Here is a 56539-nt window from a genome sequence, read left to right as displayed (position 1 = left end):
TGGTTCATGGTGATGTTCTCCTCCGGGTCCGGCAGGTCCGACGCCGGCCTGCGTGCGAGCTTCCACGCCGACCGTCGTCGCGTCGGCCGCGTCCGCGCGGCCGGTACCGCCGGCGTCCCCGGAAAGGTACGCCGGATCACCCGCACCCGGCATGGGCCCGCAGGCCCAATCCCGGGCCCAAATCCCGGCATGGGCGCCGGGCGCGCGGCGGGCCGGGCGGGCCCTGCCCCGTTCAGCCATGGCTCTGCGTTCCCCCTCGGGCGGTGCCGAGCCAGACGGCGATGGCCTGGCTGCGGCTGGTGGCGGGCAGCTTGGTGAAGATCCGGTTGATGTGGTTCTTCACCGTCTTCTCGCTGATGAAGCACGTGGCGGCGATCTGCGCGTTGGTCATGCCTGCCGCGATCAGTTCCATCACCTCCACCTCGCGATGGCTCAGCCCGAACCGGTCCGTACCGTTTCCCCGCCGGGACCGTGGGGCACGGTCCTCACGGTCCCGCTGTGCGGGGACGACGGGGGTCGCCTGCTGCGGCCCAGTCGCAGACTGTGCCATATCAACTTGCGGTTGCGAAGTGGTTTGCGAGGGTCGCGATGAATTCGAGACCGACTGCACCCCGCAATACTGCTGATTGACGCCGGGCGCCGGGCCATTCTGACTGGAATTGCCATTTGCAGGAGCAGCGCATTCGTCCGGTGCGCCCCGGCGTTGGCCGGAAGGTGAAGCCCCGGCTCCTTGGCCGGTTCCGTACGCCGGGCCCGCGGTGCCGGTTCCGTACGCCGCCGGGCCCGCACTGCCGGTACCCGGTGCGGGCGGCGCCGAACGCACGTGGTCCAGCAGCGCGTTGCTGGCCGTCGCCGTGAAGCGGGCCCGCCCTTCGGTGATGTCCCGTACCGCGGCGGCCAGTTCGTCCGCGGTGAACTCGCCGTGCACCAGATAGCCGCCCGCGCCGAGCCGCAGCGACTCCCGTACGATCTCGCTCTCCCGGCTGTACGTCAGCATCATGACCGGCGCGAGGCGGACCAGGTGCGGCAGGGCCGCGATGCCGTCGACGCCGGGCATGCGGACGTCCAGCAGGACGACGTCGGGGCGGTGCCGCCGGGCCGCCTCGTACGCCTCCCGGCCGTCGGCGGCCTCCGCGACCACCCGGATGTCCGGGCGCCCGGAGAGCAGGACGGTGAGGCCGGCCCGTACGACGGGGTTGTCGTCGGCGACCACCACCCGCAGCGGCGCGGGCGGTTCCGGCGCGGCCCCGCCGGGGAACGGCTCCGCGTCCCCGCCTCTCCCCTCCCCGAAGGGCTCCCCCTCGATGAAGGGATTCGCCTCCGGGAAGGCGAACGGGTCTTCGGCGCCGAAGCCGAAGGGGTCACCGAAGACGAACGGATCGCCGACGAGTGCGAGCGGATCGGTGGCGGGCGCTCCGCCCGGCTCACGGAATTCCGGCATGGCACGGCCTCCTCTCACGGCCTGGCGGGGGGACGGGACGGTTTCTCGGGCACCGGCACGGGCGGTTTCCCTGGCATTGGTACGAAGGGCGGTCCCGGGGGCTTCGGCACCACCGCGGCCAGCGGCAGTTCCACCCGGACCTCGGTGCCCTTCGTGGCGCGGCCGCGGCCGATGCGGATGCGGGCGCCGATGCCGGCCGCCCGTTCCACCATGCCGACCAGGCCGAAGTGGCCGGCCCTGCGCAGGTCCTCCAGGGTCGTACCGGGCGGCAGGCCGCGGCCGTCGTCGTACACGCTGATGCGCAGGCTGCTCTCGACCACGCCGGCCGCGACGTCCAGGCGGCTGGGCGCCGCGTGCCGGCGGGCGTTCTCCATGGCCTCGCCGGCGATGGTGAGCAGCTGGCGGGCGATGGCGTGCGGGACCTGGGGCGCGGGGCCTTCGCCGAGGGGGCGGCAGCGGGCCGGGATGTCCGCGCGGCGGGCGAAGTCGGCGACCTTCGCGGAGAGTTCCCCGACGAGGTCGACGCCGCCGTCCAGGCCGGTCTCGCGCCGCAGGTCGGAGAGGAGTTCGCGGGACTCGGCCGCGGCCCGGCGGGCTGCGCGGGAGACCAGCTCGGCCTGGCGCTTGACGGTCGCCGGGTCCGTCCGGTCGGCGGAGGCGGCCAGGCCGTCGGCGGCCAGCGCCAGGCCGTGCAGGGTCTTGGCGACCGAGTCGTGCATCTCGCGCGCGAGGCGGGCGCGTTCGGACTCCACGGCCTCGTGGACGGCGAGCCGCGAGCGGGTCTCGGTGAGCGCCTCCCCGGCGGCGCCGAACCGCAGCATCAGGTTGCGCAGGGTGACACCGACCGCGCCGGCCAGGACGCAGACGCCGGGCAGGAAGGTCGAGCCGGCGAGCGTGACGTCGAGGTCGGCGTCGCCCACGTACGCCAGCAGCACGATGCAGACGGTGAGGGAGGCGAAGACGCCCGCGCCGCGCCAGCCGTAGGCCAGTCCGGCCAGCAACGGCGTGCAGATCGTGACGTAGCTGAGCGGGCTGGCGGGCGAGGCCGTGAAGAGCAGGAGCGCGCCGAAGGCAGCGTCCAGCGCGAGCAGGAGGGGGTGGCGCAGCAGCAGGGGGCCGAACCGCTCCCAGTCGCGGAAGAGCAGGTAGGAGGCCATGAAGGTGAACAGGACGGCGGAGCAGATCAGCACGGTCGGCCAGCCGCGCTTGGTGCCGAGGATGGCGAACGGCGCGGCGAGCGCGATCATCGCGAGCCGGAAGCCGAACACCTGCCGGCACAGCGCCTGGAGGGCACTTATCTGGAGCCGGAGGGTGGGTTCCTCGGGCGGCACCGCGGTGGCCTCCGGGCCGTGCGGCAGCGGTCCGCCCGCGGTGATGGACGCGGCGCTCCCCCGCCGGAAGGCCACCCGCCGACGGTCCTGCCGCGCCGCGCCGCGCCTCATTCCAGCAGCCCCGAGCCCAGGAACATGCCGGCGCCGATGAGCAGGATGGTGGCCGGGACCATGACCATGGTGATCGTGGTGGTGGCCTTCGGCACCGCCCTGGCCGCCTTGCGACGGGCGTTCTGGGCGTCCGTGCGGCGCATGTCGTTGGCGATGGCGATGAGCGTGTCGACGATCGGCGCGCCCAGCTCCTCGCCCTGCTGCAGGGCGGTGACGAACATGGCGACCTGCTCGGAGTCGTTGCGCCGGCGCAGCTCCTCGAACGCCTGGCGGCGGCTGACGCCCATGTCCATCTGGCGCAGGGTGATGCGCAGCTCGTCGGACCAGGGGCCCTGGTACTTCTCGGCGGTGCGGTCCAGGGCCTGGCGGAAGCCGAGCCCCGCGGAGACCACGACGGCGAGGACGTCGAGGAAGTCGGGGAGGGTGCGCTCGATGGCCTCCTTGCGCTGCCGGATGGCGGACCAGAGGGAGACCTCCACCCAGAAGGCGCCGAACGCGATCATCAGCAGCGCGAGCACCGGCTGCCCGTTGGCGGCCATCGCGAGGGCGCCGAGCGCGCCGGTGACGCCGTAGACGAAGCGGCGGGCCGCGTAGCGGTCGACGGTGAGGCCGCCGGGGTTGCCGGCCATGTCGATCCGCTTGCGCAGCCGGTCGACGCGCTTGGGGCCCATCAGCCGCAGCACCGCCGGCGCGTACCGCATGCCGAGCCGGTCGATGAGCGAGTGCGCGGCGCCGGTGCGGGAGGAGCCGACCTCCAGCGCGACGGCGAGGTCGCCGGGGAGCCTGGCCTCGGAGCGGTACAGCCGCCAGCCGTACACGGCGCCGAGGACGGCGAGGCCGAGGAGGAGGGCGAGGAGGAGTGCCATGGTGCGGCCTCTCAGACGTCGATCTTGCCGAGCCGGCGGACGAGGAAGAAGCCCAGCGCGTACAGGGCGAGCGCGACGAGGATCGCGCCCTGGCCCAGCACGCTGCCGGTGATCTTGTCCAGTGCGCCGGGCCAGATGTTGTTCATGACCAGCAGCGCGCCCAGGCCCATCAGCGGGACGATGTAGCCGGTGGCGGTGACCTGCGACAGCTGGGTACGGACCTCGCGGCGGGTCTCCTTGCGCTCCTCCAGCGTCTCGGTGAGGTTGCGCAGCGAGCTGACGACGGTGCCGCCGGCCCGGTTGGACAGCACCAGCGTGGTGACCAGGACGACCAGTTCGCGGGAGGGCAGCCGCTCGGCGAGCGCGCCGAGCGCGTCCTCCACGGAGTGCCCGATGGCGAGCTGGTCGGCGACCTTGCCCAGCTCCTCGCCGGCCGGTGCCTCCAGCTCCTCGGCGGCCATCGCGAGGGCGGTACGGAGCGCCAGGCCGGCCTGGGTGGCGTTGGCGAGGACCCGGGAGAGCTCGGGGAGCTGGTTGATGAACCGCTCGGTGCGCTTCTGCCGCTGCCAGTTGAGGTACGCGAACGCGCCCCACAGGCCCGCGGCGCCCGCGATCGGCCCGAAGAACGGCGCGAGCAGCGCGGTGGCCAGCAGCCACAGTCCGAGGACGGCGGCGACCATGGCGACGAAGAACGCGCCGGGCGTGACGTCCAGCCCGGTGGCCGCGAGCCGGATCTCCAGCCGCTTGCCGAACCGGGTGCGGCGGAGCCTGCGGTCCAGGCCGTGGAAGGCGCGGCGGCGGGCCGGCGCGCGGACCTGCCCCGCCCGGTCGAGCCGCTCGACCAGCGCGGCGTGCTGCGCCCGGCCCGAGGCGACGGCGTGGACGCCGAGGACGGCGAGCAGGCAGCACAGCAGCGTGGCGCCGATCGTCAGGAGCGCGAGGTTGTCCATGGTGGCGGGGGCTTCCTCCGGAAGGGGGACGGGGACGGGCGGAGAGGTCAGGCGGGGTACTCGCCGGGGCGTGCGACGAGCTGGCCGGCGTCGGCGGCGACGCCGAAGGCGGCCGGTATCGGTTCGTTCTTCAGGTAGAGGCGTTCGGCGACCCGGCGGGGCAGCGGGTAGTACTCGAACGCGCCGTGCACCCGGCCGTCGGCGCCGATCGGCTGCGGCACGAACCGGGCGACCGAGACGATCCGGTAGTCCTCGCGGCCGCGTGAGTCCACGATCGCGATCTCGCTGATCTTGCGGGTGCCGTCGGCGTGCCGGGTGAGCTGGACGAGCACGTCCAGCGCGCTGTTGATCTGATCCTTGATGGCCACGAACGGGATCTCGACCTCGGACATGGACGCCAGGGTCTGCAGCCGCATCAGCGCGTCCTCGGCGCTGTTGGCGTGCACGGTGGCCAGCGAGCCGTCGTGGCCGGTGGACATCGCCTGGAGCATGTCCAGGGTCTCGCCGCCGCGCACCTCGCCGACGATGATCCGGTCGGGGCGCATCCGCAGGGAGTTGCGCACCAGGTCGCGGATGGTGATCCGGCCCTTGCCCTCGACGTTGGCGGGGCGGGCCTCCAGCGTGATGACGTGCGTCTGCTGGAGCTGGAGCTCGGCGGAGTCCTCGATGGTGATGATGCGCTCGCCCTCGGGGATCAGCCCGGAGAGCGCGTTGAGCAGCGTGGTCTTGCCGGAGCCGGTCGCGCCGGAGACGACGATGTTGAACTTCGCCCGGACCAGGCCCGCCAGCAGCATCAGCATGTGCTCGTCGAGCGAGCCGAGGCCGATCATCTCCTGGAGGGTGTAGGAGCGGGGGAAGCGGCGGATGGTGAGCGCGGCGCCGGACAGCGCGAGCGGCGGGATGATGACGTTGACCCGCTCGCCGGAGGGCAGCCGCGCGTCGACCATCGGATTGGTCTCGTCCACCCGCCGGTTGACGGTGGAGACGATCCGCTCGATGGTCTGCATCAGCTGCTCGTTGGAGGCGAAGCGGAGCGGCAGCAGCTCGACCTTGCCGGCCCGCTCGACGAAGATCTGGTCGGGTCCGTTGACCATGATCTCGGTGATCGAGGGGTCCTCCAGGAGCGGTTCGAGGATGCCCAGGCCGAGCGCCTCGTCGACGACGCGGCGGATGAGCATGGCCCGCTCGTGGGTGGAGAGCACCGGGCCCTCGCGGCTGATGATGTGGCCCAGTACGCGCTCCAGCCGGGCCCGCCGCTCGGCGGCGGCCAGCGAGGACATCTCCGCGAGGTCGATCTCCTCCAGCAGCTTGCCGCGGTAGACGGCGACGAGGTGGTTCTCCTCCTGCTGCCCGTTGGGGGCCTCGGGAGCGTTGATGCGCGCTCTCAGGCTCATGGTGCCGACTCCTTCGTACGCGGCATGGTCACGGTCTTCGAGGTGGCGCCGAGGTCCACGAACGGGATGATCGAGGGGATCGGCACCCGCGCGGTGACGGTCACCCCGTCCGGCCCGGCCCGTTCCGTGAAGGCGGCCCCGTCGGCGATCCAGCCGCTCATCGCGGCCTTCCCCGCCTCGGCGTAACCGATCTCCGGCTCGTCCAGCCCCGCGGTGCGGGCCGCGGCCCGCGCGCCCGTGCCGGTCTGCTGGATCGCGTACGCGGCGATGCCGAACTGGACCAGGGCCAGGCCGACCAGGATCAGGACCGGCAGCATGCCGATGAACTCCACGACCGTCTGTCCCCGGTCGCCCCGCCGTCCGGTGCGCACGCCCATGGGTCAGTCCTCCTTCGCGGCGGCGGCCTCGCCGGTCACCCGGAACGGGAAGGCGACGGCGCCGGGGAAGAGCACCGGTACGGCCAGCGTGACCCGGGCCCGGTAGAGGCCGGGGGCCTCGCCGCAGCCGATCCGCGCGGAGGCGCGCCAGCTGGCGCCCAGGTCGGACCGGCCGCCGCGCGCGCACGCGCCCGCACCGCCCGCGGCTCCCGCGCGCGCCGCCTGGTCGGCGGCGTTGCCGGCCAGCGTGTACGTGAAGCCGACCAGCGCGCACTGCCACAGCACCACGAGGGTGACCAGGACGAGCGGCAGCATGCCGAGGAACTCGACCGCCACCTGCCCCCGGTCCTCCCGCGTCCGTCGCAGGCGCCGCGCGGCACGTACCCGCCAGGCCGTCATCGGTCAGCCCTCCCCTGCCGGTCTGGCGTCGGCCGGGGCACCGCCGCGGCGCCGCCGGAAGCCGATGGAGCCGCGGTCGTTGCGGTACCGGCCGCGCCGGCTGCGGCCGTGCCCGGCCGGGCCGTCCTCCGGGCCCCGGCCCAGGCCCAGTTCGCCGGCCAGCGCCCACATCGCCTGCTTGACCGTGCCGCGGTCGTCCAGGTCCTGCATCCGGCCCGAGTCGACAGCGGGCTGCAGTTCCTTGAAGCCGGCGGGCACGGCCGTACGGGCCACCGGGGTGCCGACGATCCGCTGGACCAGCGGCGGCTGGATCTCCGTGCCGCGGGTGTGCCGGTTGACCACCGCGAGGGTGTCCTCGGCCTTGCGCACCTGGAGCCGGTCCCACATGCGGACGGTGCGCTTGGCGGCCCGTACGGTGACCACGTCGGGGGTGACGACCAGCACCGCGCCGTCGGCCATCTCTATGGCGGCGGCGTTCGCGCCGGTCAGCTGGGAGCCGCAGTCGACGATCACCACGTGGTAGCGGCTGCGCAGCGCGTGGACGATCTGCCGGGCGGTCCGGTCGTCCACCTCCTCGCCGCGCTCGCCCTCGGCCGGCGCGAGCAGCAGCCCGAGGCCCGTCTCGTGGTGCATGACCACGTCCTGCAGGACGCGCGGGGTGATGTCCTTGATGCCGGCCAGGTCGGCCGTCGAGCGGCGGAACTGCACGTCGAGGTAGGACGCCACGTCGCCGTTCTGCAGGTCCATGTCGACCAGCGCCACCTGAGTGCCCACCGACCGGGCGGCGAGGGCCAGCTGCACGGCGAGCGTCGTGGTCCCGACGCCGCCCTTGGCGCCGCTGACCGTGATGACGGTGCCGCCGGCGCCGGCCGGCAGCGCGGGGTCGGCCGTGAGGTGGCGGCGCACGCCGGTCGCCCAGTGGGACGCGGCCTGCAGCCGGGCCGAGAGCTCGTCGTACGACAGGGGCAGCCCGACGACGCCGCGGGCGCCGGCGTCCATGGCGGCGGAGTACACCCCGGGCCCGGTGTCGGCGGTCAGCAGCACCACGCCGACCGCCGGGAAGCGGAGGGCCACCTCGCGGACCAGCTCCAGCGCCGGCAGCGGGCCGATGCGCTCGTGGACGAGGACGACCTCCGGCAGGTCGGCGACCGACTCGTCGGCGAGCTGCCCGAGGGTGTCGAGCAGCAGCGTCGAGTCGGTGACGGGCCCGGCGGGTTCGGCGTCCGGCAGCTGGCTCAGCAGCGTCGTCACCGAGCGGGCGGCTTCGGTGTCGCCGACGGCCGGGAGGATTCGTGTGACCATCCGTTACCTCACTTGTCCCCGGCCAGGGTGTAGTCCCGCTGGTCCTTCGGGATGGTGGCGTCGCTGCCCGGCGCGACCAGCGCCAGGCGTACATGGGTGGCGAAGGACTCCGCGTACGCCACGCGCTGCGCGTCGGGGGTCTTCAGCGCGAAGGTGATCGGCACGGCCTCGCCGCCGCCGTTCGCCGCCTCGCCCGGCCTGGGCTTGAGCGGGGTGAGCCGGCCCACGTCGATGACCTTGGCGTTGCTGACGATGACCTTGGAGCTGTCGGGGTCGCCGTCCTTGCCGGCGAAGGTGGCGTAGATGTTGACCGAGGCGCCTGGCGTGATCTTGCCGGCCACGCCGGTCGCCGCGTCGATCATGATCGCGATCTCCTGCTGGCCCGGCTGGAGCGCCGGCCGGTCGGCGACCATGTCGGTCTGCAGCAGCGAGCCCTTGCGCAGCGGATTGACCGCGATCCTGCCCACCACCTGGTCCAGGTCCCGTACCGCCGTTCTGGGCAGCCAGCGCTCGGGCATCCGGATCTGCCGGAACTGCCCCGCCTGCAGGGTCTTGTACGCGGCGACGTCGTCCTTGAGCTCATAGGCGGTGACCTCGGGGCCCACCTTGGACTCCACGTCGCTGATCACCGACAGGACGCCCGCGAAGGCGCCGAATGCGCACAGGACCGACAGGAGCAGCAGGACGATGCCGCGGCGCTGGCGTGAGTTCATGGCTGGGGACTACCTCGTTCAGGGCGGTTACGGAGAGCGGGGTGGTACGGGGCGTGCTGGTCGCGCAGGTGCGGTGGACCCGTGACCGGGCGGTGTACCGCCCTCGCCGAGTAATCCGTCCATGTGCCCACTGTGGCCGCCGCACCGGATGGCCGCTACCGCGACCGGCCGGACGGTCCGGCTCCGCCGGAAGCGGCGGTGCCGGAGGGGGCGGCGGGTTCGGCGGGGAGCGCGGAGGCGGCGCAGAACGCGCAGCGGTCACCGATCAGTTCCAGGCCGCACCAGGGGCAGGGGAAGCGCTGTACGGAGGCCACCAGCTGCGCGAGCACGGCGGTGTCGGCGATGCCGGCCGCGAACTCGGTGAGCCGGCCGGTGCCCCACCACCGCGCGGACTCCGCGGGCAGCTCGGCCTGCCGCACGGCCTGCACGGACCACTGGCGGGCGAGGGTACGCAGCCACTCGGAGGTGAACTGGCCCTGGGCCACCGTCAGCTCGGTGGCGAACTCGGGGCCCGGCAGCCGGGCGCCCTCCGTGCCCGGCGTGATCAAGTGCGGGGCGGGGTGGGCCAGCACGGCGAACTGCGAGCCGGGGACCCAGGACCTGGCGTGCGCCTTGAGGCTGACGGGCACGGCGTCGAGCCGGGTCACGCTGTTCAGCAGCGCGCCGGCGTGGAGGTAGTACGTGAGCAGCCGGGCGGCCGCGCCCAGGACGCCGGGGCCCACGTCGCAGGCGGAGAGCTGGCGTAACTGACGGACCAGCAGGGCGACGCCGAGCGGCGGCAGGTCGCTGCTGACGAGCGCGACCCGCTCGCTCTCCAGGACGGCGCGGAGGGTCTGGAGGCGGCGTACGTGTTCCCGCGGCACGGCGCGGGAGTGGACCACGAGGACGTGGCCGTGCTGTTCCAGCAGGAAGTGCATCTGGGAGAGGGCGTCGTCCAGCGACTGGCGTTCCGGGGGGCCGAGCACGTGCGCCGGGGGCGTGATCCGGTCGGGCGGCGCGAGCACCAGATCAGGACTGGTGACTGCTATCGCGGTCGGCATGTGTGTGTCCCCGTTTCACCACGTCACTCGCTCCACAACTTCCCTCGCTGCGGTGTCCTGTCTTCCGCAGACTTTAGCCGCGTACCGGTCATCAGAAAACACTTACCCGGCTCCGGAGGCCGCCACCACAGCGCTCTCACGGTAACCATTCCGGAGATCATTTACCGATCAACCGTGATCTGTCCACGGCCGCCGAAGCGGAACGCGCAAATGCACGTGCATCCGCAGGTGCGCACCGGTCATTACGCGCCATGCCCGACAAGTGGCGCTATCTCCCGTTCAGTTGCGCCGTGCCGGCGCACAACACCCGCGGAAAGCCTCGTCATTACGCCCTGTTCACCACCTTTCCGCCCCCTTCGCGCCCCCGCGACGCCGCCGGAATTCCACCCCTTTTCCCGAAAGGAACTCCGCGCAGCGGGAAGCACTTGGAATTCACGGCCGCGGCAGCGGAATCCGCCGCCGAACGGGATCTCGATCAATTCCCCATTCGTACGGGGCTCTTGACAGAACCATTGGTCTGGACCACGTTGTACGGCAGCACACAGGGGCCCCTGAGCGCGCACTCCGTAACATCCGACTTCCCCCCACGGAGGCTGTTGTGGTTCGCGCACGTTCACGAATGTTCACGCGCACCAAGAGACTGCTCGGCTGCCTGGCCGCCGCCGCGCTGACCACCGCCGGACTGACGGCGGCCGGCGCCGTCCAGCCGGCCCAGGCCGCCCCACCTGCCCATGCGCTCACCGGCTACTGGCAGAACTTCGACAACGGCGCCACCGTCCAGAAACTCAAGGACGTGCCCGACGCGTACGACATCATCGCGGTCGCCTTCGCCGACGCCACCGGTACGCCGGGCCAGGTCGGCTTCACCCTCGACCCGGCGCTGGGCTACTCCTCGGCGGCCAACTTCAAGGCGGACATCAAGGCCAAGCAGGCGGCCGGCAAGTCCGTGATCATCTCGGTCGGCGGCGAGAAGGGCGCGGTCTCGGTCGCCGACGACGCCTCCGCGCAGAACTTTGCGGATTCCGTCGGGAAGCTGATGACGGAATACGGCTTCGACGGCGTCGACATCGACCTGGAGAACGGCCTCAATTCCACCTACATGACCAAGGCGCTGAAGTCGCTGCACGCCGCGCACGACGACCTCGTGGTGACGATGGCGCCGCAGACCATCGACATGCAGTCCCCGCAGAACGAGTACTTCAAGACGGCGCTGGCCATCAAGGACTTCCTCACGGTCGTCAACATGCAGTACTACAACAGCGGCTCGATGAACGGCTGCGACGGCAAGACCTACAGCCAGGGTTCGGTGGACTTCCTCACCTCGCTGGCCTGTATCCAGCTGGAGAACGGCCTGGATCCGTCACAGGTCGGAATCGGCGTACCGGCCTCCCCGAAGGCGGCCGGCAGCGGATACGTCGAACCGTCCGTGGTCAACGCCGCGCTGGACTGTCTCACCAAGGGCACCGGCTGCGGCACGTTCAAGCCGGAGAAGACCTACCCCGGCCTGCGGGGCGCGATGACCTGGTCGACCAACTGGGACGCGGCGAACGGCGACGCCTTCGCGAACGAGGTCGGCAAGCACGTGCACGGCCTCTCCTGACGGGCGGTCACCCGCCTCCCCCGGCCACCCCCCACACCCGCGGGTCACCCCACCGCCCGCGAACGGGCCCGCCACCGGCCTTCCGCCGGCGGCGGGCCCCGCTCCGTTCAGCCGTCGGCGCGGCGTGCGGGAGGCGTCACTCGCCGGCCGGCTTCGGCAGGGTGCAGCCCTCCCGGCCCAGGTCGAGCTTGTTGCCCGTGCCGAAGCACTTCGGTATGCCGTACGTCTCCTGGGCGTAGCCGATGCCCTGGTGCACGGTCACCGTGCCGTCGGCGGCCACCTCGCAGGGGTTGTTCAGGGTGCAGCGCTCCCCGTCCTCGTTGAGGGTGTTGTTCACGGCCGCGACCTTGCCCGTGGCGGTGTCGATCACCGGCGAGCCCGAGGTGCCGCCGATCGTGTGGCAGGCGGAGGTGTAGCGGACCGAGTCCTTCCAGGCCCACTCGCCCTCCTTCAGCGTCGGCGCGAAGCCGTCGATGCCGCAGGAGTAGACCTTTTTCCAGTAGCCGGAGACGACCTTGATCGAGGCGCCCTTGGCGGGGTGCTCGGTCGCCAGCTGCAGCGCCTTGATCCCGTACTTCTTCTGGATGTCGGCGTAGGTCGAGGTGAGTTCGTAGAGCGAGACGTCGGTGTCCGTCATCGTCGCGTACGCGACCTTGCTCGCCCGGACCGTGCCCTTGTTGCTGCCGGTCGCGCTGAGGAGGGTGAAGCTCCGGCTGGACGGCTGGTCGACGATGACCTCGCCGGCCCCCGGCATGCCCGACTCCAGGCAGTGGCCGTTGGAGAGGACCAGCGCCTTGTCGGTGTCCTGCGAGTCCGGCAGCCGCACCACCGAACCCGAACAGTTGCTGAGCGCCACCGTCCCGGCGAAGTCCCCCGCCAGGGGCTTCGCCTTGTGCGGGGACGCCTGCTGTGCCACGGGCTGTCCGCCGCCGCCGGGCAGGTGCGCGTCGGCGACGGCGGGCCCTGCCCCGGCGCCGACGAGGGCGGCCGCGCCCAGTACGGCGCCGGCGAGAGCGCCGCTGAGAGGTCTGTGCATGTGGGGTCCTCTCCGATATGCGAACCGGAGGTTTCACCCCCCGGTCTTGTCATGCACATACTCCGGGCGCCGGGGCGGTAAGGCAATGGTGCGTCAGACCACCAGACTGACCAGAGCGGCGACCACGAAGCCCGCGACGGAGAGCACGGACTCCAGCACCGTCCAGGTCTTGAGGGTGTCCCGCTCGGAGATCCCGAAGTACTTCGCGACCATCCAGAAGCCGCCGTCGTTCACGTGCGAGGCGAAGATCGAGCCCGCCGAGATGGCCATGATGACCAGGGCCAGGTGCGGCTGCGAGAGGTGCTGGGCCTCGACCAGGGGCAGGACGATGCCGGCGGTGGTGACGATGGCGACCGTGGCGGAGCCCTGGGCCACCCGCAGCACGACGGACAGCAGCCAGGCCAGCACGATGACCGGCAGGCCCACGTCGTGGAAGGTGTCGGAGAGCGCGTCCGCGACGCCGCTGCCCTTGAGGACCGCGCCGAAGATGCCGCCGGCGCCGACGACCAGCAGGATGTTGCCGACCGGCTTCAGGGAGGCGGTGGAGACCGTCTCCAGGGACTTGCGGGACCAGCCGCGGCGGATGCCCAGCAGGTAGTACGCGAGCAGCAGCGCGATGGTCAGCGCGGTGAAGGGGTGCCCGAAGAACTCGATGACCGAGCGCCCGGAGGACGGCGCCAGCGCGATGGAGGAGAACGTCGCCAGCAGGATGAGGATCAGCGGCGTACCGATGATGGCGAGCACCGTGCCCAGCGGCACCGGCTTCTCGTCGGCGGCGATGCCCGCCGCCGCCTTCTCCGCCGCGACCGCGGCCTTGGCCTCGTCGGCGGCCTCGACCATGTCCTGCGGGACGGGCACGAAGACCCGCTTGCCGATCCACGCGGCGTACGCCCAGGCGGCCAGCACGGCCGGGATGCCGCAGAGCAGGCCCATCAGGATGATCCAGCCGAGGTCGACCTTGAACAGGCCCGCCGCGGCGACCGGGCCCGGGTGCGGCGGCAGGAACGCGTGGGTCATGGACAGGCCGGCCAGCAGCGGCATGGCGTAGAGCACGACCGACTTGCCGGACCGCTTGGCGGCCGCGTAGACGATCGGCGCGAGCACGAAGATGCCGACGTCGAAGAAGACCGGGATACCGAAGATCAGGCCGGTCAGGCCCATCGCGAGGGGCGCGCGCTTCTCACCGAAGAGGCGGAGCAGCCGGGCGCTCAGCACCTCGGCGCCGCCGGAGACCTCGAGGATCGCGCCGAGCATGGTGCCCAGGCCGATGATGATGGCGACGTGTCCGAGGATGCCGCCCATGCCGCTCTCGATCATCGAGACGACGTCGGACTTCTGGACGGTGCCGAAGAGTTCGGTGACGGAGAGGCCGGCGGCCAGGCCGACCGCGATGGAGACGGCGAGCAGCGCGACGAAGGGCTGCAGCCGGACCTTGATGATGAGGACGAGCAGCAGGGCGATGCCGAGCGCTGCGACGGTGAGCAGACCGGGGGTGCCGGGTATCAGCGCGAGCAGTCCGCCGGTGTGCGGTGGTGGCGCTGGGGTGGGGGCCGCGGCGAGGAACATGGCAGGACTCCGTTGTCAGGCAGGGGGTTTCCAGGCAGGGGGGACCGCGGCACGGCGCCCCGTCGGTACGGGACGCCGCGCCGTGCGGCAGGACGTGCGGGGGGTGGACTCGCGCTAACGGCAAGGGACCGGGGCCTCTTTCCGTGGGGAAGCGGGAGGAGAGGGGGACGCGGCTCAGCTCAGGACGGCGAGCGCGTCGATCTCGATGAGCAGGCCCTTGGGCAGGCCGACGTACACCGTCGTACGCGCGGCCGGCGCCTCCTTCAGGCCCTGCTCCTCGAAGTAGGCGTTGTAGATCTCGTTCATCTCGGCGAAGTGGTCGACGTCGGTGAGGTAGACGCGCATCATCATGACGTCGTCCCAGGTCGCGCCGCCCTCTTCGAGGATCGCCTTGACGTTGGCGAAGGTCTGCAGGGTCTGCTCGCGCAGGGTCGGGCCCGCGGGGGTGGGGGCCTTGCCCTCCTCGGCGGGGAGGAAGCCGACCTGCCCGGCGACCTGGAGGATGTTGCCCTTCTTGACGCCGTGGGAGAACTTGGCGGGCGGGGTGGTGTGGGTGGCCGGGGTGAGGGCGATCTTCTCGGTCATGTGGTTCTCAGGCTTCCTTGTGGTCCTGTGGGGTTCTTACCGGGCCGTTGCCGGAGTACTCCCGGCTGATGGCGTCCGCGGTACGGCGCACCAGCGGGAGCAGTGCGAGGAGTTCCTCGGCGGAGACGACGACGTTCGGCGCGGAGACCGACATCGCCGCGACCAGCCGCCCGTCCGCACCGCGGATGGGTGCCCCGATGCAGTTGATGGACTCCTCGTGGCCACCGAGGTCGGTGGCCCAGCCCTGTTCGCGCACCTTGGCCAGCTCGGCCAGGAAGGCCGTGGCGTCCGGCGTGGAACGGGCCGTGTACTGGGGGTATTCGAGCCGTTCGGCGACCGCGCGGCGCTCCGGCTCGGGGAGGTCGGCGAGCAGCAGCTTGGCGACGGCGGCGACTGTGATCGCGACGGGCTTGCCGATCCGCGAGTACATCCGTACCGGGTAGCGGCTCTCGACCTTGTCGATGTAGAGGACCTCGTTCTCCTCGTACACCGCGAGGTGGACGGTGTGGCCGACCTTCTCGTTGAGCTCGACGAGGTGGGGGTGGGCGATGTCGCGGACGTCGAGGTTCTCCACGGCCTCCTGGGCGAGCGCGAACAGCCGGGCGCCCAGGCGGTAGCGCTGGTCGGCCTGGCGGTAGACCATGCCGTGCTCGTGGAGGGTGCGCAGCAGCCGCAGGGCCGTGGACTTGTGCACGCCCAGCCGGTCGGCGACCTGCTCCAGGTTGGCCGGTCCCTGCGCGAGCAGCGGCAGGATGCTCAAAGCGCGGTCGACTGTCTGACTCATGCTCGAACCTCGCTGCGCTCGGCCCGGCATGAGCCGGGCACGCACCTTTCGATGACTCGCTCGCTTCGCTCACTCATGAGGGGACCTCCACCCGTACTTCCTCGGCCCCGGTCTCCGTCCATCCGGGGCCGAGTCGCAGTGTCCCCCACTCCTCGGGGGTGAGCGCGACGAGGTGGTCGGCGAGCGCGCGGGCGGGCGGGACGCCCAGGTCGCCGGGGACGGTGAGGGAGGCGGCGGCCATCAGGTGGCCGTGCCGGATCCGGTCGAAGACGGGCAGGCCGCGCAGGGTCGCGGAGAGGAACCCGGCGGCGAAGGCGTCGCCCGCGCCGACCGGGGCCGCCACCTCGACCCTGAGCGCGGGCGCGAAGGTCACGGTGTCGGAGCCGTCCGGCTGCCGCTCGTACACGGTGGCGCCCTCGGCGCCCTGCTTGACGACGAGGACGCCGGGCTCGGGGAGCGCTTCGCGCACGGCGGCGGGGCCGTGCACGTCCCAGGCGGCAGCGGCCTCGTCCTCGCCGACGAAGACCAGGTCGCAGCCGCGGGCGAGGCCGAGGAGGAGGCCGGGGGCCTGCGCGGCGCGGTCCTGCCACAGGCCGACGCGGTAGTTGAGGTCGAAGGAGACCAGCGGGCGTCCGGGGCGCCGCTCGGTGATCGTCTTCAGGACGTCGAGGCAGCCGTCGGAGAGGGCGGCGGTGATGCCGGTTACGTGTACAACGCGCGCGTCCCACAGGGCGCGCTCGTCCAGCAGCTCCGGGGTGAGCGCCGAGGCGGCGGAGCCCGCGCGGTAGTAGACGACCTCGGCGAGCTGCTGCCCGTCGGCCTCCGCCTCCGCGCCGGTGGCCCGCTCCCCCGCCGTACGGAAGTAGATGCCGGTGGGGCGCCGCGGGTCGCGCTGGACGTGGCTCACGTCGACCCCGTGCGCGGCGATGGTCTCCAGGAGGTGGTCGCCGAAGCCGTCCGTGCCGACCCGGGAGAGCCACCGCGCGGGGTGCCCGATGGCGGCCAGCGCGCAGGCCACGTTGGACTCGGCGCCGCCGATGCCGCGGTCCCAGGAGTGCACGTCGGCGAGTCTGCCGGGGCGCGCGGGCAGGAAGGTGACCATGGACTCGCCCAGGCAGACGACGTCGGTGGTGACGTGCGGTGGCGTGGTCGCTGTGGTCACGGTGTTTCCCTGCTCCTCGCGGTGTGTGCTGCGGGCCCTGCTGGTGTGGCGAGCGGCTGTTCAGCTCCCGGTTTCTCACCATTGACCCGACGATGAATCGGATGCTAGACAGCATTCAGCGATATGCGCAATGGGCGTTGCAGATGTTGCAACAAGAAAATTGAGGAGATCCCCATGGCCGCCGATCCCCGGTCCGACAACGCCGTCGGACAGCTCGCCGACGAACGGGTGGACCACCGCTTCAAGGCCCTCCCCCCGGACGCGGACGGGCTCACGGTCGGCGACCTGGCGGCCCAGCGCCGCAACCTCTTCACCGGCGGCTTCACCACCCCGGTGCTCGCCCTGTCCGCCGAGTCGGTCGCGCACAACCTCGCGCTGATGGAGACCTACTCGGCCCGGCACGGCCTCGCCTTCGCACCGCACGGCAAGACCTCGATGTCCCCGCAGCTCTTCGCCCGCCAGCTGGAGCACGGCGCCTGGGGCATCACCGCGGCCGTACCGCACCAGGCCCGCGTCTACCGCGCCTTCGGCATCCAGCGGATCTTCCTCGCCAACGAGCTGGTGGACGCCGCCGCGCTGCGCTGGCTGGCCGGCGAGCTGGACGCCGACCCGGACTTCCGCTTCATCTGCTACGTCGACTCGCTCCGCGGCATCGAGCTGATGGACGCCGCGCTGCGCGAGGCCGGCGCCACCCGCCCGGTGGACGTCGTCATCGAACTGGGCGCGGGCGACGCGGCACGCACCGGCGTCCGCGACGAGGCCACCTGCCTGGACCTGGCCAACGCGGTCGCCGCCGCCGACACCCTCCGCCTGGTCGGCATCGCCGGGTACGAGGGCGAGGTGCCGGACGCGAACGCCGAGCGGGTCGCCGCCTGGCTGCGCCGCCTCGTGGCGCTCGTCACCGACTTCGACAAGGCGGGCCGCTTCGCCGACCTGGACGAGATCGTGCTGAGCGCGGGCGGCAGCGCCTGGTTCGACACGGTCGCCGAGGTCTTCGCCGAGGTGCCCGAGCTGTCCCGGCCGGTACTGAAGCTGCTGCGCTCCGGCGCGTACGTCTCGCACGACGACGGCCACTACCGCCACCTCACCCCCTTCAACCGCCACCCCGACGAGGGCGCCCTGCAGCCCGCCTTCCGGCTGTGGGCGCAGGTCGTCTCGCGCCCGAACGGCGAGCAGGCGTTCGCCAACGCGGGCAAGCGGGACGCGGCATACGACCTGGACCTGCCCGAGGTGCAGGTGGTGCGGTCGGCGCGGGACGGCGCCGAGCGGCCCGCCGAGGGCATCGCCGTGACGGGCCTCTCCGACCAGCACGCCTGGCTCCGCACCGAGCCGGGTGCCGAGCTGGAGGTCGGCGACTGGATCGGGATGGGCCTGTCCCACCCGTGCACGTCCTTCGACAAGTGGCAGCTCATCCCCCTGGTCGAGGCCGACGGCACGGTGACGGACTACGTCCGCACGTTCTTCTGACCTCCCAGCCCGTCCGGCGTTTGAGGACAACGCGGCCGGAGGCCGCGTGCCCCGCCCACCGGCCGCAAGAAAGGCAACCCCATGGACACCGTGGTCCGTGACGTCAACGTCATAGACGGGACCGGCGGCCCCTCGTACCGGGCCGACGTAGCGCTGGCCGACGGCCGGATCGCCGCGATCCACCGCGCGGGCGACGGCGGCGCCCGCCCGACGGCCCGCCGCACCATCGACGCACACGGCCTGGCGCTGGCCCCCGGCTTCATCGACATGCACGCCCACAGCGACCTCGCCCTCCTGCGCGACCCCGCGCACGAGGCGAAGGCGGCGCAGGGCGTCACCCTGGAGGTCATCGGCCAGGACGGCCTGTCGTACGCGCCCGTCGACGACCGCACCCTCGCCGAGGTCCGCGCCCAGATCGCGGGCTGGAACGGCGACGGCTCGGACATCGACTTCAGCTGGCGCTCGGTCGGCGAGTACCTCGACCGGCTGGACCACGGCTTCGACGGCCACGGCATCGCGGTCAACGCCGCGTACCTGATCCCCCAGGGCACGGTCCGGATGCTCGCGCTGGGCTGGGACGACAGGCCCGCCACCGACGCCGAGCTGGCCCGCATGAAGCAGCTGGTGGCCGAGGGCCTGGAGCAGGGCGCCGTCGGCCTCTCCTCCGGCCTGACCTACACCCCCGGCATGTACGCCTCGGACGCCGAGCTGACCGAGCTGTGCCGGGTGGTGGCCCGGTACGAGGGCTACTACTGCCCGCACCACCGCTCGTACGGCGCCGGCGCCCTCCAGGCGTACGAGGAGATGGTCGGCCTCACCCGCGAGGCCGGCTGCGCGCTGCACCTCGCGCACGCCACCATGAACTTCGGCGTGAACGAGGGCCGCGCCCCCGAGCTGCTGGCCCTGCTGGACGAGGCGCTGGCCGCCGGCGCGGACATCAGTCTCGACACCTACCCCTACACCCCCGGCTGCACCACGCTGGTCGCGATGCTGCCGAGCTGGGCGAGCGAGGGCGGGCCCGACGCGATCCTGGCCCGGCTGCGGGACGACGCCGAGGCGGCCCGCATCCGGCACGTCATGGAGGTCGAGGGCGCGGACGGCTGTCACGGCGTCCCGATGGAGTGGGACACCATCGAGATCTCCGGCGTCGCACACCCCGAGCTCGCCGGGTACGTCGGCAAGACCGTCGCCGAGAGCGCGGCCGAGCGCGGCGAGGAGCCGTGGGTGACGGCCCGCCGGCTGCTCATCGAGGACCGGCTCGGCTCGACGATCCTGCAGCACGTCGGGCACGAGGAGAACGTCCGGCAGATCATGCGGCACCGCGTGCACACCGGCGGCAGCGACGGCATCCTGCAGGGCGCCAAGCCGCACCCGCGCGCGTACGGCACGTTCCCCCAGTACCTCGGCAAGTACGTCCGTGAGCTGGGCATCCTCTCGCTGGAGGAGTGCGTCGCGCACCTCACCGGGCGGGCCGCCGCACGGCTGCGGCTGCCGGACCGGGGCCTCGTACGCGAGGGATACCGCGCCGACCTGGTGCTCTTCGACCCGGAGACGGTGGCCGCCGGCTCGACCTTCGAGGAGCCGCGCACGCTGCCCTCCGGCATCCCGCACGTGCTGATCGACGGCCGCTTCGTGATCGAGGACGGCAAGCGCACGGACGTACTCGCGGGCCGGGCGGTCCGGCGTACGCCGACGGCACGCGGCTGAGTCGAAGCTCACACCGGGTACGGGCGCCGCACCGGGCGACCTGCGGATTCCGTTGCCCGGCTTCGATGACGAAGCGCGCGATGGCCCGCACATGCGAAATATCGGCCGCGCCTCACACACGGCTTGGAAAGCACAAGTAAGGGGTGCGGGAGGCCGCCCGGCACCCGCGCCCCCACCGTGTCCTGCGTGGCCCATAACACCGGGCGGCGCCCGGCGCCCGCCCGTAAGGTGGCGGACATGCAGGTGATCCAGTCAACCAAGCTCGCCAATGTCTGCTACGAGATCCGTGGCCCGGTTCTTGAGGAGGCGATGCGGCTGGAGGCGGCAGGTCATCGCATCCTCAAGCTCAACACCGGCAACCCCGCGGCGTTCGGCTTCGAGTGCCCGCCGGAGATCCTCGAGGACATCGTCCGCAGTGTCGGCACGGCGCACGGTTACGGCGACGCCAAGGGCCTGCTGTCCGCGCGGCGCGCGGTGATGCAGCACTACCAGACCCGCGGCATCGAGCTGTCGGTGGAGGACGTCTACCTCGGCAACGGCGTCTCGGAGCTGATCCAGATGTCGATGCAGGCCCTGCTCGACGACGGCGACGAGGTGCTGGTCCCCGCCCCGGACTACCCGCTGTGGACGGCGTCGGTGTCGCTGTCCGGCGGTACGGCCGTGCACTACCGCTGCGACGAGCAGGCGGACTGGATGCCGGACCTGGCCGACATCGAGCGGAAGGTCACCGACCGCACCAAGGCCATCGTGGTCATCAACCCGAACAACCCCACGGGCGCGGTCTACGACGACGAGCTGCTGCGCGGCATCGCGGAGATCGCCCGTCGGCACAACCTGATCGTCTGTGCCGACGAGATCTACGACAAGATCCTCTACGACGGCGTGACGCACACGCCGTTCGCGGCCCTCGCGCCCGACCTGCTGACGCTGACGTTCAACGGCATGTCCAAGGCGTACCGGGTGGCGGGCTACCGCAGCGGCTGGCTCGCGGTGTGCGGCCCGAAGGCGCACGCCACCTCGTACATCGAGGGCCTGACGATCCTCGCGAACATGCGGCTGTGCGCCAACATGCCGGCCCAGCACGCGGTGGCCACGGCCCTGGGCGGCCGACAGTCGATCAACGACCTGGTGCTGCCGGGCGGCCGGCTGCTGGAGCAGCGGGATGCGGCGTACGAGCTGCTCTCGCAGATCCCGGGCGTCAGCTGCGTGAAGCCCAAGGGCGCGCTGTACGCCTTCCCGCGGCTGGACCCGAAGGTCTACAAGATCAAGGACGACCGGCAGATGGTGCTGGACCTGCTGCGCGCCGAGAAGATCATGATCGTGCACGGCACGGGCTTCAACTGGCCGGAGCCGGACCACTTCCGCCTGGTCACGCTGCCGAACAAGGACGATCTGACGGACGCGGTCACCCGCATCGGCAACTTCCTGGACGGTTACGGACAGTACTGAACGGAATCCGCGACTGTACGCGGCACAACTTTAGACACCGTCTAATGTAGGATGGTCTCCTGACGTTGCCAGGAGGCCATTCCATGTACGAGCCGATCCGCACCAAGTCGGTCCACACCATGGCCGAGCAGGATTTCCCGCACCGCTCCCGCGCGGAGGAACTGGACATCCGGCTCGCCGGGCATCTGACCGCTCTGCTGACCACCCTCGACGAACTGCGCGCGCTGACGCCGGACGCCGCGCTCGACGACGCCGCCGACCGGCTCGCCGAGCAGGTGGCCCGGCTGCGCGGCGGCGACCACCCGCTGCGTGCCCTGCCGTCCGGCGGCGATCCGGAGCGAGTGCCCTCGCTCCGCCGACGCGTCCGCACGCTCGCCGGGAACGCCCTGGTCGTGGCCAACTCCCGGGCCGACAAGGCCGCCGCCGCGCTGGCCGCCGAGCTGCTGCGGCTGCACGAGGACGAGCGGAAGCCGGCCGCGGTCTGACCGCGCCCCCGAGCCCTCCGGGGGCGTGTGGTGCTCACCCCGTCCGCTCCCGGAGTTCCACGTACGCAAGGGCCCGTCACCAGCCGGTGACGGGCCCTTGCATGATCGTTTCCGCTAGCCGAGACGCTGCACCAGCGCCCGGTACTCGTCCCACATCTCCTTCGGCGTGTGGTCACCGAAGGTGTTGAGGTGCTCGGGGACCAGCGAGGCCTCGTCGCGCCAGACGTCCTTGTCGACGCTGAGCAGGAAGTCCAGGTCCGCCTCGGGCAGGTCCAGGCCCTCGGTGTCCAGCGACTCCTTGGTCGGCAGGATGCCGATGGGGGTCTCGACGCCGTCGGCCTTGCCCTCCAGGCGCTCCACGATCCACTTCAGGACGCGGCTGTTCTCGCCGAAGCCGGGCCAGACGAACTTGCCCTCGTCGTTCTTGCGGAACCAGTTGACGTAGTAGATCTTGGGCAGCTTGGCCGCGTCGGCGTTCTTGCCGATCTTGACCCAGTGGCCCATGTAGTCACCCATGTTGTAACCGCAGAACGGCAGCATGGCGAACGGGTCGCGGCGCAGCTCGCCGACCTTGCCCTCGGCAGCGGCGGTCTTCTCGGAGGCGACGTTGGCGCCGAGGAAGACGCCGTGCTGCCAGTTGAAGGACTCCGTGACCAGCGGCACCGCGCTGGCGCGGCGGCCACCGAAGAGGATCGCCGAGATCGGCACGCCCTTGGGGTCCTCCCACTCGGGCGCGATGATCGGGCACTGGCCCGCCGGGGTGGTGAAGCGGGCGTTGGGGTGGGCCGCCGGGGTCTCCGACTCCGGGGTCCAGTCGTTGCCCTTCCAGTCGATGAGGTGGGCCGGGGTCTCCTCCGTCATGCCCTCCCACCACACGTCGCCGTCGTCGGTGAGCGCGACGTTGGTGAAGACGGAGTTGCCCCACAGGGTCTTCATGGCGTTGGCGTTGGTGTGCTCGCCGGTGCCGGGCGCGACGCCGAAGAAGCCGGCCTCGGGGTTGATCGCGTAGAGGCGGCCGTCCTCACCGAACCGCATCCAGGCGATGTCGTCGCCGATGGTCTCGACCGTCCAGCCGGAGATCGTGGGCTCCAGCATGGCGAGGTTGGTCTTGCCGCAGGCCGAGGGGAACGCGGCCGCGACGTACTTCGACTCGCCCTGCGGCGGGGTGAGCTTGAGGATCAGCATGTGCTCGGCGAGCCAGCCCTCGTCGCGCGCCATGACGGAGGCGATGCGCAGCGCGTAGCACTTCTTGCCGAGCAGGGCGTTGCCGCCGTAGCCCGAGCCGAAGGACCAGATCTCGCGGTCCTCGGGGAAGTGCGAGATGTACTTGGTGGAGTTGCACGGCCAGGGCACGTCCTCCTCGCCCTCGGCGAGCGGGGCACCCAGGGTGTGCACGGCCTTGACGAAGAACCCGTCCGAGCCCAGCTCGTCCAGGACCGGCTGGCCCATGCGGGTCATGGTCCGCATCGACACGGCGACGTACGCCGAGTCGGTGATCTCCACGCCGAGCGCGGAGAGCGGGGAGCCGAGCGGGCCCATGCAGAACGGGACGACGTACATCGTCCGGCCGCGCATGGCGCCCCGGAAGATGCCGTCCTCACCGGTGAAGACCTCGCGCATCTTCGCGGGGTCCTGCCAGTGGTTCGTCGGGCCCGCGTCCTCCTCCTTCTCGGAACAGATGAAGGTGCGGTCCTCCACGCGGGCGACGTCCCTCGGGTCGGACGCCGCGTAGTAGGAGTTGGGACGCTTGATCGGGTCGAGCTTCTTGAACGTTCCCTTGGCGACCAGTTCCTCGCACAGGCGCTCGTACTCCGCCTCCGAGCCGTCGCACCAGACGATGCGGTCCGGCTGGGTGATCGACGCGATCTCATCGACCCAGGCGATGAGGTCCTTGTGGGTGGTCGGGGGTTTGGGAGCCGCGTTGTCGCGCGCCACGATCGCTCCTAGATGAGGGGTTTATGCGAACATCAGCACAATGTCCGCTTTTGTAGATGTTGGCCCCTTGGGGGCTGCGACCCGGATGCTTCGTGACCGCTCATCCGGTGCCGACCGCACTCATTTGATCATCCGACGCCGACCGGATTCTGTCCAGAGGGCACCTTGGTGACCGTCACCACTCACAGACTGATCCGTAACTTACGGTGGCGTAGATAGGCTGGCGCCCATGTCTTCCGCGCCCGAAGCCACCGCCGGCCACACGACCGAAAGCCCAGCTCAGGCCGTGACCTCCGCGGTCTCCGCGCTCACCGCCCCGCTCAAGCCGAAGCTGCGGGGGTGGTTGCACGCCGGAATGTTCCCGGCCGTGCTCTTCTCGGGGGTCATGCTCACCGCACTGGCCGACAGCACCCGCGGACGTGTGGCGTGCGGTATTTACACGCTCTCCGCCTGCCTGCTCTTCGGCGTCAGTGCCATCTACCACCGCGGCAACTGGGGCCCGCGGGTCACCGGCATCCTGCGCCGGCTGGATCACGCCAACATCTTCCTGATCATCGCGGGCACCTACACCCCGCTGACGATCCTGCTGCTCCCCGACGGCCGCCGGGACCTGCTCCTCTGGGGCATCTGGGCGGCCGCCGCCCTCGGCATCGCCTTCCGCGTCTTCTGGGTGGGCGCACCCCGCTGGCTCTACACGCCGTGCTACATCGCGATGGGCTGGGCGGCGGTCTTCTTCCTCCCGGACTTCCTGCAGAAGGGCGGCATCGCCGTCCTCGTGCTGGTGATCGTCGGCGGACTGCTCTACAGCGCGGGCGGCGTGATCTACGGGATCAAGCGCCCGAACCCGTCACCTCGGTGGTTCGGCTTCCATGAGGTCTTCCACTCCTTCACCCTCGCGGCCTTCGTCGTGCACTACGTCGGCATCTCGCTGGTGGCCTATTCGCACGCCTGACGCGGGCCCGGGCACCACCGCGGCGCTCCCCGCGATCCGGCCCCACCGTGGCCGCGGCCTCGACGCCGCGGCCACTTGCCATGTCAGGGCCGCCACTCCGGCCAGCACCAGCGCGAGCACCACGGCGGTCCCGCCCAGCAGGAACCCGCCCACACACACCGCGGCGGCCAGCACGACCGCTCCGTGCAGCGCAGCACGCATTCGCAACACCCCCTCCAGCTCTCACTGAATGTGACTGTGCGCTCTTAGAGCGTTACACATCCCACTGACAACGGGGAGACCGCCTGACGTCGGCGGCCTGGGCGTACGGCGTCACGGGGTGGGCGCACGGGCCTTCGCGAGGCGGCGCGGAGCGGGCGCGGGGACCTCCGCGAGGCGGCGTCGAGCGGGCGCGCGGGCCGCTCACGAGGCGGCGCGGAGCGGCGCCGGGCCTTGCGGAACGGCGCGGGGCACGCGCCGGGCCTCGCGGAGCGGCGTCCGCTCGCACGAGCCCGGCGCGGAAACGTCTCTACAGGTCGACCAGCACCGCGCCCAGGTGCCGGCCCTCGGTCAACTCCCGCAGCGCGCGCGGCGCCTGCTCGATGCCCTCGAAGCGCACGTGCGGGAAGGTCAGCGTGCCGTCCCGCAGGCCCTGCCCGAACAGCCGGTTCCATTCCTGGACGAGGTCGAGGTGGTCGAAGAGCGCCATGCCGCGCAGGGTGATGCCGCGGGACAGCACCGACAGCGTGTCGATCTCGGTCACGGCGGAGGCACCGGAATTCATCTGGGCGGACAGCGCGCCGACGATCGCGAACCGGGCGCCGCGGTTGGCGAGCGCGAGCGCGGCCTGCAGCTGCTCGCCGCCGACGTTGTCGAAGAGCGCGTCGACGCCGTCCGGCGCCGCCTTGCGCAGCTGGTCCAGGACCGGCCCCTCGCCCCGGATCACCACCGCGTCGTACCCGAGCCCGTCCATCAGCCGCTCGGCCTTGGTGCGCGAGCCGGTGCTGCCGATGACGCGGGCCGCACCGCGCTGCTTGGCCAGCTGCCCGGCCAGCGAGCCCACGCCGCCCGCCGCGCCGGTGATGAAGACGGTGTCGCCGGGGCGTACGTCGGCGCCCCGGCCGATGCCCATCAGCGCGGTCGGCCCCTGGGAGAGGTACGCCGCTGGATCGGGCAGCAGGCCGGACTCCAGGCGCTGCGCCTGGGAGGCGTCCATGACGGCGTACTCGCGCCAGCCGAGCCGGTGTTCGACCAGGTCACCGGGGGCGAAGTCGGTGCCGGGCGCGGCCACCACCTCGCCCACGGCCGCGCCGTGCAGCGGGGCGCCGATCTCGTAGTGCGGCATGGGCACGGCGCTCTGCTCGTCCATGAGGGTGCGCATGACGGCCGCGACGCCCATGGTGGTGGTGCGGACGAGGACCTGGCCGGGCGCCGGTTCCGGCACGGGCACCTCGGCGATCTCGAAGAGGTCGTCGGTGACCGGGCCGTCGGGACGCGCTGCGAGCCGTACTTCGCGGTGGGTGGTGGGGACTTCACTGCGGATGGTCATGGCACGACGCTAGCCCGCGAGACCCTTGCGGAGGCCATGGATCGGGAAGGTCCGGCGTGTTTCCACCGGTACCGGCGGGGCGGCCCACCCGGTGCCGCGGCGGGGCAGCCCGCCGTCGTACGGGGGCCACCCGCCGCGGTATCCGGGGCAGTCCGACGTCGTACGGGGGGGGCGCGGCCCGCCGCGTACGGAGGCGCGGCGGATCCGGCCGCCCGTTCAGCAGGCCGGTCGGCCTTCCGTTCAGCAGCCCGGTCGGCCTTCCGTTCAGCAGTCCGGTCCGCCTTCCGGTCAGCCGTCCTTCAGGCGTTCCGCCAGCTCGCCCGGGTCGGTGGTGGGCCGCTCGCAGGTGAAGTTGCGGCACACGTAGGCCGCGGGCCGCCCGCCGACCAGCGGCCGGTCCATGAGGAGCGGCACCTCCTCGCTCCCGGGGGCGCCGACCGCGACCACCGTGCCGGGCGCGGTACCCAGCAGCGCGGCGCGGTGCAGCTCACGGGTGGCCTCGTCGTCGTACGAGCCGATCACCGCGACCTCGCGCGGGCCGTCCAGGAGCGCCTCGGCGACCGCGAGCCCCCAGCCGATGAAGCGCGGGGCGCGGCCGCTGAGCGCCTTCACGATGCCGAGCGCGCCCTCCGCCGCCTCCCGGTGCGGCGCGCTGCCGGTGAGCGCGGCGTACGAGAGCAGGGCGCCGGCCGCCGCGGTCCATCCGGAGGGCGTGGCGTTGTCGGTCGGGTCCTGGGGGCGGCGGATCAGCGTCTCGGCGTCGTCGGCGGTGTCGTACAGCGAGCCGTCCGGCCCCCGGAAGTGGACCAGCACGGTGTCCAGGAGCAGCCCGGCGAAGTCCGTCCACACGCCCTCGCCGGTCACCTGGGACAGCGCGAGGAAGCCCTCGGCGACGTCCGCGTAGTCCTCCAGCACGCCGGAGTTGGTGCCGGGGACGCCGTCGCGCGAGGTGCGGTGCAGCCGTGCCCGGCCGTCCATGTGGACGCGGACCAGCAGGTCGGCGGCGTCGGTGGCGGCCTGCACCAGGTCCGGGCGGTCGAAGTACGCGCCGGTCTCCGCGAGCGCCGCGATGGCCAGCCCGTTCCAGGCGGCCACGACCTTGTCGTCCCGGCCGGGGCGGGGCCGCTCCTCACGGGCGGCGAGCAGCCGCTCCTTGATGGAGGCGATCCGCTCGGCATCGTTCAGCCCGTCGGCGTCCGGGAGTTGGAGCACCGAGGCGCCCTCCTCGAAGGTGCCCTCCTCGGTGACGCCGAAGTACGCGGCGGCCACCCGGGCGTCCTCCTCCCCCAGCACCTCGGCCAGCTGAGCGGGCGTCCACACGTAGAACGCGCCCTCGGCGTGCCGTCCCGTGCCGTCGTCGCTGTCGGCGTCCAGCGCGGAGGCGAAGCCGAGCTGGTCGGTGCGGAGTTCGCGGACCATGAAGTCGGCGGTCTCCAGGGCGACGCGGCGGGCGAGGCCGGAGCCGGTGGCGCGCCAGAGGTGCGCGTACACGCGGCACAGCAGCGCGTTGTCGTAGAGCATCTTCTCGAAGTGCGGCACCACCCATTCCGCGTCCACGGAATAGCGCGCAAACCCGCCGCCGAGCTGGTCGTAGATGCCGCCGCGCGCCATCGCCTCGCAGGTGGCCCGCACCATGTCGAGCGCGCCCTCGGAATCGGTGCGCGCGTGGTGGCGCAGCAGGAACTCCAGCACCATCGACGGCGGGAACTTCGGCGCGCCGCCGAATCCGCCGCGCGTCGCGTCGAAATCCCTGGTCAGCTGCAGCAGCGCGGCCATCAGGTCATCGGGCCCCGGCGGCTGCGCGCCGGCGGCGGCCAGCGACCGGTCAGCGAGATCCCGGACGATCTTCCCCGCGACCTCGCCGACCTCCTCCCTGCGGTCCGTCCATGCGGCCTTCACGCCCTCCAGGACCTGGGGAAACGACGGCATGCCGTGCCGCGGCTCCGGCGGGAAGTAGGTACCGAAGTAGAACGGCTCGGCATCGGGCGTGAGGAAGACCGTCATCGGCCAGCCGCCGTGCCCGGTGGCGGCCTGCACGGCCTCCATGTACACGGCATCGACGTCCGGCCGCTCCTCGCGGTCCACCTTCACCGACACGAAGTTCTCGTTCAGCAGCCGCGCGGTGGCCTCGTCCTCGAACGATTCGTGCGCCATGACGTGGCACCAGTGGCAGCTGCTGTACCCGACGCTGAGCAGCACCGGCACGCCGCGCCGCCGCGCCTCCTCGAACGCCGCGGCGGACCACGGCCACCAGTCGACCGGGTTGTCGGCGTGCTGGAGCAGATACGGGGAAGTCTCATGAGCCAGGCGGTTCGGCATGGGGCCATCCTCTCTCACGGGTGCGCCCGGAGGTGCGAAGCGGATCCGCCGGGCGCGCAACGCCCGGCACGGCGGATCGGTCACTCGACCGTGTGTCACGTCCCGGCGGAGTTATCCACAGGGCTGCCGGATCCGGCGCCGAGACGGAACACTGGGCGTACAAAGCGATCATCGCTGGAGGGGGATATGGAATGACGGGCTCACCGGCTGTCCTGCGGGACGCTCACCGCGCGGACGCGGACGCACTCCTGACGCGCGCGGTCGAGGAGGAGGTACGCCGCTCGGGCGGGCGCGTCGACGGCAGCGTGCTGCTGACCAGGGCGCGGGCGGCGCTGGACCGGCTCGCGGCCGCGGCGGCGGAGGAGTACGCCGCGTACGTGCGGGCGCTGGACGAAGCTGCCGCCGACCGACGCCTGCTGACGGAGCGTCTGACCCGCAGGGAGACGGGCACGCCCGCGGTGGCCACGCTGGTCGCCGCCGCCGCGGCCGTCGTCGCGGACCTGGCGTACGGCACCGGACCCGGCGCGGCGCTGGGCACCGGCGGCGTGGTCCTCGTCGCAGGCGCGGCGGCCACGGTGCTGAAGCTCACCGCCGGGCACTGGCCGGCCGCGCACCGGCAGGCGGGGATGCGGGGCCAGCCCGGCGGCCCCGAGCAGCTGCGGCTGCAGTGGCTGACGGCCCTGGAGGTGCGCGGCATCCGGCCGTTCCTCGACCAGCAGCGGGTGCTGACGGCGACGAACCGCAGCGGTGCGCAGGGCGGCACGCAGGGCAGCGGCGCGGCCGGGCGCGGCCCGCAGCTGCGCGGCGGGGACCGGAGCGCGGCGGCCCGCCGCCGGTCGGTGCTGGCCGAGTCCTTCCAGCAACTTCCCGACCCGGGCGGCCCGTTCGCGGGGCGGCGGGCCCAGCTGACGCAGATCACCCAGTGGGTGCACGCCGCCCGCGCCAGTACGGAGACCAAGCCGACGGTGGTGGTGCTCCACGGCGAGCAGGGCTCGGGGCGCACGGCGCTCGCGGTGCGGGCCGCGCGGCAGCTGCGCGACCAGTTCCGCGGCGCGTGCGTGGTGGACCTGCGCGGCGAGACGCCGGGCGAGGCCCCGCTGCCCACCCGGGACGCGCTGCTGCACCTGCTGAACCGCCTCGGGGCGCCCCGCGAGCAGCTGCTGTTCCGCGAGCGGCCCTCGCCCGAGCAGCACGTGAAGCGGCTGGCGGAGCTGTACCAGCAGCATCTGACCAACCTCCCGGTGGTGGTCCTGCTGGACGACGCCACCGACCCGGAGCAGGTCCGCACGCTGGTGCCAGACCACTCCGAGTCCCTGGTGCTGGTCACGACGCGGGAGCCGATGGAGCTGCCCGCCGGGCTGTCGGCGTGGGTGCACCAGCTGCCGGTGGGCCCGCTGGACACCGCGGGCGTCGAGGAGCTGCTGCGCGCCTCGGGCGGCGCGGCGGAGGGCGCGGCCGTGCCGTACGACCCGGAGGCGCTGGACCGGATCGGCGAGCTGTGCGGCGGGCTGCCGCTGCCGCTGCGGGTCGCGGGCTCCTCGCTGGACCGGCGCGACCCCGCCACGCTCGCCGAGGACCTGGCGGCCTACGGCCCGGTGACGCCCGTGGAGCGCGCCCTGTGGCTGCGGTACACGGACCAGGCCGACGCCGACCGGCGGCTGCTGCGCCGGCTGGCGCTGGTAGGACGGGCGAGCCTCGGCGCGGCGGCGGCCGCCGCGCTGCTGGGCGTCGAGCAGGAGGAGGCACAGCAGCGGCTGGCCCGACTGGCCGAGGCCGGGCTGGTGGAGCACGTCCGCGGCAACCGGTACCGCCTGCACGCCCTCGTGCACCGCTTCGCGCACGCGCGGCTGCTGGACGAGGAGGACCCGGCGGAGCGCGCGACCGCCCAGGAGCGGCTGATGCGCAGCTACGCCGAGCTGGCCGACTCCGTGATCCGGCTGGTCGACGGCAACACCTCCACGCGCGCCGACCGTTTCGGGCCGCACGGTTTCACCTCGCTCGACGCGGCGCTGCAGTGGCTGGACGACGAGACCAGCTTCATCACGGCGGCACTGCGCCACGCCGACCAGGACGTGGACCAGGCCACGCTCTCCCACCTCCTGGGCGCGCTCGCCGACTACTGCCTGCTCCGCGGCGACCTGTACCGCCTCGGCGAGCTGAACGAGCTGACGAAGGCAGCGGACAAGGGCCTGCTGGCCCGCTCGGTGCAGTGGCGCACCGGCGTCGCCGCCCGTCAGCTCGGCGAGCTGGACAAGGCGCGGACGACGCTGTCCTCGGTGGTCGACCTGTACTTCGAGGCGCAGCATCCGGCGGGCGCGGCGCGTGCCCTGCGCGATCTGGGCATCACCCTCCAGCAGCAGGGCAATCTCACGGAGGCCGCGGAGAAGCTGCGCGAGGCGCTGGAGATGCAGGGCGGGGACGCCATGCGCGGCGACCGCGCGTGGACGCTGCACGCGCTGGCGGCGGTGGAGCGGGACCGCGCGCGGCTGGCCGAGGCGTTCGCGCTGCTCGACGAGGCGCTGGAGCTGCACCGCGAGAGCGAGAGCGTGCACGGCCAGGCGTGGGCGCACTTCCAGCTGGGCCAGGCGTGCCTGCGCCACGGTGACGTGCCGCGTGCGGAGCGCGAGCTGCAGGAGGCGCTGGAGCTGTACGGCCGTACGCAGGACGAGCGCGGCGAGGCGTGGGCGATGACCCAGCTGGCCAGGGCCCGGCTGGTGGACGGCGACCCGGCCGCCGCCGTGGACCAGCTGAACCAGGCCCTGCCGCTGCACCGCCGGCACGAGGACGCCCGGGGCGAGGCCTGGACGCTGTACTACCTGGGCCAGGCCCTGGAGGAGAACGGCGACAAGGACGCGGGGCTGCGCCGGCTGGAGCGGGCGCGCACGATGTTCAGCCGGATGCGGGACGCGTACGGCGTGGCGTGCGCCCGGCACCACTCGGGGCGGATCACCCGCGACCTGCGGGCCGCGCAGACCGGCTCGCTGCGCAACAGCGGCTTCGCGCGCCAGCTGCTGCAGGACGCCCGCCGGGACTTCCAGCGGATCGGGGTGCCGCACAGCGAGGGCTGGTCCTGCCTGGAGCTGGTGGTGATCGACGCGGGGAACGGCAAGACCGCGCAGGCGCTGGAGCTGGCCGACGAGGCGGCCGGGATCTTCGCGGGCTACGGCGACCGGCGCGGCGAGGACTGGGCCCGCTTCCTGCGCTGCACGCTGCTGCCGCTGGCGTCGCCGGGCGGTGTGGAGGTCGGTACGGCCGTCGCCCAGGAGGAGCTGGCCGAGCTGCGCCGCTCCCCGCATCCGCTGCGCGACCCGAAGCTGGAGGACTGCGCCGAGGCGTACGCCGTCCTGCTGGACCGCGGCATCGAGCTGGAGTCCGGCTGGCAGGCCTGGCGCCTCGGCATGATCCCCACCCGCCACGCCCGCGAAATCATGGGCATACCGCTGGAACGGGTGGGCTGAGCGAACGACCAGCGCGGGACCGGCACGTCACGCCGGTCCCGCCGCCCTCCGGGCCCCGCACCCCGGGCCGCGGACAGCACCGGTCCCGGACGGCCCCGGGGCCCGCCGGGCACGAGGAGCGCACCGGCACGAGAGGCATGCCGCCATGACGAGCGCGCCGACGTCAGACAGCCCCACCGGTGCGGCGAGCGCGCCGGCAGCAGGAGTCCACCGGTACGACGAACGGTCCGCCATGACGGGCGCGCCAGCACCAAGGGCCCCACCGGTACGACGTGCGCGCGGGTGCCCGGGTGCCACCGATGCGGCGAGCGCGCCAGACCAGACAGCCCCACCGGTGCAGCGTGCGCGTCGGCACCAGGCAAGCCCCCCAACCGGGACGACGAGCGCGCGGGTGCCCGGGGGCGCACCGGTGCGGCGAGCGCCCCAGCACCAAACAGCCCCACCGGTGCGACGAGCGCGCCGGTACCGAGGGACCGGCCCGTGCCGCAGGGACCGGCCCGTGCCCAGGGCCCGCCCAGACCAAGCGCCCCGCCCGTGCCGAGGAGCGCGTCGCCCGGCATCGGCAGGCATGTCCCGCCTCCGTCCGGCACCGGCAGCAGCGCGGCCCGTGCCACGCCGCGCCCCGAGCGGGCGCAGCGCGGTGCCGCCGCGGGCTTCCGCACCCACGGCGGTTCCATGCCTCCGGTCCGGCGGCCCGGAGGCGGCGGCCCGGTCAAGCCGCCCGACCCCAGAGGTCCGGGCAGTCCGCCCGGTCCAGGAGGCCCTGCCAGGTCACCCGGCCCGAAGGCCGGATCGGGTCACCCGGCCCGAAAGCCGGTTCAGGTCGCCCGGACCGAGCGCCAGGTCAGGTCGTCTTCGGGGCGCCCTTGGCCGGGGCGGTGCTCTTGGCCGAAGCGGGCGGGGTGCTGTCGGTCGACGGTGCCGGGCCGGCGCCCTCGGCGCCCTCGCCCGGCTTCTCCTCGAAGTCGACCTTCCGCATGTGCTTGTTCATCGATTTCATCAGCAGCCAAACGGCGCCGCCGATGACCGCGAAGACGATGAAGCCGAGGACTCCGGGGGTCACCTTGTTCTCGTCCAGGTCCTTCGCGAGGGGGACGAGATGAGTCATGGCGAGGGTGCTGGTCGCGCTCATCATGAGGTCAATTGTTGCGGATGCCCGCGAAGAGGTCGTCCTCGGGGAGGGAGGTGTCCACCAGAGACTTGGCGAGCTCGTACTCCTCCGTGGGCCAGACCTCCTTCTGGATCTCCATCGGGACGCGGAACCAGCCGCCGTCGGGGTCGATCTGCGTGGCGTGCGCGATCAGCGCCTTGTCCCGGATCTCGAAGAAGTCCGCGCAGGGAATGTAGGTGGTCAGCGTGCGTTCGGCGCGCTCGAAGGACTTCCAGCGCTCCAGCCACTCGCCGTACGGCGACTCCATGCCGCGCTCCAGCAGCGCTTCGTGCAGCGCGACGGTGCGCGGGCGGTTGAAGCCCTGGTTGTAGTAGAGCTTCAGCGGCTGGTAGGGCTCGCCGGCATCGGGGTACTTCGAGGGGTCGCCGGCCGCGTCGAAGGCCACCATCGTGATCTTGTGGGTCATGATGTGGTCGGGGTGCGGGTAGCCGCCGTTCTCGTCGTACGTCGTGATGACCTGCGGCTTGAACGAGCGGATCAGCTTCACCAGCGGTTCGGCCGCGGCCTCCACGTCCTGCAGCGCGAAGCAGCCCTCCGGCAGCGGCGGCAGCGGGTCGCCCTCGGGCAGCCCGGAGTCGACGAACCCCAGCCACTCCTGCTTGACGCCCAGGATCTCGCGGGCCTCGTCCATCTCCTTCTTGCGCACCTCGTGGATGTGCGCCTCGATGTACGGGTCGCCCTGGAGCTTGGGATTGAGGATGTCGCCGCGCTCTCCCCCGGTGCAGGTGGCGACCAGCACGTCCACCCCCTCGGACACGTACTTGGCCATGGTGGCCGCGCCCTTGCTCGACTCGTCGTCGGGGTGGGCGTGCACCGCCATCATTCGCAGCTGCTCAGTCAAGACTCGATCCTCAGTCAAGGGTCATGGGACGCCGTGCGACGCCGTGGCACAACGCCTTCTATAGTGACCGAAGCGAGGGGGCGATTATTTCCAGGTTCCCCTTACCAGGAGGAAGATCATGGCCGCGGTGCGCGACGGACTGCCCGACGGACGGTACGGCCGTACCGCCGACGAGCGCGCCGACCGCACGCTCAAGATCGTCGGCGCGGTGCTCGGCGCCGCGCTGGTCGCCATGATCGCCTGGTTCGGCATCTCCTACATCACCGGGCAGGACCTCAGCGGCCGCCTGGTCTCGTACAAGGTCGTCTCCGACTCGGCGGTCCAGGCCCACCTCGAGGTCGTGAAGGACACCGGCGCGAAGGGCGTCTGCACGCTCCGCTCGCAGTCCGCCGACGGCGCCGAGGTCGGCCGCAAGGACGTCCCGGTCGATCAGGCGAAGGACCAGGTCGACACGGTGATCACGATTCGGACGACGGCCCGGGCGACCAACGCCGAGCTGGTCGGTTGTACGACCTCGGCCGCTCCGGGCAAGAAGTAGTGAGAAGCAGCAGGACGTAACGGAAGCAACCGCCTGCAGCCGGCACCTCCTCTCCGGGCCCTGGCCGGGCCCTCTCCGGACCCTCCCCGGAACCCCTCTCCGCAGCAAAACCCCCTAGCACGTCGCAGCCCGTTCGTGCATGATCGTTTCCGCGTGTCGGGCGATCACGGCCGAACGGGGCCTGACCAGCGGTGACGCGTTTTTTGCGGTTTACCGCTCCCCCTTTTGTGCCGGAATTGTTAGGCTCGTGGTTTCGCCCGCCCGAGAAGGCGCAAGCCTTCCTGGTAGGGCGTTTGATTTATCCCCAGTACCGACGAGGAGCACCTGTGACCCAGACCAGCGACAACGTCACCTGGCTGACCCAGGAGGCGTACGACCAGCTCAAGGCCGAGCTGGAGTACCTGTCTGGTCCCGCACGTGCCGAGATCTCCAAGAAGATCGAGGCGGCCCGCGAAGAGGGTGACCTGCGGGAGAACGGCGGTTACCACGCGGCCAAGGAGGAGCAGGGCAAGCAGGAGCTCCGGGTGCGTCAGCTGACCCAGCTCCTGGAGACCGCCAAGGTCGGTGAGGCTCCGGCGGACGACGGCGTCGTCGAGCCGGGCATGGTCGTCACGATCGCCTTCGACGGTGACCCGGACGACACCCTGACCTTCCTCATGGCCTCCCGCGAGTACGCGAGTGCGGAGATCGAGACCTACTCCCCGCAGTCGCCGCTGGGCACCGGAGTCAACGGCAAGAAGGTCGGCGAGACCGCGGAGTACGAGCTCCCCAACGGCAAGAAGGCGGCCGTGAAGATCCTGGACGCCAAGCCGTACAAGGGCTGAGCCCCGCAGTCCCGGCCGCGCCCACCGCGTGCGGCGGCCGCACCGCGACACACACAGCAGAGAAGGGCCCGGGCCGGAAGACCCGGGCCCTTCGACGTGCCCGCGCGCGGGGCGTGCACCACGACACGCGCCCGCTCACGATGCCGACGCGCGCCCACGACGCCGAAGCACGCCCACCATGCCGGCGCGCTCCCCGTGCAGATGCGCCCTCCCGCGCAGACGCGCCCCCCGCGCAGACGCGCGCCCGCCCGCGGCGCGCGCCCACACGTTGCGCGCCCTGCCCCGCTCAGGCCGTCGCCGACCGGTACTTGCGTACCGCCAGCGTGCGGAAGACCGCGATGATCACGACCGACCAGAGCACCGAGGCGAGGACCGGGTGCTGCATGGGCCAGGCGTCCGGCACCGGATAGCCGGGCGGCAGATTGCCGAAGAGGTCACGGGCCGCCTGGACGGTCGCGCTGAAGGGGTTCCACTCGGCGATGTGCCGCAGGAGGGCCGGCATGGAGTCCGACGGCACGAACGCGTTGGAGATGAAGGTCAGCGGGAACAGCCAGATCAGGCCACCGGAGGTCGCCGCCTCGGGGGTCCGTACGGACAGCCCGATCAGCGCGCCGATCCACGAGAAGGCGTACCCGAGCAGGAGCAGCAGGCCGAACCCCGCCAGCACCTTGCCGAGGTTCTCGTGGGTGCGCCAGCCGATGATCAGCGCGACGGCGGCGAGCACGACGAGGGTCAGCGCGGTCTGTACGAGGTCGGCGAGCGTGCGGCCGGTGAGGACAGCGCCGCGGGCCATCGGCAGCGACCGGAAGCGGTCGATGAGGCCCTTGTGCATGTCGTCCGCGATGCCCGCGCCCGCGCCGGCCGTGGCGAAGGTGACGGTCTGCGCGAAGATGCCCGCCATGAGGAACGCGCGGTACTGCGCGGGGTCGATCGGCCCCTGCTGGCCAGGCAGCTGGATCGCGCCGCCGAAGACATAGCTGAACAGCACCACGAACATGATCGGCTGGACCAGCCCGAAGACCACCATCTCCGGGATGCGCGCCATTCTGATCAGGTTGCGCTGCGCGACCACCAGCGAGTCCCGTACGGACCGGGCCAGGCCGCCGCGCGGGCGCGTGGCTCCGGTCCGCGCCGTCTCCGTCACCGCACTCACTTCGCCGCCTCCCGCGCCGCTCGCCGGTCCTTGCCCCGGCCCTTTCCGCCGCCTCTCCCGCGGCGCCCGCCGCGGCCGGCGTCCTCGTCCGGAGCGGCGTCACCGCCGGTCTCCTCGCCCCCGGCGGACGTCTCGGCCGCGTGGCCGGTGAGCGAGATGAAGACGTCGTCCAGGGTCGGGCGGCGCAGCCCGACGTCGTCGATCTCCACGCCCCGGGCGTCCAGCTCGCGGATGACCTCGGCGAGCAGCCTGGCGCCGCCGCTGACCGGCACGGTGATCTTGCGGGTGTGCCGCTCGACCTTGACCGCGCCCTTGCCGAAGCCGCGCAGCAGCCCCTCGGCGGTGCCCAGCTGTCCGGGCGCGTGCACGACGACCTCGACGCGTTCGCCGCCGGTCTGCGCCTTGAGCTGGTCGGAGGTGCCGCGCGCGATGACCCGGCCGTGGTCCACCACGCAGATGTCGTGCGCAAGGTGGTCGGCCTCCTCCAGGTACTGCGTGGTGAGCAGCAGCGTCGTACCGCCCGCGACCAGCTCCTGGATCACGTCCCAGAGCTGCTGCCGGTTGCGCGGGTCCAGGCCCGTGGTCGGCTCGTCCATGAACATGACGGGCGGGCTGACCACCAGCGCGGCGGCCAGGTCGAGGCGGCGCCGCATGCCGCCGGAGTAGGTCTTCGCGGGCCGGTCGCCCGCGTCGGCGAGGTGGAAGCGGTCGAGCAGCTCGCCGGCCCGCGCCTTCGCCGCCTTGGCGCCCATCTGGTAGAGCCGGCCGACCATGGTGAGGTTCTCGCGGCCGGTCAGGTACTCGTCGACGGCGGCGAACTGGCCGGACAGGCCGATCAGGCGCCGTACCTCGTCGGGGCGCTCCAGTACGTCGATCCCGGCCACTTCCGCCCGGCCGCTGTCGGGCCGCAGCAGGGTCGTGAGGACCCGGACCGCGGTGGTCTTGCCGGCCCCGTTCGGCCCGAGCAGGCCGAGGACGGTTCCCTCGGGGACATCGAGGTCGACGCCGTCCAGAGCCCTCACATCGCCGAAGGTCTTGACCAGTCCCTCGGCGTACACAGCGCCTGGCATCCAGGCCCTCCCGTTTCAGGGGTTTCGGGGAAAATATTACGTTCGCCGGGATTCACCCGCTCGGCGGGCGGCACCGGCACGAAGGAACCCCACGATTGCGCCACAGGAACGCCCCGCTCCGGCGCCGTTCGCCAGGACCGTGGCACGGATGTTACCGACACGCGATACATCGCGATAGGACTGGTACGCGCTTCCCGCGTCCGCACGTGCCGACGGCCGGCGTCCTCGGGGAGGGCACCGGCCGTCGGTACGCGTACGGGCCGTCCGGGCAGCGCGCCCGGACGGCAGCGGCGGGCGGTCAGTCGATCACCGTGTAACCCGCCTCCCGGAGCGCCGTGCCGACCTCCGTGCAGTGCTCGGGGCCCTTCGTCTCCAGGTGCAGCTCGACCTCCGCCTCCGTGATGCCGAGCCGCGGATCGGTCCGTACGTGGCTGACGTCGAGCACGTTCGCGTCCACCTCGGACAGCACGCCCAGCAGCGTCGCCAGCGCGCCCGGCCGGTCCGTCAGGCGCAGCCGCAGCGAGAGGTAGCGGCCGCCGGCCGCCATGCCGTGCCGCAGGATGCGCTGCATGAGCAGCGGGTCGACGTTGCCGCCGGAGAGCACGGCGACGACCGGGCCCTGGAAGGCCGCCGGCTCCGACAGCAGCGCCGCGACCGGGCTCGCGCCGGCCGGCTCGACGACCATCTTGGCCCGTTCCAGGCAGAGCAGCAGCGCGCTGGAGAGCGCGTCCTCGGAAACCGTGCGGACCTCGTCGACCAGCTCGCCGATGATCCCGAACGGCACGTCGCCCGGCCGCCCGACCTTGATGCCGTCCGCCATCGTGGCCGGCGCCTCGATCGCGACGGGGCGCCCGGCGGCCAACGAGGGCGGGTACGCGGCGGCGCCGGCCGCCTGCACGCCGACGATCCGCACGTCGGGCCGGATCGCCTTCACGGCCACCGCGATGCCGGCGGCGAGCCCGCCGCCGCCCATGCCGACCACGATCGTGCGCACCTCGGGGCACTGCTCCAGGATCTCCAGGCCGACCGTGCCCTGCCCGGCGATGATGTCGGGGTGGTCGAAGGGGTGGATGAAGACCGCGCCGGTCTCGCGCGCGTACTGCTGCGCGGCGGCCAGCGTCTCGTCGACGACCTGGCCGTGCAGCCGCACCTCGGCGCCGTAGTCGCGGGTCGCGGCGACCTTGGGCAGCGGCGCGCCCTCGGGCATGAAGACGGTCGAGCGGACGCCCAGCAGGGAGGCGGCCAGTGCCACGCCCTGCGCGTGGTTGCCGGCGCTCGCGGCCACCACCCCGGCGGAACGTTCCTCCGCCGACAGCCCGGCGATCCTGACGTACGCACCACGGATCTTGAAGGAGCCGGTGCGCTGAAGGTTCTCGCACTTGAAGTGGACCGGCGCGCCCACCAGCCCGGACAGGAAGCGGCTGCCCTCCAGCGCGGTGGACCTGCTCACCCCGGACAGCAGCTTCTGCGCACCATGGATGTCGTCAAGCGTGACGGCGGGAAGCACCCCTGTGGCTCCTGTGGTCCGTGGAGCGGGGGAGGCCGCCGCAGAACCGGCGGTACCGGGAGCGGCGGAAGCGGGTGTCTGCGGCGTGTGATCGGCCATGGCGCCAGTCTTACAGCTCGCGCCCCCGCAGGCGCCCGCGGCCGTCGGACCCGGTCCACGGCCGTACATCTTTGGTCAGCGCCGGTACGGTCCCCGCGCGGGCCGCGTACTCTGTCCCCCAATCCGTACGCACCTCCATGAAGCGAGCATCCGGCCATGCCCACCTCTTCGGACATGACGACCCACACCGATTCCGCTCTCCTCGACGCGCTGCAACATCAAGTGGCCGTCTTCGCCCGCCGCGCCGAACAGAGCCGGCTCGGCGGTGTCGGGCAGGCGCGCAACTCCATGGACCGCGCCGCCTACCTGCTGCTCAACCGGCTCGATCAGGAGGGCGCGATGGGCGTCAAGGCCCTGGCCGCCGGCATGGGCATCGACTCCTCGACCGTCACCCGCCAGGTCGCGCCGCTGGTCGACGCCGGTCTCGTCACCCGCGCCTCGCACCCCGAGGACGGGCGCGCTGTCGTCCTGCAGCTCTCCGAGCGCGGCCGGGCCCGCCTGGAGGAGGTGCGCGCCTCCCGCCGCGAGCTGATGGCGCTGGTCACAGCGGAGTGGAGCGAGGAGGAGCGCAATTCCTTCACCACGCTCCTGACGCGCTTCAACGTCTCCCTCTCCACGGTGACGGCCTCGCTCTCCCCGGGGACACCGGCCTCCTGACCGCGCCCCCGGTGCGGTCCCCCGGGCCGCACCACCTGCCGCACGGCTCTTGACCCCCGTGCCCGCGCTGCCGTGCCATGGAGCCATCGCCGGGCCGCCGGGCCCGCGAGGCCCCACGGGGAGGCGCTGTGCGAGAGCGGCGGGCTGCACAGGAACGCCGCCGTGCCCAGGAGTTCGAGGCCTTCGTGGCGGGCGCGGCGGGCCGGCTGCTGCGCACCGTCACGCTGCTGACCGGCGAGCCGTCGGGCGCTCCGGCCCCGGTCGCCGAGGAACTGCTGACCGTCGCGCTGTCCCGGACGTACGCGTCCTGGGACCGGCTGCGCGGCGAGGATCCGTACGACCGCACCCGCCAGGAGCTGGCCGTGCTCTTCGCCCGTACGGCCTGGCGCCACCGCCGGCCGCGCGGCGGCCTGCTCGACCGGCTCGGCCCGCAGGAACGGCTCATTCTCGTCCTGCGGCTGTGCGAGGGCGTGGCGGAGGAGCAGACCGCCGCCCTGCTGGGACTGCCCGCCGAACGGGTGCGCACGCTGTGCCTGCGGGCGGTCGCCGAGATGCGCAGCACCCGGCCCGGCAGCGCGCCCCCGTCCGCCTCGGGCGCCGGGGCGGTGACGTCGTGAGCCCGCCCGACCGCAAGGAGGCGGAGGTGCGGCGGATGCTCGACGGGCCGCACCCGCTCGTCCCGCCCGACCTCGCGGTGCGTGCCGCCGTACGCGGCCGCCGGCTGCTGTTCCGGCGCCGGCTGCTGGGCACGGCCGGCTGGCTGCTGCTGTTCCTCGCGGCCGTGGCGTTCACCGTCTGGGCGGTCACCCAGCAGCCGTGGATACCGCCGCCGACGCGTACGACACCGCCGCTGGAGGGCTGGTGAACGGGCCCGGTGCCCGCCGGGCGGGGCGCCCGGGCGTGGCCGCTCGGGCGCGGTACCACCGGCCGGGCGCGCGTGCGGCGTCCGGCCGGTGACCCGTGGCGGTCGTACGTGTCCCTAGCCCAGCGCCTGCGTCAGGTCGGCGAGCAGGTCGTCGACGGACTCGATGCCGACCGAGAGCCGGACCAGGTCGGCCGGCACCTCCAGCGCGGAGCCCGCGGCCGAGGCGTGCGTCATCCGGCCCGGGTGCTCGATCAGCGACTCCACGCCGCCCAGCGACTCGCCGAGGGTGAAGAGCTTGGCGCGGTCGCAGACGTCCACCGCCGCCTGCTCGCCGCCCGCGACCTGGAAGGACACCATGCCGCCGAAGGAACGCATCTGCTTGGCGGCGGTCTCGTGCCCCGGGTGCTCGGGCAGCCCCGGGTAGTACACCTTCGTCACCTTCGGGTGCGAGGCCAGCAGCTCGGCGACCCGCGCCGCGTTGGCGCTGTGCCGGTCCATCCGCACGGCGAGCGTCTTGATGCCGCGCATGACCAGCCAGGCGTCGAACGGCCCGGCGATCGCGCCCATGGCGTTCTGGTGGAAGGCCAGCTCCTCGCCGAGCGCGTCGTCGCCGACGACCAGCGCGCCGCCCACCACGTCCGAGTGACCGCCCATGTACTTGGTCGTGGAGTACACGACGACGTCGGCGCCGAGCGCGAGCGGCTGCTGGAGGTAGGGGCTGGCGAAGGTGTTGTCCACGACGAGCTTCGCGCCGGCGGTGCGCGCGACGTCGGCGAGGGCCGCGATGTCGGTGATGCCGAGCAGCGGGTTGCTGGGCGTCTCGACCCAGATGGCCTTCGTGCGCGGCCGGATCGCCTCCCGTACGGCGGCCGGGTCGGAGGAGGAGGCCACGGACCACTCCACGCCCCACCGCTCGGCGACCTTGGCGAAGAGGCGGAACGTGCCGCCGTAGGCGTCGTCCGGGATGACGACGTGGTCGCCCGGGACGAGCAGGGTCCGCAGCAGGCAGTCCTCGGCGGCGAGCCCGGAGGCGAACGCGAGGCCGCGGCGGCCGCCGTCCAGGGCCGCGAGGTTCTCCTCCAGGGCCGTACGGGTCGGGTTGGCGCTGCGGCTGTACTCGTAGCCGCCGCGCAGGCCGCCGACCCCGTCCTGCTTGTACGTCGAGACCTGGTAGATGGGCACCGATACCGCGCCCGTCTCCCGGTCCGCCTCCTGCCCCGCGTGGATGGCGAGGGTTTCGAAGTGCTGGTGGCGCTGTCCGCGCTGATCACTCATGTCTGCCGAGGGTAGTCGCCCGCGGCGGGCGCGGGCCCGGGAACTTTCTGCTTCGCTGGGGAGTGGAGAGAAGTGGACACGGAAGTGCCACCGACCGAGCCCCTGACCGAGCCACCGAGGCCGCAAGGCCACCGCACCGCCCGCGCGCCCGACGCCCCGACCTGGAAACGACTCCTCATGGACGTACTGCTCCTTCTCCTCGCCCTCCTCGCCTTCGCGGGGGTCGTCGGCTACCCCCTGGCACGGCGCCGGCGCGCGCTGCGGCAGGCCGGTCAGGGCATGGCGGCGGCCGCCGACCCGATGGGGGCCTACGGCTTCGTCCCCGCCGAGCAGCTGGACGTACGGCTGCCGGGGCCCGACCCGGAGCTGGCCGAGGCGCTGGCCGAGATCGCCCGCACCCAGGACTGGCGGCCGGCGTCCCGGCTGCTGGCGGACACCCCCGAGGGCGACGAGCGCAGGTGGCAGCGGGTGCAGACGCTGGCGGGAGCGGCGGCGTTCGCGACGGCGCCTGGCCAGGACGGCGCGCCGGGTGCGCACCCCGACGCACCGGCCGGTTCCCGGGGCGGCATCTGGCTGCGCACCTGGCGCGCCGAGAAGCCCAAGGACTCCGGCGCCGCCCAGACGCACGCGCAGTTCCTCGTGGTGCAGGCGCTGCGCGACCCCGGTTCCGAGGACTTCCGCATGATCCTCGAGGAGGCCCGCACGGTCTGCGAGGAGGCGCGGCTGCTGGCGCCCGGCAGCCCGGTCCCGTACATCATCGAGCTGGCCGTGGCCCGCGGCCTCGGCGACCGCCGCCCCGACTACGAGGAGCTGTGGTCCAAGGTCGTCCAGCGCGCGCCGCACCACATGGGCGCGCATCTCGCGGCGCTCCCGTACTGGTCGGAGAAGTGGCACGGCTCCAAGGAGGACGCGGACGCCTTCACGGAGCGCGCCGCAGCGAGCGCGCCCCCGAAGTCGCTGCTCCCCGCCCTGCCGCTCTTCTCCGTGTTCGACCACCTCCCCGAGGCGAACATGGTCCGCAGCCTCTTCCAGAGCGCGGTCGTGGAGCGCGCCATCGAGGGCGCGCACTACGCGCTGCGCCAGGCCCCGGCCGACCATCCGGTGGCGCCGCACGTACGCCACCTCCTGATCTGGTTCCTCGTCCAGGCGGAGCGGTACGCCGAGGCCATGGAGCAGCTGCGTCTGGTGGACGGCCACGTCGGCGCGGTGCCGTGGTCGTACGACGCCCGGCCGGCCGCCGCGTACGCCACCTACCGTGCGCTGGCCGTCGCGGGCTGGGAGGCCCAGGGCGGCTCCCCGGCCACGCTCCCGCCGTCCTGACGCCCGCGCCGGAATTCCCGGCCCGCGCCGAGCGTTCTCGGAAGCGACGACTGCCCCGCCCGTCCTCACCCCCGGAGCCTGATCCCGATGCTGTTCTCCCGCTTCAAGAACCGTCTCCCCTCCCCCGAGGAGGCGCTGAAGGGCCGCCCCGAGCCGGAGTTCACGGTCCCCGAGCGCCACACCGTCCTCGGCAACAGCCTGCTCGGCCCGTACCCGGAGGGGTTCGAGGTGGCCGACTTCGGGCTGGGCTGCTTCTGGGGCGCCGAGCGGAAGTTCTGGCAGACCGACGGAGTGTGGACCACCCTCGTCGGCTACCAGGGCGGCCACACCCCGAACCCCACGTACGAAGAGGTCTGCAGCGGCCTCACCGGCCACACCGAGGCCGTCCGCGTCGTCTTCGACCCGGCGAAGGTCTCCTACGAGACCCTGCTGAAGGTCTTCTGGGAGTCCCACGACCCCACCCAGGGCTTCCGCCAGGGCAACGACGTCGGCACGCAGTACCGCTCCGCGGTCTACACCCACTCGCCCGAGCAGGCCGCGACGGCCGAGGCCTCCCGCGCCGCCTACCAGAAGGTGCTCACCGCCTCCGGCTACGGCGACATCACCACCGAACTCCTCCCCGCCGCCCCCTTCTACCCCGCCGAGCCCTACCACCAGCAGTACCTCGACAAGAACCCCGCCGGCTACTGCGGCATCGGCGGCACCGGCGTCTCCTGCCCGGTGGGCGTGGCCCGCGCGGACGGCTGAGGCCAGGCCGGGCAGTCGCCTTCCGGATACGGGGGCCGGACGGACGGCTGCCGCAAGCGGTTCCCCGTGCCCTTCAGTGCGCGGAGACGGTGCCGGTCGGGGTGAGGGTGGTTTCGGCGGGGGCTCGGGTCTCGTGGAGGGATACGTAGCGGTCGCCGAGGGTGTCGGCTTCGGCGGGGGTCGTGGGGGGTGTGGTGAGGGTGACCGCGCTGACGTGGATGCCGTGGGGGGTCAGTTCGGGGTGGAGTGAGCGCGCGTAGTGGTGGAGGGCGGCCATGGCCAGGCCGACGTTGGCGTCGGCGGGGGCCGGGGTGGTGGCCGCGGGGCCGGTGGTCACCAGGAGGGTGCCGGAGCCGCGGGCGAGCATGTCGGGGAGCACCTGGCCGACGGCCGTGACCGCGCCGAGGACGTAGAGGCCGAACTGGGCCGTGGCCGAGGCGGCGGTGGTCTGCGCGGCGTGGGTGACCGGGCCGGACGGGCCGGGGCCGTAGTCCAGGACGTCGGGCGGGCCCAGCGTCTCGGTGGCCTGTGCCAGGGCTGCGGCCAGCGCGTCCCGGTCCCGCAGGTCGGCGGGGAAGGCGGCCGCGGTGATGCCGAGTCCGGCGAGTTCGGCAACCTGCGTGTCCAGCCGGTCCTTCGTACGGGCGACGAGGCCGACCCGGAAGCCACGGCGTCCGAACGCGCGGGCCACCCCCATGCCGCGCCCCGGACCGGCACCGACCACCACGAGAGTCCTGGCCACCGCTGCTCCTCTCCGCGCCGGCGGCGGACCCGCAACTGCCAGGGCCGCGCCGGCTGATCACTTGTCGGGTGCGTTTCCTCTGTGTGCCCACGCGCAAGGGTCCGTACGCGTCTCCGTATGCGTCCTCGTACGTCTCCTCACGGGCGCGGGGACCCCGTGGGCGGTGCGGTGGACGGCTTCGGCGACGGGGGTGCCGGGGTGTACGGGAAGGTGGCCGAGGCGGGCGGGCCGGTGGGGTCGGGGATGGGGCGGACGCCCGTGCCGTCGTCCCGACAGGCCGTCAGGGACAGGGCCGCCGCGGCCAGTACCGAGGCCAGGGCGGCGCGGCGGAGCACGGCGGCACGCGGGGTGATCGGCATACCGGCACCCTGACCGGGCGCGCTGCTGTGCCGCTAACGTCTCGCTAACGCACACCCGCCCCGTGAGCCCTGTACGACCCGTACGCCTCAGGGCTTACGGGCCACCAGGGCGTACTGGGCGACCTCCGGCGGCTCGGCGGGGCTGCCGTCCGGGGCCGGGCCGGGGCGCCAGCGGGTGCAGGAGACCAGGCCGGGCGGGAGCAGGTCCAGGCCCGCGGCGAAGCGGGCGATCTCCGCGCCGGTGCGGGCGGTGATGGGCGGGGTGGCGTGTTCGTTCCAGAAGCGCATGGCCTCGGCGTTGCCCTCGCCGCCCAGTTCGAGGGTGGGGTGGGTGAGGACGAGGTGGCTGCCGGAGGGGACGGCGGCGAGCAGCCGGTCCACGGTCCGCTGCGCCTGCGCGGTGTCCGTGAGGAAGTTGAGGATGCCGAGGAACATGACGGCGACGGGCCGGCCGAAGTCCAGGGTGCGGGCGGCCGCGTGGAGGATCGCGTCCGGGTCCTGCGCGTCCGCCTCGACGTAGTCGGTGACGCCGCCGGGCCCGCTGGTGAGCAGCGCGCGGGCGTGGGCGAGGACGATCGGATCGTTGTCGACGTAGACCACGCGGGCATCGGGCGCGGTGCGCTGGGCGACCTCGTGGGTGTTGTCGGCGGTGGGCAGGCCGGTGCCGACGTCGAGGAACTGGCGGATGCCCGCCTCGCCCGCGAGGTGGCGCACGGCACGGCCGAGGAACGCCCGGTCGGCGCGCGCCACGTCGCCGATGCTCGGGTAGAGGCCGGTGACGTGGTCGCCGACCTGGCGGTCGACGGCGTAGTTGTCCTTGCCGCCGAGCCAGTGGTTCCAGACCCGGGCGTTGTGCGCGACCCCGGTGTTGATCCGGGCCGCCGTCCCCGCGTGCCCGCCGTCGTCCGTCACGTCCGCTCCCCTCGTCCCGTACACGTCCCGCTCTCGGCAAGTGACGTTACCAGTGGGGAAGTTGAGGCTGACGGGGCATCGGTCGCTAGGACTTGCGGTGGTCCAGCCGGGCCCGGTCCGCTGCGGCCATGCCCTGGTGGAGGCCGTCGGCGTCGCGGATCCCGCGCATGCGTACGGCCGTGGTCTCGGGGAAGAGCGCTCCGGTCCGCTCCTCGACCGCGAGGTCCCGCGCGGCGAGCACCGGCAGCAGGTCCGGCGTCTCCTCAGCGGCCTCGGCGGTGACCCGGCCGGCCGCGTCGGTGAGCCGGTCGCGGATGCGGGACGCGTACCCGGCGAGGAAGGACTGGCGGAAGTCCTTGGTACGGCGGGACTTCCCCCGGGTGTGGTGCTGGTCGGCCGCGCGCTGCATGGCCGTGGTGGCCTGCACGAGGAGGGACGTGTAGAGCAGCTCGGCGGCGTCCAGGTCCGGCGGGAAGCCGACGAGGGTGGTGAAGGCGGCCTCCGGGGACCAGACGGCGCGGCAGCGGTTGGCGTCGGCCACCGCGTCCAGCAGCAGCGCCTTGGTGCTCTCGTACGGGCCGTCGATGCCGATGCGGAGGGCGGCCGGGCCGTCGGCGGCCGCGGCGCCCGCGAGCAGCGCCTCGGAGACCCGGTACCGGGCCATCAGCTCCTGAGCCTTGGCGGAGAGCGCCTCGGCCTCCTCGGGGAAGGCGGTGGACTCGGCCTTGGCGAGCAGGCCGCGGATGCGCCCGAGGACGCGCGGTTCGCCGCCGGGCGTACCTGCGGCGGCCCCGGCGCGCGGCGCGGCCGTGCGGGCGCCCGGCTCGCCGGGGAGCGGGCCCGTCGGGGTGACGCGGGGCAGCCGGCCGAGGACGCGCAGCACCTCCAGGACGTCGCAGAGCGCTTCGAAGCGGGTGGTGCGGCGGCGCCGGGCCAGCGCGTCCAGGTAGCCGCCGTCGTCCGGCCACCAGACCTCGGCGCCCGCCTCGCGCAGCTGGGCCGCCCAGCGGGGCGGGAGCGCGTCGGCGGGGTAGCGGCGGAGCTCGGCGGCCACGAGGTCGGCGGCCGGCTCGATGGGCGCGCCCGCGCGCCGGACGAGGCGTACCAGGTCGGCGGGGTGCCAGCCGCCCTCCCAGCAGCCGCGCACGGCCGCCGCTGCCGCGGTCAGCAGGGCCCGGCTCACGGCCTCGGGGCCCGCCGGGTCAGCGCTCAGCGCCGAGGCGCCGGTCTCGACGGCGTCCTCGGCGGCCCGGCCGTCGGCGGCGTACCGGACCGTGCCCAGCACGCGTGCCACGGTCTCCGCCGCGCCGTCCGCGGCGCCGTCGTCCCGGCGCCCGTCGCGCCCCTTGCCCTTGTCGCCCACCGGATCACTGTACGTAGGCGGGCGGCGCGGCCCGTAACGCGTACGGACGCGTACGGCGCGGGCCCGCAACGACGACGGGCGGCGCCCCGGACACCGGTCCGGAGCGCCGCCCGTGTGCGGCCGGGGAAGCCGTCAGGTCGTGCGGGGCGCGCGGGTCACCGCAGGGCGCTGCCCGCCTTCCACTGCGTCCAGTCCATGTTCCAGCCGTTCAGGCCGTTGTCGGGCTGGACGGTCTTGTCCTGGGAGTTCTTCATGACGACCACGTCACCGAGGAGGGAGTGGTCGTAGAACCAGGCGGCGTCGGTCTTGGCGTCCTTGGCGCCCTTGACGTCCTCCAGGCCGATGCAGCCGTGGCTGGTGTTGGCCTGGCCGAAGATGCCCTTGCCCCAGTAGTTGCCGTGGATGAACGTGCCGGAGCTGGAGAGCCGCATGGCGTGCGGGACATCGGGGATGTCGTACTCGCCCTTGCCGTCGTGCTTGGTGAAGCCGACGGTCGAGCCGTCCATGCGGGTCTGCAGGTACTTCTCGGAGATCACCATCTGCCCGTTGTAGGTGGGGTTCTCCTTGCCGCCCGCGGAGATCGGGATCCGCTTGACGGTCCTGCCGTCGCGCACGACGGTCATCATGTGGGTCTTGGCGTCGACCGTGCTCACCTGGGAGCGGCCGACGTTGAAGCTCACGGTCTTGTCCTGGATGCCCTGCACGCCGGGGGACGCCTCGACGCCGTCCAGGTTCAGGTCCATGGTGACCTTGGTGCCGGCCTTCCAGTACTCCTGCGGACGGAAGTCCAGGCGGGTGTCGCTGAACCAGTGGCCGACGACCTCCTGGTTGCTGCTCGCCGCGACCTTGATCTTCGACTCGACGGCGGCCTTGTCCTTCACCGGCTTGTCGAAGTTGACCGAGACCGGCATGCCCGTGCCGACGGTGGAGCCGTCCTCGGGGGTGAAGTTGCCGATGAAGCTGTTGGTGGGCGAGACCGTGGTGAAGGTGGAGTGCTCCACCGCCTTGCGGCCCTCGGAGTCCTCTGCGTGCGCAGTGATCTTGTACTGCGTGGAGCGGTTCAGCTGGGACTGCGGCTGCCAGGACTTGCCGTCGGGCGAGAGGGTGCCGGGCACCTTCTCCTTGGTCTCGACGGAGGTCATCGTCACGTCGGTCAGCTTGCCCTTGGTGACGGCGACCCGGGTGTCGTGGTTGAGGCCGACGCTGGTCGCACCGCTCTTCGGAGTGATCTTGATCTTGGCGTCCGAGGCGTCCTCGGCCGCCGCGCGGTCGACCTGCTCCTGCTTCTGGTGCTTCTCCGGCGGGCCGGAGCCGCCGCTGTCGCCGCTGGCCTTGCCGCCACCGCCGCCGCAGGCGGTGAGCGTGAGCGCCCCGCCCAGCAGCGCGGCGGTGGCTATGAAGCCCTGGCGGCGCTTACTGTCCGTCATCGGTTGGTTCTCCATTGCTACGGATCCTGAGGTCCTCCCCGAGCACATCTGGGCACACTTGGTCCCAGTCGCTCCCATGATGAACGCCTGTTCCCTTTTTGCCGTTCCATGCACGGGAAAGTGTGGGAAAGGACACCCGGGGTTCCGCGGCGGAGAACGCCGCCGTCAGACGTCCTCGTCGTCCCCCGCGTCGCCCAGGTCCCACTCCTCCGCTTCAGGGTCGTAGTCGGTCTCCTCGCTGCTCCACGACGCCTGGACGAGCTCCACGCCGGGTACGTCGTTGATCAGGTCGAAGGGGTCGATGAGGTGCGCGACGGCCTCGGCCGGCTCGGCCTGCACCGCCTCCCGCGCGTAGCCGCGCTCCTGGTCGGTCATGTGGTCCTCGCCGCTGATCCCGTCGAGGGCCGCGCCGGTCAGCTGGTCCGAGTCCGAGATCTCCATGACCAGCTCGACGCGCAAGCGGACAAACCGTGATGTGTCACCGTTGCTCATGCCACGGAGCGTAGGCACCCCGGGGCCCTGGCTTCCCCGCGACCCGCGGCTGTTACTAACATCTGCGTAACGGCCAACGCGCCGAGCCGTGAAGGGGGATCGTTCCGTGACCGCACGCCGACCACTGGTGACTGCAGCTGCGGCGGGCTCGGTGCTGATCGCACTGTGTTTCGTGCCGTCGGCGAACGCCACGGTCGAGCACCACGCCGGCACCCAGCGCTCCGCCGCCGCCCCCGCGGTCGCCCAGGACACCGGGACCGGGACCGGCACGCAGGCCGGGACCGCCGGGCAGACGGAGGCCGTACCGGACGGCCAGGACGCCGCCGGCACGGCCGGCACCCAGGGTTCGGGCGAGGTCCGGCTCGCCGACTCCGGCTCGATCGACACCACCCCGTACGCCGTCGGCGGCACGGCCTTCCTCGGCATCGGCGCGGCCCTGGTCACCGTCGCCGTGCGCCGCTCCCGCGGCGAGACGGCCTGAGCACCCGCTGCCGGGACGCGAGAACGGCCTGAGAGAGCCCGCCGCCGGGGCGTGAACGGCCTGAGAGCCCGCGTCCCTCCTGGCAGGGCGGACACGGGCTCCCGCGGCCGGAGCGGCCCGGCCGCCCCCCCCCCGAGACTCAGTCCAGCGGGCCGGTGACCGGCTCCACGGCCGCGACCAGCTTGCCGCTCCGCACGAACTCGTACGCCGCCGCCAGGTCGGGCGCGAGGAAACGGTCCTCCCCCGGACCCTGGATGCCCTCGGCACGTACGGCGTCCAGCACCGCGCGGGTGGCCGGGGACGGGGTCAGCCCGTCGCGCATCTCCACCGCGCGGGTCGCGGCGTACAGCTCGACGGCGACGACCCGGGTGAGGTTGTCGACGGCGGTACGCAGCTTGCGCGCCGCCGACCAGCCCATCGAGACGTGGTCCTCCTGCATCGCGGAGGACGGGATGGAGTCCACCGACGCCGGGGCCGCGAGCCGCTTCAGCTCGCTGACCAGCGCGGCCTGGGTGTACTGGGCAATCATCAGGCCCGAGTCCACGCCCGGGTCACCGGCCAGGAAGGCGGGCAGGCCGTGGGAGCGGTTCTTGTCCAGCAGCCGGTCCGTGCGGCGCTCGGCGACCGAGCCGAGGTCGGCGGCGGCGATGGCGAGGAAGTCCAGCACATAGGCGACCGGCGCACCGTGGAAGTTGCCGTTGGACTCGACCCGGCCGTCCGGCAGCACGACGGGGTTGTCGACGGCGGCGGCCAGCTCGCGCTCGGCGACCAGCCGGGCGTGCGCCAGGGTGTCCCGGCCCGCGCCCGCGACCTGCGGGGCGCACCGCACGGAGTACGCGTCCTGGACGCGCGGCGCGTCGTCCTGGTGGTGGCCGGTCAGCCCGGAGCCGTCCAGCACCTTGAGCATGTTGGCGGCCGAGGCGGCCTGGCCCGGGTGCGGGCGGATGGCGTGCAGCTCGGGCGCGAGGACCTTGTCCGTGCCGAGCAGCGCCTCCAGGGAGAGGGCAGCGGTGATGTCGGCCGAGGTGAAGAGGCGGGCCAGGTCGGCGCAGGCCATCACGAGCATGCCGAGCATGCCGTCGGTGCCGTTCAGGAGGGCCAGGCCCTCCTTCTCGCGCAGTTCGACGGGCTCGATGCCATGGGCCGCCAGCAGCTCACCGGAGGGCCGTACGACGCCGTCCGGGCCCTCCGCCTCGCCCTCGCCCATCAGGGTCAGCGCGCAGTGCGAGAGCGGCGCGAGGTCACCGGAGCAGCCGAGCGAGCCGTATTCGTGGACGACGGGGGTGATGCCCGCGTTCAGCAGCGCCGCCATGGTCTCCACGACGAGCGGGCGTACGCCCGTACGGCCCGAGGCCAGGGTCTTCAGGCGCAGGAACATCAGCGCGCGCACCACCTCGCGCTCGACGCGCGGGCCCATGCCGGCCGCGTGCGAGCGGACGATGTTGCGCTGCAGCTGGGCCCGCAGCTCGGGGCTGATGTGCCGGACGGCGAGCGCGCCGAAGCCGGTGGAGACGCCGTAGACCGGGTCGGGCTTGGCGGCGAGGTCGTCGATGAAGGCGCGGGAGGCGGCGACGGCCGCGAGCGCGTCGGCGGACACCTCGACGCGCGCGGCGCCGCGTGCCACGTCGATGACGTCCTGAGCGGTCGTGCCGGTCGTCCCCAGCACCACGGTGTGCATATCCATATTCAGGCACCCTAGAGAGTGAAATCACGGATGTCATCAGCGGGGTACGGGAGCACTCCTTACCCCCGGTGGGACGCGCGGGGCGGCGGCCCGGCCCCACGCGGCCCGGTCCCGCGGCGCACGGCCGCCGACTGCCGGACGCCGGCTGCCGGGCGCTCGGCGGGGCGGGCGCTCAGCGGCGGCGGAAGCGGCGCCGCTCGCCCTTCGGTGCCACCGGGTCCCGCTCGGCCGCGTCGGCCATGCGGACGACCGGATCGCCCTCGCCGCCGTCCCGGCCCGCCACCACGGGCCCCGGTGAGCGGGTGCCCTTGGCCCGGTACTGCGCGGCGTCCGCGAGCCGGAAGAGACGGCGCGCCGAACGCACCGGGCCGATCGGGTCGCCGGTGGAGGCGACGCCGACCGCGACGCCCTCGCCGAGGTCCAACGCGCCCGCGCGGCGGCAGAGTTCCGTCGCGACCCGCACCACCTCGTCGGCCGGCGGCCCGTCGGCCACCAGACAGAACTCGTCGCCGCCCAGCCGGGCCGCGAGGGCGCCCGGCAGTATCGCGCCGCACAGGGAGAGCACCGAGCCGAACCGTTCCAGCAGGCGGTCGCCCGCCGCGTGGCCCTGGGTGTCGTTCACCCGCTTCAGCCCGTTGAGGTCGCAGATCACCAGGCTGACGACGGTGCCCTCGACGCGGTGCCGGTCCAGCGCCTCGTCCAGCAGTACGTCCACGGCGCGCCGGTTGGCCAGCCCGGTCAGCGCGTCGGTGAAGGCCAGCTTGCGGGCCTCGGCCAGCCGCTCGGTCTGGGCGAGCCCGGCCGCCGCCACCGCGGCCAGCACGGTCGCGAAGTGCGCGTCGTCCCGGCCGAAGACCGGGGTGCCGCGCGGCCGGGCCACGTACAGCTCGCCCCAGGCCCGGCCGTGCAGCACGATCGGCGCCACCACGCAGCTGCCCCGGCCGCGGCGGCGCAGCGCGGCCACCCTCTGGTGGCAGTACGACCCCTGCTCGTGCGGCCCGTCGGCGGTCTCCACCCAGGCTTCGGGCTCGCCGCCGCCCGCCCACCGCTCGTGCAGGAAGCCGACGATCTCGGGGAACTGGTGCACCGGGTAGGACTCGTCGTCCGGGTACTCCTGCTCGCCGTCGGCGAGGTCGCCGACGTTCACCAGCACCCGGAGCCGGCCGAGCTGGCGCTCCCAAACGGAGACCGCGGCGAAGGAGCCGCCGAGCGCCCGGCACGCGCCCTGCGCCGCCGCCCTGGCCGATTCCGTCGGGTGGTGCGCGGCGGCCATGGCCTGGGCGAGGGCGACGACGGCCCGCAGCCGGGCGTCGCACCCGTTGTCGCCCTCGCCGATCGCTTCGCCCGTCACCGGCCCTCACAATCCGTCACCGTCGGCGCACCCTGACCTTACAGAGTAGGAAGGTTCGACGGGTTTCGCCCCTTATGGGCGACGCGGCGGGACGGTGGCCGGGCGGCGGCGAGGAACGGTCACCGGGTGGCGGCCGGGAGCGGTGCGGGCCGCCACCCGGGCGGGGCCTGCGTCACTCCCCCGGCCAGTCCGGGGTCCGCTTCTCGTTGAACGCGGCCACGCCCTCGGCCCGGTCGCCGGAGAACGCGACGCTGCGCCAGGCGCCGTCCTCCAGGTCCAGCCCGGTACGCAGGTCCAGGCCGTGTCCCAGGCGCATGGCGCGCTTGGCGGCGCGCAGCCCGACGGGCGAGTTGCGGGCGATCCGCGCGGCCAGCGCCAGCGCCTCGGTACGGTCCTCGCCGGCGCCGACGAGCTGGTCGACCAGGCCCAGCGCCGCGGCCTCCTCGGCCTCGACGCGGCGCGCGGTGAAGACCAGCTCGGCCGCGCGGGCCGCGCCCACCCGGCGCGGCAGCAGCTGCGTACCGCCGCCGCCCGGGATCACGCCGACCGAGACCTCCGGCAGGCCCACGACGGCGGTGGGGTCGGCGACGATCAGGTCGCAGGAGAGCGCCAGCTCGAAGCCGCCGCCGAGCGCGAAGCCGTGCACGGCCGCGATGGTGGGCATCGGCAGTTCCAGCACGCCGGTGTAGGCGGCGCGGGTGTACGGGCGCTGGCGCATCAGGTCGGCGTCGGTGAAGGAGTTGCGCTCCTTGAGGTCGGCGCCGACGCAGAACGCGCGGTCGTGCGTGGAGGTGAGGACCACGGTCCGTACGGTGCGGTCGGCGGCGAGCGCGTCGGTGGCGGCGGTGAGGGCGCGGGCCATGTCCGTGGAGACGGCGTTCATCGCCTTGGGGCGGTCCATGGCGAGTTCGGCGACGTGCTCGCCGTGCCGCTTGACTGCCACGTACTCGCCGTACCGCTGCTCATCCTGGTCGGCCATGGGTACCGCCCCTCCCGGTTAACGATCGCTTACGGGTGCGATCGTAGCCGGGCGGGGACGGCGGCCCGCCGTCAGGACTTCGGCTGGCGTCGCGTCAGCAGCCACGGTTCGACGACGCCCAGGCCGCGGACCGGGCGCTGCCACATCGGCTGGAGGGCGAAGCGGTAGGCGGGGACCGGGCCCTCGCCCTCCTTCTCCGCCGCTGCCGCCTCGGCCTCGGAGACCGGTGCGTCGCCGTTCCTGCTCAGCTCCTCGGCGAACGCCTCGTCGACCAGGACGGTGTCCTTGGGCGCTATGGAGGTGAGCCGGCTGGCGAGGTTCACCGTGGTGCCGAAGACGTCGCCCATGCGGGTCGTGACCGTGCCGAAGGCGATGCCGACCCGCAGCTCGGGCATGGTCTCGTCGTGGCTCAGGGTCTCGATGAGGCGCAGCCCGATCTCGGCGGCGGTGCCCGCGTCGTCGGCGGCGTACAGCACCTCGTCGCCGAGGGTCTTGATGAGCCGGCCGCCGTGCGCGGCGACCAGGTCGGCGGCCGTGGTCTCGAACGCCTCGACCAGCTCGCCCAGTTCCTCCTCCTCCAGGCGGCGGGTGAGGCGGGTGAAGCCGACCAGGTCGGCGAAGCCGACGGCGAGCCGCCGGTCGACCATCTCGGCGTCGTCCTGGGCCTGGACGACCCGGCCGGTGGCGGCGGCGAGCTGCCGGCGCCAGACGTAGACGAGGAACTCCTCCAGCTCGGGGAGGAGCAGCTCGACCAGGGGGTACGTGATCTCCGTACGGGTGAGGCCCGAGTCCTGGGGCTCGGTGAGGCCCTCCAGGAAGGAGTCGATCTGCCAGTCGGCGAGCCGGGCCGTGGTCTGCCCGGTCGAGCGGGCGACCTGCACCGCCATCGCCTCGCTCAGCAGCCCGGCCTCCACCAGGCCGGAGAGCCGGCGCAGCGCCAGCACGTCGGCCTCGGTGAGGGCCTTGACCTGGCCGATGTCGGCGAAGCCCATCGCCCGCCAGAAGCGCGATGCCAGCTCCATGGAGACGCCGGCGCTGCGGGCCGCCTGGAACGGCGTGTACCGCCGCTCGGAGCCCAGGATCAGCTGCTCCAGACGGAGGGCGATGGTGTCGTCGCCGCTCTCCCCGTCGGAGCCGTCCGCTGCGTCGGCGGCACGCGGCACCGCTTCCGCGTCGTGCGGCGATGCGCCCGAGTCGTCGAGGGTCACCGCGCCCTCCTCTTCCGATCCCTGCGCACTGCCCTTCCGATCACTGTTCGCCCGCGGTCCGCTGCCGGACCGATCGCGTCAACGATACGGCAGGTGTGTGCTGGCTCACTCTCACATTCCACACATAACGCACCTTTCGCATGTGTGGAATGTCGTCAACAGCCACCCACCGCCTCCGTTGGCCCCGCGCCGGGCCCGCGGCCCCGCGCGGGGCCCGGCCTCCGGGGCCTAGCCCGCGTCCGCCGCGGGCCGCAGGTGGACGATGTCACCCGCCGACACCGGCCGCTGCACCCCGTCCCCGGTGGCCAGAACCAGCCGCCCGTCGCCGTCCACGGCCACCGCCTCACCCCGGATCTCCTGGTCGCCGGGGAGCAGCGCGCGGACGGTGCGGCCGAGCGTCGCGCAGCCCGCCGCGTACGCCTCCTGCAGCCCGCAGGCCGCCGGGTCACCGTCGGCGGCGCGCCAGTCGCCGTACCACTTCTCCAGCGAGCGCAGCACGGCGCGCAGCAGCGGATCGCGGTCGGTGCCCTGCGCCCCGGCCAGGGTGAGCGAGCCGGCGGTGGGCACCGGCAGCTCATCGGCGCGCAGTGTGACGTTCAGGCCGATGCCGAGCACGACGCCGTCGCCGGCCGCCTCGGCGAGGATGCCGCCCGCCTTGCGCTCCTCGCCGTCCACCGTGAGCAGCAGGTCGTTGGGCCACTTCAGTGCCGTGTCCACGCCGGCCGCGCGGGCGAGCGCGGTGGCGGTGGCCACCCCGGCCAGCAGCGGCAGCCAGCCCCAGCGCGCCTGGGGCACGTCCGGTTCGAGGTACACGGAGAAGAAGAGCCCGGAGCGGGGCGGCGCCGACCACGTGCGGTCCAGCCGGCCGCGGGCCGCCGACTGTTCCTCCGCGACGAGCACGCTGCCCGCCTCCGCCTCGCCCTTGGCCGCGCGGGCCGCCAGGTCGGAGTTGGTGGAGCCGGTCGCCGGGACCACGTCCAGGGAGGTCCACAGGGAGCCGGGGCGTACGAGGGCCTGGCGCAGCGCCTTCTCGTTCAGCGGGGGACGGTCGAGGTCCGACCACGGGCCGCCACGGCCGTCGCCTGAGTTGTCGGGGTTTACGGGTGGTTGAGGCGTCATGCTGCCCAGCCTAGGCGGCCGTCGGGCCCGCCGAGTGTGGTCAACGACGCAGTGCCGCTGAGCAGCGCCGCGGATACGCTACGAGTCGGTAGGCCACTCTCCCGTAACGAATTCGGTCCCCCGTACGAGCACCAGTCCAGGACGAGCAGGAGCCGCATCCCGATGTCCGAGCCGGAAGCACACATCCACACCACAGCGGGCAAGCTGGCGGATCTTCAGCGCCGTATCGAAGAGGCCACGCATGCCGGTTCCGCGCGTGCGGTGGAGAAGCAGCATGCCAAGGGCAAGCTGACCGCCCGTGAGCGGATCGATCTGCTGCTGGACGAAGGGTCCTTCGTCGAGCTGGACGAGTTCGCCCGGCACCGCGCGACCGACTTCGGCATGGCCGACAACCGCCC

At 72.9% G+C, this 56539-nt stretch carries 52 protein-coding genes (1 of these 52 cut by a window edge); 16 read left to right on the top strand and 36 right to left on the bottom strand.

The window, feature by feature from the left end; translation table 11 throughout:
* From C3486_RS08275 to C3486_RS08225, 11 genes are all read right to left on the bottom strand, one after another.
* On the bottom strand, positions 1 to 8 hold the 5' end (the start) of the coding sequence (locus tag C3486_RS08275; protein ID WP_103831982.1) for a Flp family type IVb pilin. It extends 235 nt beyond the left edge of the window; 8 of the gene's 243 nt are visible here — the first part of the coding sequence; its start codon is at positions 6 to 8; the stop codon falls past the left edge of the window.
* 224 nt (positions 9 to 232) lie between these two features.
* On the bottom strand, positions 233 to 1441 hold the full coding sequence (locus C3486_RS08270; protein WP_258052661.1) for a response regulator transcription factor: 1209 nt from the start codon (positions 1439 to 1441) through the stop codon (positions 233 to 235).
* Between the two features lie 14 nt (positions 1442 to 1455).
* Positions 1456 to 2847: a sensor histidine kinase gene (locus C3486_RS08265; RefSeq protein WP_258052660.1), complete on the bottom strand. Its 1392-nt coding sequence runs from the start codon at positions 2845 to 2847 to the stop codon at positions 1456 to 1458.
* Positions 2848 to 2879: 32 nt separating this feature from the next.
* Positions 2880 to 3749, bottom strand: a complete 870-nt coding sequence (locus tag C3486_RS08260) for a DUF5936 domain-containing protein (protein ID WP_103831926.1) — start codon at positions 3747 to 3749, stop codon at positions 2880 to 2882.
* A gap of 11 nt (positions 3750 to 3760) precedes the next feature.
* Entirely contained in the window at positions 3761 to 4699 is a 939-nt protein-coding gene (locus C3486_RS08255; protein ID WP_103831925.1) for a type II secretion system F family protein, read from the bottom strand.
* Positions 4700 to 4746: 47 nt separating this feature from the next.
* Complete coding sequence (locus tag C3486_RS08250) at positions 4747 to 6093, bottom strand: CpaF family protein (protein WP_103831924.1); 1347 nt, start codon at positions 6091 to 6093, stop codon at positions 4747 to 4749.
* A complete protein-coding gene (locus C3486_RS08245) occupies positions 6090 to 6470 on the bottom strand; it encodes a TadE family protein (RefSeq protein ID WP_103831923.1) in 381 nt (126 codons plus the stop codon). Before C3486_RS08245 ends, C3486_RS08250 begins: the two co-directional genes overlap by 4 nt.
* Before the next feature lie 3 nt (positions 6471 to 6473).
* Positions 6474 to 6806: a TadE/TadG family type IV pilus assembly protein gene (locus C3486_RS08240; protein ID WP_308461230.1), complete on the bottom strand. Its 333-nt coding sequence runs from the start codon at positions 6804 to 6806 to the stop codon at positions 6474 to 6476.
* 66 nt (positions 6807 to 6872) lie between these two features.
* On the bottom strand, positions 6873 to 8171 hold the full coding sequence (locus C3486_RS08235) for an AAA family ATPase (protein WP_103831921.1): 1299 nt from the start codon (positions 8169 to 8171) through the stop codon (positions 6873 to 6875).
* Between the two features lie 8 nt (positions 8172 to 8179).
* Positions 8180 to 8884 carry a Flp pilus assembly protein CpaB gene (gene cpaB / locus C3486_RS08230; RefSeq protein ID WP_103831920.1) on the bottom strand — a complete coding sequence of 235 codons (705 nt, stop codon included), beginning with the start codon at positions 8882 to 8884 and terminating at the stop codon, positions 8180 to 8182.
* A 155-nt stretch (positions 8885 to 9039) separates the two neighbouring features.
* Complete coding sequence (locus C3486_RS08225; protein ID WP_181138478.1) at positions 9040 to 9924, bottom strand: hypothetical protein; 885 nt, start codon at positions 9922 to 9924, stop codon at positions 9040 to 9042.
* A gap of 619 nt (positions 9925 to 10543) precedes the next feature.
* On the opposite strand from C3486_RS08225, the gene C3486_RS08220 reads away from it, so the two are divergent.
* A complete protein-coding gene (locus tag C3486_RS08220; RefSeq protein ID WP_181138477.1) occupies positions 10544 to 11524 on the top strand; it encodes a chitinase in 981 nt (326 codons plus the stop codon).
* Positions 11525 to 11660: 136 nt separating this feature from the next.
* Here the strand turns inward: C3486_RS08220 and C3486_RS08215 are convergent, their stop codons facing one another.
* The 5 genes from C3486_RS08215 to C3486_RS08195 form a co-directional block, all read right to left on the bottom strand.
* Positions 11661 to 12560: a trypsin-like peptidase domain-containing protein gene (locus tag C3486_RS08215; RefSeq protein ID WP_103831918.1), complete on the bottom strand. Its 900-nt coding sequence runs from the start codon at positions 12558 to 12560 to the stop codon at positions 11661 to 11663.
* Positions 12561 to 12653: 93 nt separating this feature from the next.
* Positions 12654 to 14126 carry a GntP family permease gene (locus tag C3486_RS08210; protein ID WP_103831917.1) on the bottom strand — a complete coding sequence of 491 codons (1473 nt, stop codon included), beginning with the start codon at positions 14124 to 14126 and terminating at the stop codon, positions 12654 to 12656.
* Positions 14127 to 14300: 174 nt separating this feature from the next.
* Positions 14301 to 14711: a RidA family protein gene (locus C3486_RS08205; protein ID WP_103831916.1), complete on the bottom strand. Its 411-nt coding sequence runs from the start codon at positions 14709 to 14711 to the stop codon at positions 14301 to 14303.
* Positions 14712 to 14718: 7 nt separating this feature from the next.
* Positions 14719 to 15495, bottom strand: coding sequence for an IclR family transcriptional regulator (locus tag C3486_RS08200; RefSeq protein ID WP_103831915.1), 777 nt, complete (start codon positions 15493 to 15495; stop codon positions 14719 to 14721).
* Positions 15496 to 15568: 73 nt separating this feature from the next.
* Complete coding sequence (locus C3486_RS08195) at positions 15569 to 16657, bottom strand: sugar kinase (RefSeq protein WP_308461229.1); 1089 nt, start codon at positions 16655 to 16657, stop codon at positions 15569 to 15571.
* A gap of 174 nt (positions 16658 to 16831) precedes the next feature.
* On the opposite strand from C3486_RS08195, the gene C3486_RS08190 reads away from it, so the two are divergent.
* The 4 genes from C3486_RS08190 to C3486_RS08175 all read left to right on the top strand — a co-directional run bounded on the left by C3486_RS08190 (position 16832) and on the right by C3486_RS08175 (position 21765).
* A complete protein-coding gene (locus C3486_RS08190) occupies positions 16832 to 18124 on the top strand; it encodes an amino acid deaminase (RefSeq protein ID WP_103831914.1) in 1293 nt (430 codons plus the stop codon).
* A gap of 81 nt (positions 18125 to 18205) precedes the next feature.
* Positions 18206 to 19831 (top strand): amidohydrolase family protein, encoded by a 1626-nt coding sequence (locus C3486_RS08185; protein WP_103831913.1) that lies wholly within the window; start codon positions 18206 to 18208, stop codon positions 19829 to 19831.
* 237 nt (positions 19832 to 20068) lie between these two features.
* Positions 20069 to 21280 carry a pyridoxal phosphate-dependent aminotransferase gene (locus C3486_RS08180; protein WP_103831912.1) on the top strand — a complete coding sequence of 404 codons (1212 nt, stop codon included), beginning with the start codon at positions 20069 to 20071 and terminating at the stop codon, positions 21278 to 21280.
* A gap of 83 nt (positions 21281 to 21363) precedes the next feature.
* Entirely contained in the window at positions 21364 to 21765 is a 402-nt protein-coding gene (locus tag C3486_RS08175) for a hypothetical protein (RefSeq protein ID WP_103831911.1), read from the top strand.
* 114 nt (positions 21766 to 21879) lie between these two features.
* On the opposite strand, the gene C3486_RS08170 is transcribed toward C3486_RS08175, so the two are convergent.
* Positions 21880 to 23700 (bottom strand): phosphoenolpyruvate carboxykinase (GTP), encoded by a 1821-nt coding sequence (locus C3486_RS08170; protein ID WP_103831910.1) that lies wholly within the window; start codon positions 23698 to 23700, stop codon positions 21880 to 21882.
* Between the two features lie 229 nt (positions 23701 to 23929).
* On the opposite strand from C3486_RS08170, the gene C3486_RS08165 reads away from it, so the two are divergent.
* Positions 23930 to 24652, top strand: a complete 723-nt coding sequence (locus C3486_RS08165; protein ID WP_103831909.1) for a hemolysin III family protein — start codon at positions 23930 to 23932, stop codon at positions 24650 to 24652.
* Between the two features lie 508 nt (positions 24653 to 25160).
* On the opposite strand, the gene C3486_RS08160 is transcribed toward C3486_RS08165, so the two are convergent.
* Together C3486_RS08160 and C3486_RS08155 are read right to left on the bottom strand one after the other, a co-directional pair.
* On the bottom strand, positions 25161 to 26180 hold the full coding sequence (locus C3486_RS08160) for an NADP-dependent oxidoreductase (RefSeq protein ID WP_103831908.1): 1020 nt from the start codon (positions 26178 to 26180) through the stop codon (positions 25161 to 25163).
* Positions 26181 to 26468: 288 nt separating this feature from the next.
* A complete protein-coding gene (locus tag C3486_RS08155) occupies positions 26469 to 28499 on the bottom strand; it encodes a thioredoxin domain-containing protein (protein WP_103831907.1) in 2031 nt (676 codons plus the stop codon).
* A gap of 191 nt (positions 28500 to 28690) precedes the next feature.
* Between C3486_RS08155 and C3486_RS08150 the strand changes: the two genes are divergently transcribed.
* Entirely contained in the window at positions 28691 to 31957 is a 3267-nt protein-coding gene (locus tag C3486_RS08150) for a tetratricopeptide repeat protein (protein ID WP_103831906.1), read from the top strand.
* Between the two features lie 844 nt (positions 31958 to 32801).
* Here C3486_RS08150 and C3486_RS08145 read toward each other — a convergent pair.
* Positions 32802 to 33089, bottom strand: a complete 288-nt coding sequence (locus C3486_RS08145; protein WP_103831979.1) for a hypothetical protein — start codon at positions 33087 to 33089, stop codon at positions 32802 to 32804.
* Between the two features lie 7 nt (positions 33090 to 33096).
* The gene (mca, locus tag C3486_RS08140; RefSeq protein ID WP_103831905.1) at positions 33097 to 33969 is read right to left on the bottom strand and encodes a mycothiol conjugate amidase Mca; all 873 of its coding nucleotides are present in this window, start codon (positions 33967 to 33969) and stop codon (positions 33097 to 33099) included.
* Positions 33970 to 34087: 118 nt separating this feature from the next.
* Between mca and C3486_RS08135 the strand changes: the two genes are divergently transcribed.
* Together C3486_RS08135 and greA are read left to right on the top strand one after the other, a co-directional pair.
* The gene (locus tag C3486_RS08135; protein ID WP_103831904.1) at positions 34088 to 34507 is read left to right on the top strand and encodes a DUF4307 domain-containing protein; all 420 of its coding nucleotides are present in this window, start codon (positions 34088 to 34090) and stop codon (positions 34505 to 34507) included.
* Positions 34508 to 34833: 326 nt separating this feature from the next.
* Positions 34834 to 35331 (top strand): transcription elongation factor GreA, encoded by a 498-nt coding sequence (gene greA / locus C3486_RS08130; protein ID WP_103831903.1) that lies wholly within the window; start codon positions 34834 to 34836, stop codon positions 35329 to 35331.
* A 286-nt stretch (positions 35332 to 35617) separates the two neighbouring features.
* Here greA and C3486_RS08125 read toward each other — a convergent pair whose 3' ends face one another.
* From C3486_RS08125 to ilvA, 3 genes are all read right to left on the bottom strand, one after another.
* Entirely contained in the window at positions 35618 to 36484 is an 867-nt protein-coding gene (locus C3486_RS08125) for an ABC transporter permease (RefSeq protein WP_103831902.1), read from the bottom strand.
* Positions 36481 to 37554, bottom strand: coding sequence for an ATP-binding cassette domain-containing protein (locus tag C3486_RS08120; protein ID WP_103831901.1), 1074 nt, complete (start codon positions 37552 to 37554; stop codon positions 36481 to 36483). The genes C3486_RS08125 and C3486_RS08120 overlap by 4 nt, the downstream gene beginning before the upstream one ends.
* A 298-nt stretch (positions 37555 to 37852) precedes the next feature.
* Positions 37853 to 39160 carry a threonine ammonia-lyase gene (gene ilvA, locus C3486_RS08115; RefSeq protein WP_103831900.1) on the bottom strand — a complete coding sequence of 436 codons (1308 nt, stop codon included), beginning with the start codon at positions 39158 to 39160 and terminating at the stop codon, positions 37853 to 37855.
* 156 nt (positions 39161 to 39316) lie between these two features.
* On the opposite strand from ilvA, the gene C3486_RS08110 reads away from it, so the two are divergent.
* The 3 genes from C3486_RS08110 to C3486_RS08100 all read left to right on the top strand — a co-directional run bounded on the left by C3486_RS08110 (position 39317) and on the right by C3486_RS08100 (position 40682).
* Complete coding sequence (locus C3486_RS08110) at positions 39317 to 39817, top strand: MarR family winged helix-turn-helix transcriptional regulator (RefSeq protein WP_103831899.1); 501 nt, start codon at positions 39317 to 39319, stop codon at positions 39815 to 39817.
* Positions 39818 to 39945: 128 nt separating this feature from the next.
* Positions 39946 to 40434: a sigma factor-like helix-turn-helix DNA-binding protein gene (locus C3486_RS08105; protein ID WP_103831898.1), complete on the top strand. Its 489-nt coding sequence runs from the start codon at positions 39946 to 39948 to the stop codon at positions 40432 to 40434.
* Positions 40431 to 40682: a hypothetical protein gene (locus C3486_RS08100; protein WP_181138476.1), complete on the top strand. Its 252-nt coding sequence runs from the start codon at positions 40431 to 40433 to the stop codon at positions 40680 to 40682. Before C3486_RS08105 ends, C3486_RS08100 begins: the two co-directional genes overlap by 4 nt.
* Before the next feature lie 114 nt (positions 40683 to 40796).
* Here C3486_RS08100 and C3486_RS08095 read toward each other — a convergent pair whose 3' ends face one another.
* On the bottom strand, positions 40797 to 41957 hold the full coding sequence (locus C3486_RS08095; protein ID WP_103831897.1) for a cystathionine gamma-synthase: 1161 nt from the start codon (positions 41955 to 41957) through the stop codon (positions 40797 to 40799).
* Between the two features lie 177 nt (positions 41958 to 42134).
* On the opposite strand from C3486_RS08095, the gene C3486_RS08090 reads away from it, so the two are divergent.
* Positions 42135 to 43277, top strand: coding sequence for a hypothetical protein (locus C3486_RS08090; protein ID WP_103831896.1), 1143 nt, complete (start codon positions 42135 to 42137; stop codon positions 43275 to 43277).
* Between the two features lie 87 nt (positions 43278 to 43364).
* Positions 43365 to 44024: a peptide-methionine (S)-S-oxide reductase MsrA gene (gene msrA / locus C3486_RS08085; protein WP_103831895.1), complete on the top strand. Its 660-nt coding sequence runs from the start codon at positions 43365 to 43367 to the stop codon at positions 44022 to 44024.
* 73 nt (positions 44025 to 44097) lie between these two features.
* Here msrA and C3486_RS08080 read toward each other — a convergent pair whose 3' ends face one another.
* The 6 genes from C3486_RS08080 to C3486_RS37920 all read right to left on the bottom strand — a co-directional run bounded on the left by C3486_RS08080 (position 44098) and on the right by C3486_RS37920 (position 49319).
* Complete coding sequence (locus C3486_RS08080; RefSeq protein WP_103831894.1) at positions 44098 to 44766, bottom strand: SDR family NAD(P)-dependent oxidoreductase; 669 nt, start codon at positions 44764 to 44766, stop codon at positions 44098 to 44100.
* A gap of 137 nt (positions 44767 to 44903) precedes the next feature.
* On the bottom strand, positions 44904 to 45125 hold the full coding sequence (locus tag C3486_RS08075; RefSeq protein WP_103831893.1) for a hypothetical protein: 222 nt from the start codon (positions 45123 to 45125) through the stop codon (positions 44904 to 44906).
* A gap of 87 nt (positions 45126 to 45212) precedes the next feature.
* Entirely contained in the window at positions 45213 to 46037 is an 825-nt protein-coding gene (locus C3486_RS08070) for an SAM-dependent methyltransferase (RefSeq protein WP_103831892.1), read from the bottom strand.
* Positions 46038 to 46122: 85 nt separating this feature from the next.
* Positions 46123 to 47400, bottom strand: coding sequence for a DUF2786 domain-containing protein (locus tag C3486_RS08065; protein ID WP_308461228.1), 1278 nt, complete (start codon positions 47398 to 47400; stop codon positions 46123 to 46125).
* Between the two features lie 155 nt (positions 47401 to 47555).
* Positions 47556 to 48842 (bottom strand): Ig-like domain-containing protein, encoded by a 1287-nt coding sequence (locus C3486_RS08060; protein WP_103831891.1) that lies wholly within the window; start codon positions 48840 to 48842, stop codon positions 47556 to 47558.
* A 150-nt stretch (positions 48843 to 48992) separates the two neighbouring features.
* The gene (locus C3486_RS37920; RefSeq protein ID WP_103831890.1) at positions 48993 to 49319 is read right to left on the bottom strand and encodes a hypothetical protein; all 327 of its coding nucleotides are present in this window, start codon (positions 49317 to 49319) and stop codon (positions 48993 to 48995) included.
* Between the two features lie 106 nt (positions 49320 to 49425).
* Here C3486_RS37920 and C3486_RS08050 point away from each other — a divergent pair, with 106 nt between their 5' ends.
* Positions 49426 to 49800, top strand: coding sequence for a hypothetical protein (locus C3486_RS08050; protein WP_103831889.1), 375 nt, complete (start codon positions 49426 to 49428; stop codon positions 49798 to 49800).
* A 139-nt stretch (positions 49801 to 49939) separates the two neighbouring features.
* On the opposite strand, the gene hutH is transcribed toward C3486_RS08050, so the two are convergent.
* The 5 genes from hutH to C3486_RS08025 all read right to left on the bottom strand — a co-directional run bounded on the left by hutH (position 49940) and on the right by C3486_RS08025 (position 56141).
* A complete protein-coding gene (hutH, locus tag C3486_RS08045; protein ID WP_181138474.1) occupies positions 49940 to 51484 on the bottom strand; it encodes a histidine ammonia-lyase in 1545 nt (514 codons plus the stop codon).
* Positions 51485 to 51656: 172 nt separating this feature from the next.
* Complete coding sequence (locus C3486_RS08040; RefSeq protein ID WP_103831976.1) at positions 51657 to 52757, bottom strand: GGDEF domain-containing protein; 1101 nt, start codon at positions 52755 to 52757, stop codon at positions 51657 to 51659.
* A 250-nt stretch (positions 52758 to 53007) separates the two neighbouring features.
* Entirely contained in the window at positions 53008 to 53814 is an 807-nt protein-coding gene (locus C3486_RS08035; protein ID WP_103831887.1) for an enoyl-CoA hydratase/isomerase family protein, read from the bottom strand.
* Positions 53815 to 53885: 71 nt separating this feature from the next.
* Positions 53886 to 54977 carry an adenylate/guanylate cyclase domain-containing protein gene (locus C3486_RS08030; protein ID WP_258052666.1) on the bottom strand — a complete coding sequence of 364 codons (1092 nt, stop codon included), beginning with the start codon at positions 54975 to 54977 and terminating at the stop codon, positions 53886 to 53888.
* A gap of 273 nt (positions 54978 to 55250) precedes the next feature.
* Entirely contained in the window at positions 55251 to 56141 is an 891-nt protein-coding gene (locus tag C3486_RS08025; protein WP_103831885.1) for a biotin--[acetyl-CoA-carboxylase] ligase, read from the bottom strand.
* A gap of 162 nt (positions 56142 to 56303) precedes the next feature.
* Between C3486_RS08025 and C3486_RS08020 the strand changes: the two genes are divergently transcribed.
* A partial coding sequence (locus C3486_RS08020) for a carboxyl transferase domain-containing protein (RefSeq protein WP_308461227.1) occupies positions 56304 to 56539 on the top strand: 236 nt, incomplete at its 3' end.

Origin of the sequence: Streptomyces sp. Ru73 (genome assembly GCF_002920575.1) — a bacterium.
Classification (GTDB): Bacteria; Actinomycetota; Actinomycetes; order Streptomycetales; family Streptomycetaceae; genus Streptomyces.
This window is presented reverse-complemented; position numbering and strand designations above follow the sequence as displayed.

What these genes read in the sequence shown, in the direction of transcription:
- C3486_RS08270 (WP_258052661.1), bottom strand. Translation starts at nt 1,441, where the DNA reads ATGCCGGAATTCCGTGAGCCGGGCGGAGCGCCCGCCACCGATCCGCTC.
- C3486_RS08260 (WP_103831926.1), bottom strand. Translation starts at nt 3,749, where the DNA reads ATGGCACTCCTCCTCGCCCTCCTCCTCGGCCTCGCCGTCCTCGGCGCC.
- C3486_RS08255 (WP_103831925.1), bottom strand. Translation starts at nt 4,699, where the DNA reads ATGGACAACCTCGCGCTCCTGACGATCGGCGCCACGCTGCTGTGCTGC.
- C3486_RS08250 (WP_103831924.1), bottom strand. Translation starts at nt 6,093, where the DNA reads ATGAGCCTGAGAGCGCGCATCAACGCTCCCGAGGCCCCCAACGGGCAG.
- C3486_RS08245 (WP_103831923.1), bottom strand. Translation starts at nt 6,470, where the DNA reads ATGGGCGTGCGCACCGGACGGCGGGGCGACCGGGGACAGACGGTCGTG.
- C3486_RS08235 (WP_103831921.1), bottom strand. Translation starts at nt 8,171, where the DNA reads ATGGTCACACGAATCCTCCCGGCCGTCGGCGACACCGAAGCCGCCCGC.
- cpaB (WP_103831920.1), bottom strand. Translation starts at nt 8,884, where the DNA reads ATGAACTCACGCCAGCGCCGCGGCATCGTCCTGCTGCTCCTGTCGGTC.
- C3486_RS08225 (WP_181138478.1), bottom strand. Translation starts at nt 9,924, where the DNA reads ATGCCGACCGCGATAGCAGTCACCAGTCCTGATCTGGTGCTCGCGCCG.
- C3486_RS08220 (WP_181138477.1), top strand. Translation starts at nt 10,544, where the DNA reads ATGTTCACGCGCACCAAGAGACTGCTCGGCTGCCTGGCCGCCGCCGCG.
- C3486_RS08215 (WP_103831918.1), bottom strand. Translation starts at nt 12,560, where the DNA reads ATGCACAGACCTCTCAGCGGCGCTCTCGCCGGCGCCGTACTGGGCGCG.
- C3486_RS08210 (WP_103831917.1), bottom strand. Translation starts at nt 14,126, where the DNA reads ATGTTCCTCGCCGCGGCCCCCACCCCAGCGCCACCACCGCACACCGGC.
- C3486_RS08205 (WP_103831916.1), bottom strand. Translation starts at nt 14,711, where the DNA reads ATGACCGAGAAGATCGCCCTCACCCCGGCCACCCACACCACCCCGCCC.
- C3486_RS08200 (WP_103831915.1), bottom strand. Translation starts at nt 15,495, where the DNA reads ATGAGTCAGACAGTCGACCGCGCTTTGAGCATCCTGCCGCTGCTCGCG.
- C3486_RS08190 (WP_103831914.1), top strand. Translation starts at nt 16,832, where the DNA reads ATGGCCGCCGATCCCCGGTCCGACAACGCCGTCGGACAGCTCGCCGAC.
- C3486_RS08185 (WP_103831913.1), top strand. Translation starts at nt 18,206, where the DNA reads ATGGACACCGTGGTCCGTGACGTCAACGTCATAGACGGGACCGGCGGC.
- C3486_RS08180 (WP_103831912.1), top strand. Translation starts at nt 20,069, where the DNA reads ATGCAGGTGATCCAGTCAACCAAGCTCGCCAATGTCTGCTACGAGATC.
- C3486_RS08175 (WP_103831911.1), top strand. Translation starts at nt 21,364, where the DNA reads ATGTACGAGCCGATCCGCACCAAGTCGGTCCACACCATGGCCGAGCAG.
- C3486_RS08165 (WP_103831909.1), top strand. Translation starts at nt 23,930, where the DNA reads ATGTCTTCCGCGCCCGAAGCCACCGCCGGCCACACGACCGAAAGCCCA.
- C3486_RS08160 (WP_103831908.1), bottom strand. Translation starts at nt 26,180, where the DNA reads ATGACCATCCGCAGTGAAGTCCCCACCACCCACCGCGAAGTACGGCTC.
- C3486_RS08155 (WP_103831907.1), bottom strand. Translation starts at nt 28,499, where the DNA reads ATGCCGAACCGCCTGGCTCATGAGACTTCCCCGTATCTGCTCCAGCAC.
- C3486_RS08150 (WP_103831906.1), top strand. Translation starts at nt 28,691, where the DNA reads ATGACGGGCTCACCGGCTGTCCTGCGGGACGCTCACCGCGCGGACGCG.
- C3486_RS08145 (WP_103831979.1), bottom strand. Translation starts at nt 33,089, where the DNA reads ATGAGCGCGACCAGCACCCTCGCCATGACTCATCTCGTCCCCCTCGCG.
- C3486_RS08135 (WP_103831904.1), top strand. Translation starts at nt 34,088, where the DNA reads ATGGCCGCGGTGCGCGACGGACTGCCCGACGGACGGTACGGCCGTACC.
- C3486_RS08120 (WP_103831901.1), bottom strand. Translation starts at nt 37,554, where the DNA reads ATGCCAGGCGCTGTGTACGCCGAGGGACTGGTCAAGACCTTCGGCGAT.
- ilvA (WP_103831900.1), bottom strand. Translation starts at nt 39,160, where the DNA reads ATGGCCGATCACACGCCGCAGACACCCGCTTCCGCCGCTCCCGGTACC.
- C3486_RS08110 (WP_103831899.1), top strand. Translation starts at nt 39,317, where the DNA reads ATGCCCACCTCTTCGGACATGACGACCCACACCGATTCCGCTCTCCTC.
- C3486_RS08095 (WP_103831897.1), bottom strand. Translation starts at nt 41,957, where the DNA reads ATGAGTGATCAGCGCGGACAGCGCCACCAGCACTTCGAAACCCTCGCC.
- C3486_RS08090 (WP_103831896.1), top strand. Translation starts at nt 42,135, where the DNA reads ATGGACGTACTGCTCCTTCTCCTCGCCCTCCTCGCCTTCGCGGGGGTC.
- msrA (WP_103831895.1), top strand. Translation starts at nt 43,365, where the DNA reads ATGCTGTTCTCCCGCTTCAAGAACCGTCTCCCCTCCCCCGAGGAGGCG.
- C3486_RS08075 (WP_103831893.1), bottom strand. Translation starts at nt 45,125, where the DNA reads ATGCCGATCACCCCGCGTGCCGCCGTGCTCCGCCGCGCCGCCCTGGCC.
- C3486_RS08060 (WP_103831891.1), bottom strand. Translation starts at nt 48,842, where the DNA reads ATGGAGAACCAACCGATGACGGACAGTAAGCGCCGCCAGGGCTTCATA.
- C3486_RS37920 (WP_103831890.1), bottom strand. Translation starts at nt 49,319, where the DNA reads ATGAGCAACGGTGACACATCACGGTTTGTCCGCTTGCGCGTCGAGCTG.
- hutH (WP_181138474.1), bottom strand. Translation starts at nt 51,484, where the DNA reads ATGGATATGCACACCGTGGTGCTGGGGACGACCGGCACGACCGCTCAG.
- C3486_RS08040 (WP_103831976.1), bottom strand. Translation starts at nt 52,757, where the DNA reads ATGGCCGCCGCGCACCACCCGACGGAATCGGCCAGGGCGGCGGCGCAG.
- C3486_RS08035 (WP_103831887.1), bottom strand. Translation starts at nt 53,814, where the DNA reads ATGGCCGACCAGGATGAGCAGCGGTACGGCGAGTACGTGGCAGTCAAG.
- C3486_RS08025 (WP_103831885.1), bottom strand. Translation starts at nt 56,141, where the DNA reads ATGACGCCTCAACCACCCGTAAACCCCGACAACTCAGGCGACGGCCGT.